General features: G+C 55.3%; 55 protein-coding genes (2 of these 55 only partly in view). 19 read left to right on the top strand and 36 right to left on the bottom strand.

Going from position 1 to position 57,252, the window contains the following annotated elements:
- From J4772_RS34465 to J4772_RS34505, 9 genes are all read right to left on the bottom strand, one after another.
- Positions 1-269, bottom strand: partial view of a GerAB/ArcD/ProY family transporter gene (locus tag J4772_RS34465; RefSeq protein WP_209073323.1) — the 5' portion only. Its footprint begins 835 nt before the window's first position; 269 of the gene's 1,104 nt are visible here — the first part of the coding sequence; it begins with the start codon at positions 267-269; its stop codon lies beyond the left edge, outside the window.
- A complete protein-coding gene (locus J4772_RS34470) occupies positions 256-1,800 on the bottom strand; it encodes a spore germination protein (RefSeq protein ID WP_209073324.1) in 1,545 nt (514 codons plus the stop codon). Before J4772_RS34470 ends, J4772_RS34465 begins: the two co-directional genes overlap by 14 nt.
- A gap of 148 nt (positions 1,801-1,948) precedes the next feature.
- On the bottom strand, positions 1,949-3,112 hold the full coding sequence (locus J4772_RS34475; protein ID WP_209073325.1) for an iron-containing alcohol dehydrogenase: 1,164 nt from the start codon (positions 3,110-3,112) through the stop codon (positions 1,949-1,951).
- Between the two features lie 452 nt (positions 3,113-3,564).
- Positions 3,565-4,233 carry a hypothetical protein gene (locus J4772_RS34480; protein WP_209073326.1) on the bottom strand — a complete coding sequence of 223 codons (669 nt, stop codon included), beginning with the start codon at positions 4,231-4,233 and terminating at the stop codon, positions 3,565-3,567.
- Positions 4,234-4,431: 198 nt separating this feature from the next.
- Positions 4,432-6,189: an ABC transporter ATP-binding protein gene (locus J4772_RS34485; RefSeq protein WP_209073327.1), complete on the bottom strand. Its 1,758-nt coding sequence runs from the start codon at positions 6,187-6,189 to the stop codon at positions 4,432-4,434.
- 28 nt (positions 6,190-6,217) lie between these two features.
- A complete protein-coding gene (locus J4772_RS34490; RefSeq protein ID WP_209077619.1) occupies positions 6,218-7,960 on the bottom strand; it encodes an ABC transporter ATP-binding protein in 1,743 nt (580 codons plus the stop codon).
- Between the two features lie 158 nt (positions 7,961-8,118).
- On the bottom strand, positions 8,119-8,475 hold the full coding sequence (locus J4772_RS34495) for a DUF6509 family protein (protein WP_342772526.1): 357 nt from the start codon (positions 8,473-8,475) through the stop codon (positions 8,119-8,121).
- Between the two features lie 5 nt (positions 8,476-8,480).
- On the bottom strand, positions 8,481-8,951 hold the full coding sequence (locus J4772_RS34500) for an NUDIX hydrolase (RefSeq protein WP_116064808.1): 471 nt from the start codon (positions 8,949-8,951) through the stop codon (positions 8,481-8,483).
- Between the two features lie 30 nt (positions 8,952-8,981).
- The gene (locus J4772_RS34505; protein WP_247740932.1) at positions 8,982-10,430 is read right to left on the bottom strand and encodes a DUF4153 domain-containing protein; all 1,449 of its coding nucleotides are present in this window, start codon (positions 10,428-10,430) and stop codon (positions 8,982-8,984) included.
- A gap of 183 nt (positions 10,431-10,613) precedes the next feature.
- Between J4772_RS34505 and J4772_RS34510 the strand changes: the two genes are divergently transcribed.
- Positions 10,614-12,404 (top strand): ABC transporter substrate-binding protein, encoded by a 1,791-nt coding sequence (locus J4772_RS34510; protein WP_209073329.1) that lies wholly within the window; start codon positions 10,614-10,616, stop codon positions 12,402-12,404.
- A gap of 15 nt (positions 12,405-12,419) precedes the next feature.
- Here J4772_RS34510 and J4772_RS34515 read toward each other — a convergent pair whose 3' ends face one another.
- On the bottom strand, positions 12,420-13,349 hold the full coding sequence (locus J4772_RS34515; RefSeq protein WP_209073330.1) for a nitrilase-related carbon-nitrogen hydrolase: 930 nt from the start codon (positions 13,347-13,349) through the stop codon (positions 12,420-12,422).
- A gap of 186 nt (positions 13,350-13,535) precedes the next feature.
- Here J4772_RS34515 and J4772_RS34520 point away from each other — a divergent pair, with 186 nt between their 5' ends.
- The gene (locus J4772_RS34520) at positions 13,536-14,084 is read left to right on the top strand and encodes a MerR family transcriptional regulator (protein ID WP_209073331.1); all 549 of its coding nucleotides are present in this window, start codon (positions 13,536-13,538) and stop codon (positions 14,082-14,084) included.
- Between the two features lie 216 nt (positions 14,085-14,300).
- Complete coding sequence (locus J4772_RS34525; RefSeq protein ID WP_209073332.1) at positions 14,301-15,233, top strand: polysaccharide deacetylase family protein; 933 nt, start codon at positions 14,301-14,303, stop codon at positions 15,231-15,233.
- A gap of 60 nt (positions 15,234-15,293) precedes the next feature.
- Here the strand turns inward: J4772_RS34525 and J4772_RS34530 are convergent, their stop codons facing one another.
- Positions 15,294-15,875, bottom strand: a complete 582-nt coding sequence (locus J4772_RS34530) for a class I SAM-dependent methyltransferase (protein ID WP_209073333.1) — start codon at positions 15,873-15,875, stop codon at positions 15,294-15,296.
- Between the two features lie 211 nt (positions 15,876-16,086).
- On the opposite strand from J4772_RS34530, the gene J4772_RS34535 reads away from it, so the two are divergent.
- Together J4772_RS34535 and J4772_RS34540 are read left to right on the top strand one after the other, a co-directional pair.
- A complete protein-coding gene (locus J4772_RS34535) occupies positions 16,087-17,097 on the top strand; it encodes a MerR family transcriptional regulator (protein ID WP_209073334.1) in 1,011 nt (336 codons plus the stop codon).
- Positions 17,084-17,770, top strand: a complete 687-nt coding sequence (locus J4772_RS34540; protein WP_209073335.1) for a class I SAM-dependent methyltransferase — start codon at positions 17,084-17,086, stop codon at positions 17,768-17,770. Before J4772_RS34535 ends, J4772_RS34540 begins: the two co-directional genes overlap by 14 nt.
- Before the next feature lie 106 nt (positions 17,771-17,876).
- Here the strand turns inward: J4772_RS34540 and J4772_RS34545 are convergent, their stop codons facing one another.
- On the bottom strand, positions 17,877-18,947 hold the full coding sequence (locus J4772_RS34545; RefSeq protein WP_209073336.1) for a branched-chain amino acid aminotransferase: 1,071 nt from the start codon (positions 18,945-18,947) through the stop codon (positions 17,877-17,879).
- 121 nt (positions 18,948-19,068) lie between these two features.
- On the opposite strand from J4772_RS34545, the gene J4772_RS34550 reads away from it, so the two are divergent.
- Positions 19,069-19,962 carry a LysR family transcriptional regulator gene (locus J4772_RS34550; protein WP_209073337.1) on the top strand — a complete coding sequence of 298 codons (894 nt, stop codon included), beginning with the start codon at positions 19,069-19,071 and terminating at the stop codon, positions 19,960-19,962.
- A gap of 243 nt (positions 19,963-20,205) precedes the next feature.
- Here the strand turns inward: J4772_RS34550 and J4772_RS34555 are convergent, their stop codons facing one another.
- The 8 genes from J4772_RS34555 to J4772_RS34590 all read right to left on the bottom strand — a co-directional run bounded on the left by J4772_RS34555 (position 20,206) and on the right by J4772_RS34590 (position 31,391).
- Positions 20,206-21,081, bottom strand: a complete 876-nt coding sequence (locus J4772_RS34555) for a sugar phosphate isomerase/epimerase family protein (RefSeq protein WP_181918082.1) — start codon at positions 21,079-21,081, stop codon at positions 20,206-20,208.
- A gap of 38 nt (positions 21,082-21,119) precedes the next feature.
- The gene (locus J4772_RS34560; protein ID WP_209073338.1) at positions 21,120-24,128 is read right to left on the bottom strand and encodes a FlgD immunoglobulin-like domain containing protein; all 3,009 of its coding nucleotides are present in this window, start codon (positions 24,126-24,128) and stop codon (positions 21,120-21,122) included.
- A 13-nt stretch (positions 24,129-24,141) separates the two neighbouring features.
- Positions 24,142-25,011, bottom strand: a complete 870-nt coding sequence (locus J4772_RS34565; protein WP_116064793.1) for a carbohydrate ABC transporter permease — start codon at positions 25,009-25,011, stop codon at positions 24,142-24,144.
- A 2-nt stretch (positions 25,012-25,013) separates the two neighbouring features.
- Complete coding sequence (locus J4772_RS34570; RefSeq protein WP_181918081.1) at positions 25,014-25,913, bottom strand: carbohydrate ABC transporter permease; 900 nt, start codon at positions 25,911-25,913, stop codon at positions 25,014-25,016.
- Between the two features lie 67 nt (positions 25,914-25,980).
- Positions 25,981-27,378, bottom strand: a complete 1,398-nt coding sequence (locus tag J4772_RS34575; RefSeq protein WP_209073339.1) for an extracellular solute-binding protein — start codon at positions 27,376-27,378, stop codon at positions 25,981-25,983.
- 149 nt (positions 27,379-27,527) lie between these two features.
- On the bottom strand, positions 27,528-28,562 hold the full coding sequence (locus J4772_RS34580; RefSeq protein WP_209073340.1) for a response regulator: 1,035 nt from the start codon (positions 28,560-28,562) through the stop codon (positions 27,528-27,530).
- Positions 28,540-30,369: a cache domain-containing sensor histidine kinase gene (locus J4772_RS34585; protein ID WP_209073341.1), complete on the bottom strand. Its 1,830-nt coding sequence runs from the start codon at positions 30,367-30,369 to the stop codon at positions 28,540-28,542. Before J4772_RS34585 ends, J4772_RS34580 begins: the two co-directional genes overlap by 23 nt.
- A 173-nt stretch (positions 30,370-30,542) precedes the next feature.
- On the bottom strand, positions 30,543-31,391 hold the full coding sequence (locus J4772_RS34590) for a CAP domain-containing protein (RefSeq protein WP_209073342.1): 849 nt from the start codon (positions 31,389-31,391) through the stop codon (positions 30,543-30,545).
- A gap of 149 nt (positions 31,392-31,540) precedes the next feature.
- Between J4772_RS34590 and J4772_RS34595 the strand changes: the two genes are divergently transcribed.
- The 5 genes from J4772_RS34595 to J4772_RS34615 are packed head-to-tail and all read left to right on the top strand — an operon-like array spanning position 31,541 to position 36,235.
- Positions 31,541-32,668 (top strand): amidohydrolase/deacetylase family metallohydrolase, encoded by a 1,128-nt coding sequence (locus J4772_RS34595; RefSeq protein ID WP_209073343.1) that lies wholly within the window; start codon positions 31,541-31,543, stop codon positions 32,666-32,668.
- A gap of 25 nt (positions 32,669-32,693) precedes the next feature.
- Positions 32,694-33,737, top strand: a complete 1,044-nt coding sequence (locus J4772_RS34600) for a DgaE family pyridoxal phosphate-dependent ammonia lyase (protein WP_371822925.1) — start codon at positions 32,694-32,696, stop codon at positions 33,735-33,737.
- 1 nt (position 33,738) lies between these two features.
- Positions 33,739-34,497, top strand: a complete 759-nt coding sequence (locus J4772_RS34605; RefSeq protein ID WP_209073345.1) for a 2-dehydro-3-deoxy-phosphogluconate aldolase — start codon at positions 33,739-33,741, stop codon at positions 34,495-34,497.
- On the top strand, positions 34,490-35,506 hold the full coding sequence (locus J4772_RS34610) for a sugar kinase (protein ID WP_209073346.1): 1,017 nt from the start codon (positions 34,490-34,492) through the stop codon (positions 35,504-35,506). The genes J4772_RS34605 and J4772_RS34610 overlap by 8 nt, the downstream gene beginning before the upstream one ends.
- A 15-nt stretch (positions 35,507-35,521) precedes the next feature.
- Complete coding sequence (locus J4772_RS34615; RefSeq protein ID WP_116064783.1) at positions 35,522-36,235, top strand: GntR family transcriptional regulator; 714 nt, start codon at positions 35,522-35,524, stop codon at positions 36,233-36,235.
- Positions 36,236-36,597: 362 nt separating this feature from the next.
- Here J4772_RS34615 and J4772_RS34620 read toward each other — a convergent pair whose 3' ends face one another.
- The 3 genes from J4772_RS34620 to J4772_RS34630 are packed head-to-tail and all read right to left on the bottom strand — an operon-like array spanning position 36,598 to position 39,534.
- Positions 36,598-37,053, bottom strand: coding sequence for an SRPBCC family protein (locus J4772_RS34620; protein ID WP_209073347.1), 456 nt, complete (start codon positions 37,051-37,053; stop codon positions 36,598-36,600).
- 53 nt (positions 37,054-37,106) lie between these two features.
- Complete coding sequence (locus J4772_RS34625) at positions 37,107-38,750, bottom strand: FAD-binding protein (RefSeq protein WP_209073348.1); 1,644 nt, start codon at positions 38,748-38,750, stop codon at positions 37,107-37,109.
- Positions 38,751-38,781: 31 nt separating this feature from the next.
- The gene (locus J4772_RS34630; protein WP_209073349.1) at positions 38,782-39,534 is read right to left on the bottom strand and encodes an SDR family NAD(P)-dependent oxidoreductase; all 753 of its coding nucleotides are present in this window, start codon (positions 39,532-39,534) and stop codon (positions 38,782-38,784) included.
- A 306-nt stretch (positions 39,535-39,840) separates the two neighbouring features.
- On the opposite strand from J4772_RS34630, the gene J4772_RS34635 reads away from it, so the two are divergent.
- Entirely contained in the window at positions 39,841-40,497 is a 657-nt protein-coding gene (locus J4772_RS34635) for a TetR/AcrR family transcriptional regulator (RefSeq protein ID WP_209073350.1), read from the top strand.
- Between the two features lie 260 nt (positions 40,498-40,757).
- On the opposite strand, the gene J4772_RS34640 is transcribed toward J4772_RS34635, so the two are convergent.
- The 3 genes from J4772_RS34640 to J4772_RS34650 all read right to left on the bottom strand — a co-directional run bounded on the left by J4772_RS34640 (position 40,758) and on the right by J4772_RS34650 (position 43,268).
- Positions 40,758-41,789: a DUF2804 domain-containing protein gene (locus J4772_RS34640; RefSeq protein WP_209073351.1), complete on the bottom strand. Its 1,032-nt coding sequence runs from the start codon at positions 41,787-41,789 to the stop codon at positions 40,758-40,760.
- Positions 41,790-41,838: 49 nt separating this feature from the next.
- On the bottom strand, positions 41,839-42,537 hold the full coding sequence (gene rpiA / locus J4772_RS34645; RefSeq protein WP_116064776.1) for a ribose 5-phosphate isomerase A: 699 nt from the start codon (positions 42,535-42,537) through the stop codon (positions 41,839-41,841).
- 68 nt (positions 42,538-42,605) lie between these two features.
- Entirely contained in the window at positions 42,606-43,268 is a 663-nt protein-coding gene (locus tag J4772_RS34650) for a hypothetical protein (protein WP_209073352.1), read from the bottom strand.
- A 134-nt stretch (positions 43,269-43,402) separates the two neighbouring features.
- On the opposite strand from J4772_RS34650, the gene J4772_RS34655 reads away from it, so the two are divergent.
- Positions 43,403-43,933 carry a Crp/Fnr family transcriptional regulator gene (locus J4772_RS34655; RefSeq protein WP_116064774.1) on the top strand — a complete coding sequence of 177 codons (531 nt, stop codon included), beginning with the start codon at positions 43,403-43,405 and terminating at the stop codon, positions 43,931-43,933.
- On the opposite strand, the gene hmpA is transcribed toward J4772_RS34655, so the two are convergent.
- Positions 43,891-45,114, bottom strand: coding sequence for an NO-inducible flavohemoprotein (gene hmpA, locus J4772_RS34660; protein WP_209073353.1), 1,224 nt, complete (start codon positions 45,112-45,114; stop codon positions 43,891-43,893). The genes J4772_RS34655 and hmpA overlap by 43 nt on opposite strands.
- Before the next feature lie 286 nt (positions 45,115-45,400).
- Here hmpA and J4772_RS34665 point away from each other — a divergent pair, with 286 nt between their 5' ends.
- The gene (locus tag J4772_RS34665) at positions 45,401-46,282 is read left to right on the top strand and encodes a pirin family protein (RefSeq protein ID WP_209073354.1); all 882 of its coding nucleotides are present in this window, start codon (positions 45,401-45,403) and stop codon (positions 46,280-46,282) included.
- Between the two features lie 561 nt (positions 46,283-46,843).
- Here the strand turns inward: J4772_RS34665 and greA are convergent.
- The 3 genes from greA to J4772_RS34680 all read right to left on the bottom strand — a co-directional run bounded on the left by greA (position 46,844) and on the right by J4772_RS34680 (position 49,459).
- Complete coding sequence (greA, locus tag J4772_RS34670; RefSeq protein ID WP_116064771.1) at positions 46,844-47,323, bottom strand: transcription elongation factor GreA; 480 nt, start codon at positions 47,321-47,323, stop codon at positions 46,844-46,846.
- Positions 47,324-47,427: 104 nt separating this feature from the next.
- On the bottom strand, positions 47,428-47,991 hold the full coding sequence (locus tag J4772_RS34675; RefSeq protein ID WP_209073355.1) for a pyridoxamine 5'-phosphate oxidase family protein: 564 nt from the start codon (positions 47,989-47,991) through the stop codon (positions 47,428-47,430).
- Positions 47,992-47,995: 4 nt separating this feature from the next.
- Entirely contained in the window at positions 47,996-49,459 is a 1,464-nt protein-coding gene (locus tag J4772_RS34680) for a MocR-like pyridoxine biosynthesis transcription factor PdxR (RefSeq protein WP_247740933.1), read from the bottom strand.
- Between the two features lie 99 nt (positions 49,460-49,558).
- On the opposite strand from J4772_RS34680, the gene J4772_RS34685 reads away from it, so the two are divergent.
- The 3 genes from J4772_RS34685 to J4772_RS34695 all read left to right on the top strand — a co-directional run bounded on the left by J4772_RS34685 (position 49,559) and on the right by J4772_RS34695 (position 51,349).
- Positions 49,559-50,107 (top strand): pyridoxamine 5'-phosphate oxidase family protein, encoded by a 549-nt coding sequence (locus J4772_RS34685; RefSeq protein ID WP_209073356.1) that lies wholly within the window; start codon positions 49,559-49,561, stop codon positions 50,105-50,107.
- On the top strand, positions 50,107-50,523 hold the full coding sequence (locus J4772_RS34690) for a Crp/Fnr family transcriptional regulator (protein ID WP_209073357.1): 417 nt from the start codon (positions 50,107-50,109) through the stop codon (positions 50,521-50,523). The genes J4772_RS34685 and J4772_RS34690 overlap by 1 nt, the downstream gene beginning before the upstream one ends.
- A gap of 61 nt (positions 50,524-50,584) precedes the next feature.
- Positions 50,585-51,349, top strand: coding sequence for an SDR family oxidoreductase (locus tag J4772_RS34695; protein ID WP_209073358.1), 765 nt, complete (start codon positions 50,585-50,587; stop codon positions 51,347-51,349).
- 105 nt (positions 51,350-51,454) lie between these two features.
- Here J4772_RS34695 and J4772_RS34700 read toward each other — a convergent pair whose 3' ends face one another.
- Complete coding sequence (locus J4772_RS34700; protein ID WP_209073359.1) at positions 51,455-51,940, bottom strand: GyrI-like domain-containing protein; 486 nt, start codon at positions 51,938-51,940, stop codon at positions 51,455-51,457.
- 90 nt (positions 51,941-52,030) lie between these two features.
- Between J4772_RS34700 and J4772_RS37725 the strand changes: the two genes are divergently transcribed.
- On the top strand, positions 52,031-52,729 hold the full coding sequence (locus J4772_RS37725) for an HTH domain-containing protein (RefSeq protein WP_209073360.1): 699 nt from the start codon (positions 52,031-52,033) through the stop codon (positions 52,727-52,729).
- A gap of 33 nt (positions 52,730-52,762) precedes the next feature.
- Here J4772_RS37725 and J4772_RS34710 read toward each other — a convergent pair whose 3' ends face one another.
- Both J4772_RS34710 and csaA read right to left on the bottom strand, forming a co-directional pair.
- The gene (locus J4772_RS34710; protein WP_209073361.1) at positions 52,763-53,605 is read right to left on the bottom strand and encodes a TlpA family protein disulfide reductase; all 843 of its coding nucleotides are present in this window, start codon (positions 53,603-53,605) and stop codon (positions 52,763-52,765) included.
- An 18-nt stretch (positions 53,606-53,623) separates the two neighbouring features.
- Positions 53,624-53,953 carry a chaperone CsaA gene (gene csaA, locus J4772_RS34715; protein ID WP_209073362.1) on the bottom strand — a complete coding sequence of 110 codons (330 nt, stop codon included), beginning with the start codon at positions 53,951-53,953 and terminating at the stop codon, positions 53,624-53,626.
- Between the two features lie 100 nt (positions 53,954-54,053).
- Between csaA and J4772_RS34720 the strand changes: the two genes are divergently transcribed.
- Positions 54,054-54,728 carry a lysoplasmalogenase gene (locus J4772_RS34720; protein ID WP_209073363.1) on the top strand — a complete coding sequence of 225 codons (675 nt, stop codon included), beginning with the start codon at positions 54,054-54,056 and terminating at the stop codon, positions 54,726-54,728.
- On the opposite strand, the gene J4772_RS34725 is transcribed toward J4772_RS34720, so the two are convergent.
- From J4772_RS34725 to J4772_RS34735, 3 genes are all read right to left on the bottom strand, one after another.
- Positions 54,725-55,699: an aldo/keto reductase gene (locus tag J4772_RS34725; RefSeq protein ID WP_209073364.1), complete on the bottom strand. Its 975-nt coding sequence runs from the start codon at positions 55,697-55,699 to the stop codon at positions 54,725-54,727. The genes J4772_RS34720 and J4772_RS34725 overlap by 4 nt on opposite strands.
- Positions 55,700-55,729: 30 nt before the next feature.
- On the bottom strand, positions 55,730-56,800 hold the full coding sequence (gene rlmN / locus J4772_RS34730; protein ID WP_209073365.1) for a dual-specificity RNA methyltransferase RlmN: 1,071 nt from the start codon (positions 56,798-56,800) through the stop codon (positions 55,730-55,732).
- A gap of 153 nt (positions 56,801-56,953) precedes the next feature.
- Positions 56,954-57,252: the 3' end of a LacI family DNA-binding transcriptional regulator gene (locus J4772_RS34735; protein WP_209073366.1), read on the bottom strand. Its footprint extends 697 nt past the window's final position; the window shows 299 of its 996 coding nt (coding positions 698-996); its start codon lies beyond the right edge, outside the window; its stop codon occupies positions 56,954-56,956.

Consider the following 57,252-nt stretch of genomic DNA (forward strand, 5'->3'; position numbering starts at 1 on the left):
GCGACATTGATGATTTTGCCTAGTGGCTTGCCCGTCAGCAGCGGCAGATACTCGAAAAAAAACATTCCGGGAAATCTCCTGGCCAATGCCCAAATTACCAGGAGAAGCGCCGCCGCTACAACTCCTCCTAAAATTACAGCTAACCATGCATCGTTAAGAGCCTTTGCCTCCACTGTCGACGGGAGAAACAGTACTCCGACTCCGAACTGGGTTTGAATAATAAGAACCATAAGCTGGCCCGGGGTTATCTTCTCTTTATTCGCGATCATGTCCCTTGCCCTCCTTAGATTCACGCTCTTGAACCAGCTTCTGGGGACGAGGATCGTTCGGTCGTTCGTTGAGCTTCCAGAAAGGCAGCCGGACAAGCGCGTCTTTCCAGTCCAGGATGCGGAAAGGAGCGACTGGCGCAAAATAGGGAGTACCGAAGGATTTTAGCTTGCACAGATGCACAAATATGGCCGTCAGACAAAGAGCAATGCCGATAAACCCGAACATCGAGGCTGCGATCATGACCGGAAAGCGCAACAGACGCACGGAATAGCTCATCTCGTGCGACGGCACGACAAACGAGGCTATCGCCGTGAGGGCTACGACGATAATCATCGGATAAGAAACCAGGCCAACGCGCACAACCGCGTCGCCGATGACGAGTCCGCCGACGATACCGATTGACTGGCTGACCGGAGTCGGCAGTCTTATGCTCGCTTCTCGGAGCAGCTCGATCGTCAGCTCCATGAAAAGCGCCTCGAGGATGGGAGGATACGGGATCCTTTCGACGCTCCCCTTGATTTGATAAAACAGTTCCATCGGGATAACCTCGTAATGGAAAGAAACGACGGCAATATAAAAAGCCGGCAAGGTAATCGCGATGAAAAAACTGAATATCCTAAGCAGTCGGATAAAAGAGCCGGCTAGCGAGCGGCTATTATAATCGTCTGGAGACTGATAAAATACAAAGAAGCTTGAGGGCATTAGCAATGCCGCGGAAGTTCCCTCCATCAAAAGGGCGACGCGCCCTTCAAGCAGATTGGCCGCGACGCGATCGGGACGTTCCGTCTGTAGAATTTGCGGGAAGGGAGAAAAGGAACGATCCTCGATATACTCCAGCACCAAGTAACCGTTCATCAGATTGTCCGCGTCGATGGCTCTCAACCTTTGATCGATATCCTCGACTATTTCTGGATCGGCAAGATCGTTCAAATAGACGAGGGAAGCCTCGGTTTTCGTCATATTGCCCAGCGAATACCGCCGCACGACCAGGTTGCGGCTGCCGATCTGCCTGCGAACCAGCTGCAAGTTGACATGAAGGCTTTCGATGAAGCCGTTGTGCGCGCCTTGGACGGCTTTTTCGTTGGTGGGCTCGTCCACGGAACGTTGCACGATTACCGCCGTCTCGATCGCGTAAAACTCTTCCCGTTCGTGACGGAAAAGAAGAGAGTAGCCCCGCAGCAACAGCTCGATCCCCGACTCCAGATCCGTTAGTCTGCGCATATCGGCTGCGGGTATGATACGTTCGGGATCCTTATCCTCCGAGCTGAGCAAAGGCTTTAAGATCGCTTCATGAATTTTCGCGAGATCGCAAACCGAGCTTAAGTAGACGAGGAGCGCGGGCCGGGCCGCCTGCTCGAACGAACGCTCTTGAAGATCGTCTGTATGGAATAAAGCATTGCGGATGTATTCTACATTGGCGGCAATATCGCCCATCGCGCGTCTTCCATGAGAAGGCGCTCTTCTCGTTACTCCTGGCGGAGACTTGCTTTCTTTTCGATTGTTAGTGAGCATCCTTCTGATAAATCCCATGATTCCCTCCTGAAACGCTGCTGTTCAGGATAGGATTTCCAGAGGATGCGCCGTTTATGAGGCAGGCAGCGCCTATAACAAAAGGCTGCTCCGACGGAATCGGGCAGCCTCTCGCAAATAGAGCTTATCGCGCCGCTCTGTATTCGATCTACAGACTGGCTTTCAAAATATTCAAAACGTCGTCCTGCGACAGCAGCATAAACGAGCCGATCGGTCCAAACTGGGTCGCTTCTTCCGCCATTCGTTCCAGATGCTCGTCGTTAATGCCGACTTCGCCAAGCGTTGCCGGGGCTCCGATTCGCGTAAAGTACGCCCTCGTCGCCGCGATGCCTTCAAGCGCAATCTCGTCGTCGCTCTTGCCGGTCGGATCGACCTGCCAGACTCGCACCGCATACTGCACGAATTTGCTTATCCGTTCCTTGTACACATACTTCATCCAGTTCGGGAATAGAATTGCCAGTCCCGCTCCGTGCGCAATGTCGTAGATGGCGCTCACTTCATGCTCGATGCCATGCGTCGCCCAGTCCGTCGTCACCCCGTTAGGCAGCGTACCGTTGAGCGCATATGTACCCGCAAGCAGCAGATTTGCCCGAGCATCGTAATCGGTGCCGTCCTCCAGCGCTTTCTCCCCGTTCTCGATGACGGTCAGCAGAACGGATTCCGCAAACCGCTCTTGAAGCGGAATGTCGGTCGTCAGCGTAAAATATTGCTCGAACACGTGCGACATCATATCGACTATTCCGTTCACCGTCTGATCGCGAGGGACGGTATAGGTCAGCTTTGGATCCAATATCGAAAATCGGGGATAAACCAGCTTGCTGCCGAGTCCCCTCTTCTGCTTAGTCTCCCAATTGGTAATGACGGCGTTGCCGTTCATTTCCGAGCCTGTAGCCGCGAGGGTAAGCACGGTTCCAAGCGGCAGCGCATCTTGAATGATCGCTTTGCGGATCGTAAAATCCCACACATCGCCTTTGTACACGGCGCCCGCCGCAATCGCCTTCGATGCGTCCAGCACGCTTCCGCCGCCGACCGCCAAGATGAATTCGATGCCCTCGGTTCGGCAGATATCGATGCCGCGGTTTACCGTAGAGAGACGCGGATTCGGTTCGATTCCGGAAAGCTCGTGGACCGTAGCGTCGATATTCCTTAGCTGGAACATCACGTCGTCGTACAGCCCGGTTTTCTTGATGCTCCCTCCGCCGTATACGAGCAAGATCCGCTTTCCGTAGGGTTCAATCAATTCCCCCAACTGCCCGACTTTGTCCGCTCCGAAGACCAGCTTGGTCGGATTATACCATTCAAATGCGTTCATGCTTCGTATTCCCTCCTAGGCTAGCGCCAAAAATGGGTACTCCACCTCTAGTGTACCATTCTTTAGCTTGCCTGGCACAATTGGTTTCATTCTCGGGTGTTATTAGACCCGCCACCACTTGTTCTCATGGCCTTTTCCTCCTCATTACGGTCTGTCAGACCGTTAGACAACCCGCCAACCGCCTTTTCCTCCTCGTTACGGTCTGTCAGACCGTTAGACAACCCGCCAACCGCCTTTTCCCCCTCGTTACGGTCTGTCAGACCGTTAGACAACCCGCCAACCGCCTTTTCCCCCTCATTACGGTCTGTCAGACCGTAAGATGACCCGCCAACCACCTTTTCCTCCTCGTTACGGTCTGTCAGACCGTTAGACAACCCGCCAACCGCCTTTTCCTCCTCGTTACGGTCTGTCAGACCGTTAGACGGAGCTTCCCTTAATGGGTATCCCTTTATCTAAAGTAACCGGCCTTTCGGAGTTAGACGGTAAGCACTAATACGCCTTGTTCCCGAAACTCCCTCTAGAATCTGTTTCTCGCTCAACTCCTTCACCTCTTTTCTCACAAACTTCTCCTTTTTCCCTAGACTGTCGCATGCCATCTCCACAGTAATCGGATTTACCGAACGGGCAGCAAGGCGGACGATTTCCCGCTGATACAACGGAAGTTCAAGTAAACCTTCTCGCTCTTGCCTGTACCACTCCTCCATCATTCTTCGGATACATCTTTGGCAGTCTGCCGGGTCTTCTTTTAACTTATCAACGGAGAATCGCAAGATATTCCAGCTAGCCAAGGCGATCTCGTTCTGCCTGTCCAGTCCCCTTGTAAACGTATTTCTGTCGATATCGCGAGCATGCGAACCAAATCCATCACATTCAATGCAGGTTGGTCTAGGATCATGGATATATCCATAATCCATATAGATATATTTCCCATGCGTATCAACAAACTCATATTCGGGATATAGACCATCCAGGCTTCCTACGACAGGCCACCACGCTTGCTCTAAAAATAGTTTCTCCCCAAATCCGTGACGCTCCTTGATTCTCCGTTGACGCTCTCCACGACTTTCATGAATATGTCGCTCTATCCACGATAGGTATTCCGTTTCGAAGGGCTTCTCCATCCCTCATTCACTCCTTTATAAAAAAATAACCGCCCCAGCCCCCATTCGGGTACTAGAGCGGTGTGCTTCACACGCTTATGTCCTTATAGAATCAAATTCTATCACATCAGTCAATAATCACACTATTTTTCAAAAGGTCCACAGACGATTATTCCACTTCAATATGTTCCTTTTCGCGAATGCAGCTACCCCGGCCAACTAGATAACCAACGAAGCTTTCTCCCCCGTCTGAAGCTGGTACATTTTGAAGTAGCGGCCGCGGAGCGCCATTAGCTCGTCGTGGTTGCCGCGTTCGACGATCTCGCCGCGGTGCAGCACGAGAATTTGGCTGGCTTCGCGGATGGTGGACAGTCGATGAGCGATGACGAGCGTCGTCCGGCCTTCGCTAACGACTTTGAGCGCCCGTTGGATCAGGCCTTCCGTCTCGCTATCGATGCTTGCCGTCGCTTCGTCGAGGATCAAGATAGACGGGTCGAACGCCAGCGCCCGAGCAAAAGAGATTAATTGCCGCTGCCCCGACGACAACGTGCTTCCCCGCTCGACGACGGGTTCGTCGTATCCGCGCGGAAGCTGCTCGACGAACGGGGCCGCGCCGACGTCGGCCAACGCCCGCTTGACCTGCTCCAGCGATATCTCCTTATTATAAAGGCTCACGTTGAACTTGATATCCCCCGCAAACAGGTACGGATCCTGCAGCACGATGCCCATATGCTTGCGAAGCTGCTGCTTGGACAGCGTCGTAATGTCGACGTCGTCGATTGTAATTCGGCCCAAACCCGGCTCATAGAAGCCCAGCAGCAGATTGATGATCGAGCTTTTGCCCGATCCCGTATGGCCGACGAGCGCAACCGTCTCCCCCTGGCGGGCAGTGAAAGAAATGTTCTTCAGCACGTGATCGTCGTCGTTATAGGCGAAAGTGACGTTCTCGAACTTCACCTCTCCTTTAGGCTTAACGGCCCCCGAAGCCTCCTCGACCTCTCTGCCTTCCATATCTAGGATGGCAAACACTTTGTCCGCGGAGACGAATGCCCGTTGCGCGTTCATAAGCTGATCGAATATCCCGATAATCGGATTGAAGATACGTCCCAGGTAGTCAATAAACGCGTACAGCACGCCAAAGGACAACGCGGCGCCGGCGATCGACAGATTGCCGAAATGCCAGATGACGAACGCGGTAACCAAGCTGCCGATCGTTCCGACGATATTCCGCGAAGAGAGGGAGAAGATCCGGAACTGCTTCACCTGCGCGACGTAACGGTCCTCGTTCAGTCGCTCAAACTCCTCCAGCGTCGCCTTCTCCCGACGGAAAGCCTGTAGGATCGGCATGACGAGGATCGACTCGTTGATCATTGCGTTCATATCGCTGAGTCTAGCGCGCATGATCGCGACGTATTTCTTGGAATACTTCAAATGAAAGTACATAATGACCGCAAATATTGGCGGAAGTGCCAACGTGTATAGAGCAAGCTCCACATCCAAAATGAAGAGAGCGATGTATATCCCAAGCAGATGAGCAAAGCTGACGACGAAAGTCGCCATAAAGCTCATGAACAGCTCCCGGATCGCCTCCGTGTCGTTGGCTACTCGCGAGACGATCTGTCCCGCCGGCGTATTATCGAAATAGCGAAGAGGGATACGCTGGATGTGACGCATAACGTCCATTCTCATATTTTTGATAATTCGAAGCGCCGTAGCCTGCAGCAAGTAAGACTGCGAGAAGTTCAATACGCCTGACAGCGACACCAAGCCGATGTAAAAGGCGAGTAAAACCAGTACGGGACCGATATCTCCCGTCGGCGGAGACAAATGCCCGTCTATGATCGTCTTGACAATGAACGGCCCGGCAAGCTCCGCTCCTACAGAGCAAAGCAGAATCGCCAATGCGCCGATAATTCGATATTTGTAGACGAGCGCATAAGAGAGCAGCCTGCTCCCCGTTGATCGTTGGGAATTCATACAAGCCTCCGATCCTGATGGATTCGATTTATTCTTCCAAGCCGGCTTCCATCTGTTGGCGGTCCCACTGCTGTCTGTACCATCCGCCCAACAGCATTAATTGCTCGTGAGTGCCCTCTTCCTTGACGCGCCCTTCGTCCAGCACAACGATCCAGTCGGCATGGCTGACGGCGGACAGGCGATGCGTCGTAATCAACGTCGTCTTGCCGGCGCGCTCGCGACGGATGTTGGCCACAATGCGGCTCTCCGTCCTTGCGTCCACTGCCGACAAGGAGTCGTCCAGCAGCAGCACCTCCGCGTCGACGAGCAGCGCTCGGGCGATCGAGAGCCGCTGCTTCTGGCCCCCGGACAGCATGACGCCGTTCTCGCCGATCAGCGTCTCCAGCCCTTGCGGCAGCTGGGCGACATCGCCGGTGAAGGACGCCATCTCGACCGCCCGATCGATCTCCTCCGCCGTAGCGTCCGGCTTGCCAAGCGCGATATTGTCGCGAATCGTCTTGGAGAGCAGCAGGTGCTCTTGCGGCACGTACGCCATCCACATCTTCATTCGCTCTATCGCGATGTTTTCCGCCGGGACGTCCGACACGAACAGCATGCCGGCGGATAAGGGGTACTGCCGCAGAAGCTGCTTCAGCAGGGTGCTCTTGCCGCTGCCGGTTTTGCCGACGATCCCCAGCGTCTGCCCGCGATTCAGTCGCACGGTGACGTCGACCAGACTAGGTACATTTGCGGACGGATACGTAAACGACAGCGCCTTCATTTCGATCGATTCCGGAATCGCCGGCTCTACCGGCGCCTCCGCATCCTGCACGTCGGCTTTCTCGGCCAGCACTTCGTCCAGCCGCCCCGCCGAAGCGCTGCCTCTCTGCAGCACATTAATGAACTCGCCGAAAGAGATCATCGGCCAGATCAGCATTCCCAGATAAATATTAAAGGTCACAAGCTGGCCAAACGAGATTTCGCTTTGGAACACGAGATAAGAACCATAGCCGATCCCGATCGCAAAGCTTGCGCCCACGATGATAGAGATTAAGGGATGGAATAGCGCGTTCAATATCGCTACTCTGCGGTTTTTGTCCATGACGTCGCTCGTCAACCGATCGAAGGCCTGCAAGTCGTCCTTCTCCTGAACATAGGAACGGATAACGCGAATGCCGGAAATCGCTTCCAAAACGTGGTCGTTCATACGGCCGAACGATTCCTGAGCCGCCATGAATCTTCCTCGAACGACGCCCCCAAGCTTGCTGATGACTACGACAAGCAGCGGCAGCGGAATCAATGCGGCAAGCATCAGCTTGGCGCTGATAAAGCTAAGCATCATTATGACGACGACCGATATACCGACCAGGGTGTTCACAAGCGTCATAACGCCGTACCCGGCCGTCTGTCCGATCGCGGACACATCGTTGGTCGCCAATGCCATCAGTTGTCCCGTACTGCGGCGCTGGAAGAACGAAGGGCGCATTCGGGTCAGATGCTTGAGCAGCCTTGAACGAAGCAGCTTCTCGATCAGCACGGAATTGCCAAATAAGTTAGTTATCCATATATAGACGAAGACATACGTGAGCAACGAAAGGCCCGCAAGAATCAAAACCGTCCGGCTCAGCTCCGCGGCGGTGAGCGCCCCCTTCTCCATCACGTCGATCTCGTTCCCGATCAACCGGGGAGGAATCATCGAGAGCAAGCTGACCAGCGTCATTAAACCGATAGCCAGAGTGTAGCTGCCCCATCTTTCCTTGAAAAACCACTTCAGTCGAATTACGAACGACAGTGTCTCCGCCCTCCCATTTTCCAATTTCTGTGCGCATGCTTCGATCTTAACCGTTCCGTCAGTTCGCGTCTACGCGAACACAACCTTAAATTTGAAACAAAAAAAGGCAGCAAACCCCGGTTGAAATGTGGGAAATTTGCTGCTCTGAGCTGTCTCGATTATTCGTCGCCCTCCGAATAATGCGCCTTGCAGAAATCGGCCAGCGCCGCCTCTTCTTCGTCCTCCAGTTCGGCATCGATGTAACGTCCCGCAGCTTTCTCATACAGTCCGTAGCTTACGACGCTTCCCTGCTCTCCGTCCACCTTGTAGACGGCCTTGATTTCGATTCCGTTCGCGGAATACAGATCGTCTTCCTCGTCGAGATCCAGCTCGATGACGAACTCGTAACGCTTTCCCGACAAAATCCGAAAAGGGTCCTTTATCAATTCCACGCTGTACTCGGTTACCGCCAGCATTTTCTCATCCTTCCTTGCGCTCGATGTCCTCATTATACACATTTCTACGTACATGACCATGAAGACTATGCCTCCTTCCGCTTGGCATGAACCAAATAGCCCAACTTAGCAAGCACCCGTCCCGTAAACGGGTTCAACTCCTCGATCGGCGCTTCCGGATCAAAATAGCCCAGCTCCAAACCTTCTTGATCATTCACCTGCGGCGTCCCTTCGGCTCCGATAGCCTCGTACACGGCCATAACGTTGTAGACCTCGTCGCCATGAGGATAGCAGTAATACATGTCTCTGCCGGAAAACAAATCGATCAGCCGAAACCTCCTGGCCGTCAGCCCCGTCTCTTCCCATAGCTCCCGGGCTGCCGCTTCCTCCAGCGATTCGCCGGGCTCCAGCGCCCCTCCGATCGTTCCCCAATCTCCGCTGTCCGAGCGTCTTTGCAGCAGCAGCCGTCCTCTCTCGTCGAACACCAGCACGCAAGCGCCGGCCATTATTAAAGGGCGCGTCCCGACAACCTCACGCAATTCCGCTATGTAGCCCAATTTCCTCGTCTCCTTTTTTCCCGCAGGGGATTAGTTAGGGTTGGATATGGTGTGCACGGCTTTCTTGGCCGAATAGACGGACAGGTTAAAGGACTGCCAATCCCGGCTTTCGTCGATCAGTCTCGCCCGACGGTTGACCAGCAACTCCTTCAGTTCCGCATCCTGACGCTTCACGGCGAAATCGACGAGAGTCGGAATCGCGTCCGCCGACAGATTGTTCAGATAATACCGATCGATCTTGCCCGTCTCCTCGAAGCGCGCAATGTTGTTTTCCGCGATGAGCCGGTCCATGCCGACATAGTTAAGCAGGGTGTAGGCGGCCAAGCTGAGAATGATAAAACATTTTGCCATCGGCACAAGGGAAGTGCGGATACGAAGCGCCGCGATGAGCAGCAGGAATGCCAGATAAATCATGAACGCATGGACCAGAAACCGGATATACGTGTACCCGTAAGCCTCCTCATACATGGCCAATCGAATATAAGCCGAATACAGCATAACGCCCGAACAGCCGACCAAGACGTACAGCAGGAAGTTGAGGACGCCCTTCCTCGTTCCCGAGAACGTCAGCGAAACGATCAGCAGCGCGAAATTGATCGCCGATACGGCTACCAGCTCGCCGAAGCCTCTCCGGGCATACTCCGCATAAGTCGTTCCGTCCGGAAGCATACCGTCCCAGGCTCCGAACAAGTAGGAGAATTGGATAACCACGAACAGCACGTAGACCGCGTTGACCGCCAGCAACAGCGTCGTCAGCACGACCGAGTCGATGTTCGGCTTCGAAGATGACGAAATGTCCTCTTTGTCGGCGGCTTTGCGGGGCCGCGGCGGTTTGGCGAAGCTCCAATAATAGATCGCGAACAGGATGCCGAATACGACGATCCACAGCATTCTTCCGAACAACTCGCCCAGAGAGAAGCGGCTCATCCACCCCGGAATGCCGTTCAGAAGCTTGTTAAAAGCGCCGTCCGCCGAAGCCAGCAAAGGAATGACGACGAATAGCAGCGGGGTCGCGAAGACGAGACCGATCACGATTTTGGTCGCGGTTTTCTGACGTTCGCCGTCCAGCCTTCTGAACAGTGCAGCGCGCAGCGTCCGGAACACTCGGGGAATCTGCAGCAGGCTGCGCGGAATAAGATGGGCGAGCGCTTCGCCGATGATCCGAACGTCCCACCACGGAATTCGGTTCGAACCGCGCAGCACGGCGAGATGAACAAAAACCAAGCCGGGAATCGCCAGCAGGTTAAGCACCCGAAAGATCGGGTTGTAGAACAGCCCGTAGGTTAGCGACAGAAGCAGGATCACAACGAGCAGAAACCAGGCGAAGCCCGTCGCCTCCTTCAGCCGCCCCTTCCAATCGTGGAACAGGTACACGTACAGAAATACAATGAAGAGGAAGAAGGAGATTCCCGGATTGTGATCAAAAAACAAATATTGATGAACTGCGGCAAGCGCAAAAGCGCCGATCAACGCAAGCAATGAGCCTCCGATTATGGGTTTGCGGGATGAGAGCAAATCCGTCCCTCCGTTTCCTCGGTTTCTAATGCCTATTGTAGATGTTAAAATAGGAAGATAAATAGAAACTAATCGTTGGAAAATTTCCTATTTTATTGGCCGGGTTAAAGGATTAGAATACGGGGGAACGGAAAGGAGTGGCGGACGATGAAGCTGCATCAACAATTTCTGCTGCTGCACTCTCGATTCGGAGGCGCGGAATCGGCGCTGACGACGCTGGACGAGCTTGCCAAGCTGCTCGACTGCACTCCGCGCAATGCCGCCAACATCGTCCGGTCGATGAGCCGGAACGGGTGGATTGCGTGGGAATCGACTCGCGGCAGAGGTCGTCGCTCGACGCTAAGTTTCCTGGCGCAGGCGGAAGACATCGCGGCTCAGGCAATGCTGCAGGCGATTAATCGCAAAGACGTCGCTCGCGCGATAGGCCAGATCAAGATTCATCGCAACTCCTCCACGCTGCAGGAGCATCTGCAGGGACGACTCCTCTCCTATTTCGGCCATCACGTCGAGACGAGCAACGACCGGCAGATCGATACGCTGCGCATCCCAATCCGCCAACCCCTCCACACGGTAGACCCCTTATATATGAACTTGTTGGCCGAATCCTTCGTCGCTAGCCACGTGTTTGACGGACTGGTGCGACGCTCGGATACCGGAGACGACATTAAGCCGGGCATCGCCCACGCTTGGGACACGAACGACAGTCGCAGGAGGTGGACGTTCTACTTGCGCAAGGAGGTGCTGTTCCATCACGGGAAGGTGCTTAGCGCAGACGATGTCGTTTATACTTTCGAGCGTCTGGTGCGATCCCCGCGAAGAACGCTGTACAGCTTTATCTACAAGCAGATCAAGTCCGTGCGGGCGCTTAATCCGACCGTCGTCCGCTTCGAGCTGGAGGAGCCGAACGAGCTGTTCCTCCCGTTCCTATGCACGAGTCGCGCGGCCATCGTCCCGAAGGATCTGAACCAACTCGGAAGTTATCGCTTCGGCACGGAGCCGGTCGGCACGGGACCGTTCAAGGTGACGCAGATGAATGAAACGGTGTGTATGATGGAAGCGTTCGGGCCGTGTTTTCAAGGGCGGGCTCATCTGGACCGGGTGGAGATCGTGCATGTTCCTTGGGCGGCCGAGGCGATGACGGGCGACGGCCACAGGACGGGGGCAGCGGAGGGCGGCTCTGGCTCTGCCCCGGATCAGTCCTCCCCCTTCCACGTCATTCCGAACGCCTCTGCCGGAAACTCTGGATGGAGCCGAATCCACTCGGAGACGACCGTGCGCAAATTTGTCACCTGCAACACGCAAAAAGCCGGACCGTTGACCGATCCGGCGTTGCGAGAGCATTTGTTCGGCTGCTTGGAGAGAGTTGAAGAAAGCGAGGGCGATTCTGCGGAGGCAGCGGCGAGCGGTACGAGGACCTCTTCAGAAAACGCCGAGCTTCCCCCGTCCCCCTCCGAACAGGCCCCGGTGCTTTTACGGATCGCGACGATCCTGCCCTACAAAGCCGATGCCGAAGCGTTGGCCGACGCCCTCGGGCGATATGGCTACGATTGCGAGGTGTCAGCCGTCTCGCCTGAGGAGTTCAAGGGAGAGATTCGTCTGGAATCCGACCTCATTCTGTTCTCGCTACTGCGCGACCAGGACGAAGAACTACGACTCTACGACTCGTACCGGACAATGGCCGAACATGTCGACGCCCATACTCGCATCGACATCGAACGGTTGCTATCCCTCGTGCTTAGAGAGCCGAATTCCGAGGATCGGCTCCAAAGTCTGAACAAAATCGAGTCGCTGCTTATCCGGGAACGGAATTTGCACATCCTGTCGGAGAAGCCGCTACCGACCGCATACGTTCCCACCGTGCGCGGCGTCACCTTCAACTCCCAGGGCTGGGTTAACCTGCGCACGCTGTGGTTTCCTCCGGCTACGGCGGGGGAATAGGGGGTTATTCACCCCTTAACGACCGGACTCAAGCTCCTCGGCAAGCTGCCGATACAGCTCCGGCTTGCGATCGTAGAACGGGGCAACCCCTCCGCTTGAACGGTTATCCTGCAGAAGTTCGAATTCCAGGTCGGCGAGCACCGCAGCATCGGCATTCGTCTCCCCTACGGCCAGAATGCCATCCGGCGCAAAAGGAAAGTCGCACGGCGCGAACGCCCCCGCCTGGCTGTAGGCCGTATCCACCTGAGGCCGCTCCTCGGCCAGCGTGCCGACAAGACCGCTCAGCACGACGAACAGTTGGTTTTCGATCGCTCGCGCCTGCGCGCAGAAGCGTACCCGATGGTATCCGTGCGCGCTTTCGGTGTACGAAGGACATAGAATCGTCTCCGCTCCTCTAAGTGCCGCGACTCTAGCCAGTTCCGGGAATTCGATGTCATAGCACGTCAAGATGGCCATCCGTCCCCACTGCGTATCGAATACGTTGAGAGCGTCCCCCGGAGACAGAGGCCAGTGTCTCTGTTCCTCCGGCGTCAGATGAATTTTGCTCTGAGCTTCGACCCGGCCGTCGGGAAAAACCAGAAACGCCCGGTTCACGAACCCTTTAGGGTCTCGCACGGCATTCTCCAAGGCTCCGCTTCCCTCCGCGCGATCCTTCCTGCATACGTGGGTCCCCGCCAAGATCGCAATACCGTTCTCCCTGCTCAGTTCGCCGAAAAATCGCAAGTACTCGTCCGTCTTTCCGTCCAAATACGCGCATGCATCGTCATAAGACAACGGCGGCAGCAGACTCAGCAAATGCGCGGTCGTATATTCGGGGAACACGATCATCTCCGCTCCCTGCGCGGCTGCGCTCCGGACTTTATCCGCGATTCCGGTCCAGAACTGTTCTTCGGAAGCAATATCCGTCAATCCGTATTGGGTCGTGGCGATGGTCAGCTTTGTCATAGACTCTCCTTTAATAAACTCTGATGTCCTTCATTGTACCACGACTTCGCTCGCCGCATGGCCCCGGCCCTCCGCGATTTTGCACTTTGTTTGCCGAATCGCCACTACCTTTGTCGCCCTCGCAGGGGGAAGGAAACGAATATCGAATAGGGTTAAAAAAGAATGCTGCGATTGGAGTGAACGTCGATGAACAATTTGAAAACGAGAGAGGCGGCGGAGCGGCTCGGCGTAAGCCAAACTACCATTAAGCGCTGGGCGGCCCACTACCCCGCTTCCTTCCGCAAGGACCCGCTGGGACACTACGTGTTCTCTCAGCGCGAGTTCGCCCTGCTTCAGCATATCCAGAGCGAGATCGAACGCGGGCATACGCTTGAGCAAATTACCCTTCCGGGCGCTTCCGCTTCAGCGGACAAGCCTGCCGACTCCAATTCACCGTCAACGATCGGCGCGGATCAGAGAGAGCTCTTGCTGCGTATCTTCGAGGTTGAGCGCTCTCTGGACCAGAAGGCGGACGAGGTCGTCTCCGCGCAGGTGCGCCAGCATCGCGCCGAGCTGGAGGAGCTGCGCCGAACCGTCGTACAGCTCGCAGCCGCCATCGAAACGCTGGAGAGCCGGACAACGAAGCTCGGCTCTCCGGCGAAAACCGATGAACCGCGCCTGCCGCCCGCTCAGCCGTCCGTCCAGCAGATTTCTTTGCCGGAGCGGAAAAAGAAGCTGTTCCGAACCTTCTTCTGACAGAACTGTCTTCTATGGACAACCTTCCGACAAAAAGTTTAAAAAACCGCAAGAAATCCTCCAACTTTTTGGCCGCTGTTACGTCTAATAGGATAACCAAAGAGAACGGACAGCGAAGTCGATCGCTGCAGTCGGGGATGGGGATCCCGACTGCGCCGATCATCCCCGAGCGCCTCTCTTTTCTGGTTGGGAAGAGGAAACGTGGAGGATACAGCTATGAGGGGAACAAAATTTTTCGGGCGCGGCTTGCTTGGCGCGTTCTGTATTGTGATGCTATCGATGGCTCTTGTCGGATGCTCTCTTATTCGGGAGGCGCAGTTTGTCGGAATGACGGGAGGCGGCTCCGCCGACACGGCGACAAGCTCCTCCAACATAGAATCCGGTCAGGAAACTGCGGTATTCGCAGACGCTGACCCTTCAGAGGCGAAACAGGAAGCCGGCACGGCCGTCCATCCTTCTGAGCAAGACGGCGGCGGCAAGCTTCTACCACCCCCGAGCAAGCCCAAGAATGACACGAATGAAAAGAAAGACACGAAGTCTCGGCCCCGTGTCGCCTTAACGTTCGATGACGGCCCGGACCACAAGTATACGGAGAAAATTCTGGATATCCTTAAGGAATACGACGTCAAAGCGACCTTCTTTCTCGTCGGTACCCAAGTCAAGAAATACCCGGAAATCGCCAAGCGAATCGTTGACGAAGGTCACGCCCTGGGCAACCATTCCTGGTCTCACGCCGACTTGACGAAGCTGTCGGCCAAGGACGTCGCCCAACAGATCGACAAAACTCAGCAAATCATCAAGCAAGCGACCGGCGTTTCTCCGCGGCTGATGCGCGCTCCTTACGGCGCTCTGTCGAAGAGCGTGTTGGAGACGGTTCACAAAGCCGACATGAAACACATTGCTTGGACGGTCGACACTAAGGACTGGGCGGGCACCTCCGTCTCCGATATGTACAAGAACGTTATGAGCAATACCCACAAAGACGGAATTATTCTGATGCATTCCTTCGGAGGACGCAAGAACGCACTTGATCATACAGTTAAGCTGTTGCCGACAATTATTAAAGATTTGCAAAAAGATGGCTATGAACTCGTAACAGTAGATGAGATGATTGATTCTGGCGATTACAAAACCTCGGCGATTAAATAATAGCGCAAGAAGCCGTCCTGCCGGTCTAAACCGGCCTCGGAGCGGCTTCTTGCGCTATTATTATTTGCGGTATACGTATATCCTTGTCCTGTACAAGTCCGAGCAAGTCACGACCCGTTCCGGCTGCCAATCCGGCAAGGCGAAGCAGACGCTGACGACGTGCGCGCCGGGCCTCAGCTGCTCTGCCAGCAGCGGACCGAAACGCCGCATCGCCCCCGAATACAAATACGCGACGACTGCATCGGCTTCCCGGTACGAGACATCGTAGAGATTGCCCCTGCGAAAACTAACGGAGCGGCCAGGACCCACTCGGCGCGACAAGCGCCAGCTTCCCGCCGCGATCCAGGCCGCAAGCTTGGATAGGATTAGCGGAACCGGCGAATTTTCCACGCCTTCCACCCTCCAATTCTCGCAATGCCGTCCCAGATACAGGCCAAGCGTTCCCCAACCCGATCCGGCCTCTACGAGCACCCCCTCGCTGTTCAGCCGATTGACTTCCTCAGCCACAGCTCGCATAACGCGCGGCGAAGTGGGTGTCGGCGTTATGCCGTTTCTCCAGCTTGTCCAGACGATCGAGCAGACGACCAGAAGGGCCAGCACTGCGATGGCCAGCGTGAATGTTTCGACTACTCCCAAGTTCATACCTTCCCCCATGCGACTGCTGCCTGATCTCAAACCATCGTTCGCGAATACTGCTACCATACACGCCGGCGCCGCTTCCTGCAAGAGGGAAGCGGCGTTATTGCATTTTGCGCTCGCAGCGTCCTTCTGCTCCTTTCCTCCCCCAACCCCAAATCCCCTCTTTACCTTGACCTTAGGTCAACGTTTACAATAGAGCCGAGGGGGAAGGGCCGTGAACATTAAAGAAGCTGCCGTCAAACTGGGGATCACGCCGCGTACGATCCGTTTCTACGAGAAGAAGGGACTGCTCTCGCCCGCCAAGCAACAAAGCAACCTTTATCGCTCTTTCTCCGAGCAGGACCTCTGGCGGCTGCAGACGATCGTGGCGCTGCGCGAAGCCCATCTGTCGCTGTCCGATATTAAGCAGGCGTTGGAGAAGTTGGAGCGCAACGGAGTGGAGGAGCTCCGCTATTACTTGGAGATGCAGCGCTCGGCGCTGATGTCCGAGTGGCTTCAGCTCAAGCAGGCGGTGGAGACCACCGACCGCATGATCGAGCTGGTGCAACGCGAACGAACGCTGCCTCTGGAGCATCTTTTTGGATTGGCGAACGCTTCGAAGCAGCTACGAGAACAACGCGCCGGCTGGAAGGATCGCTGGGACTTTAATCGTCTGGCGCCAACCCACGACGAACGCGTGGCGGCCAATGAGGGAGATTACGCAGATTACGAGGATGCATTGGAGAGAGTTGTTCGGCTAATCCGTCCGCACCAGAACGAACGCGGACTAGACATCGGGACCGGAACCGGCAATCTGGCAGGCAAATTTCTCACCGCGAGCTGCCACATGTCCGCCGTCGACCAATCCCGCGAAATGCTTCGGCTCTGCCGGGAGAAGCATCCGGAGATAGAGACAAGATTAGGCAACTTCCTTGCGCTGCCTTTTTTGCGAGAGCAATTCGACTTCGTCGTCACCAGCTTCGCATTCCACCACCTGACCGGCAATCAGCAGCAGCTTGCGTTGGAGGAGATGGATCGGGTGTTGAAACCGGGAGGGCGAATCGCCATCGCCGATCTGATGGCATCGGCAGAGGAGGGCGATCGTCCGCCCTCCAGCTATCCTGAAGCTCGCACGCTAAGGCATTGGTTCGAGAATCGCAACTACTTCGTGCAGCTCTATCGCCTGAACGAGCGTCTGCACATTTTATATGCCGACAAAAAGGAGCATCCGTATGCCGAATCATGATGACATCTACCGCGAAGAAGCCGCGCAATACCATGAAATGATTGTTAGACAACCCAATCTGCTGCCTGTGATTGAAGAAATCGTTCCGATCGAAGGGTTGGACATCGTCGACATGGGCGCCGGCACCGGACGACTGTCGGCCGTTCTCGCTCCGGCAGCCAAATCACTGGTCGCCTTGGACGCTGCGGAAGCGATGCTGAGCATTACAGCCGAGCGGCTGCAGGAAGGCGGTCTCGACAATTGGTCCGTTCAAGTCGCCGATCATCGCGAGCTTCCGCTGCCCGACAACAGCGCGGATCTGATCGTCTCGGGCTGGAGCGTCTGCTACCTCGCGAGCAGCAACGTTCCGGATTGGGAGCGGAACCTGGAGCTTGTTATCGGCGAGATCAAACGAATCCTTCGACCGGGAGGCACGGTTATCCTGTTCGAGACGATGGGCACAGGCAGCGAGACCCCCTCCCCGCCGGAATTTCTGCTTCCGTACTACCGCAAGCTAACGGAGGTTTACGGTTTCTCCCACCGCTGGATTCGCACCGACTACGAATTCGCCGACGCCGAGCAGGCGGAACGGCTGGCCCGCTTCTTCTTCGGAGACGAGCTGGGAGACCGAGTTGCCGCCGACAAGCTTACCCGCTTGCCCGAATGCGCGGGCGTCTGGTGGCTGAAACTTTAATGAATGACAGTCGTGTCACACGCCAATTTTATGGCTTTTCTGAAGCATCAAAACAAGGACACCGCCTTAAACCGGGACGGTGTCCTCTTCCATATCTATTCGCGATCTACTCCAGCTTAGTCACCCAGCCGAACGGGTCTTCCACCGCGCCGCGCTGCAGGCCGGTCATAAAGTCGTACACTCTGGACGACAGCGGACCCGTGCGTCCGTCGTTCAGCGTCAGCTTGTCGCCCTGCCAGTTCAGCTCTCCGATCGGGGAGATGACGGCGGCCGTTCCGGTTCCGAACGCTTCCTCCAGCGTTCCCTTGCGGTATGCCTCAACCAACTCGTCGATGGAAATCGTTCTCTCCTCCACGTCGATATCCCAGTGCTTCAGCAGTTGAATGACCGAATCCCGCGTCACCCCGTCGAGTATGCTTCCGTTCAGCGCAGGCGTGACGACTTTGCCGGCAATTTTGAAGAAGACGTTCATGCTGCCGACTTCCTCGATATATTTGCGGTGCACGCCGTCCAGCCACAGCACTTGGGAGTAGCCTTTGCCCGAAGCTTCCTCCTGAGCCCTAAGCCCTGCCGCATAGTTGCCGCCGGTTTTGGCGTTGCCTACTCCGCCCGTAACCGCGCGCACGTAATCCGGCTCCACATAGATCGTGACCGGATTGATGCCTTCCGCGTAGTACGAGCCTACCGGGGACAAAATGATCATGAAATAATAGCTTTCCGAAGGATTTACGCCCAGCGTCGGCTGAGTCGAGATGACGAACGGACGAATGTAGAGCGATGTGCCCTCAGTAGTCGGAATCCAATCCTCGTCCACCTTAAGCAGCTGCTTCAGCGCATCCATCGCCAAATCCTCGTCGATTGGCGGGATGCTGAGACGGGCGTTGGAACGGTTGAGTCTTTGCAAATTTTTGAACGGACGGAACAGCAGCACCGGTCCGCCCGGGGTTTTGTAAGCTTTCATACCCTCGAAGACAGTCTGGCCGTAGTGGAACACTTTGGCGGCGGGGTCGAGGGGGATCGGCTGGTAAGGAACGATACGAGGATCGTGCCAGCCCTTGCCTGCGTCGTATTCCATAATAAACATGTGGTCCGTAAAATGCTTGCCGAAGACGAGCGTCGAAGCATCCGGCTTTGCCTTGGTTGCGGTCGTCCGTTCTACTGAGATTGCGTGAGCCATGTCCGAAAAGTCCTCCTTGATTGAACGCGCTTTATAATTGAATGATACCAGAGTCGGATGTATATTGATAATATCTGTTTTGTCTGTGATGCATACCTTAAAAGTATGGAGTTGGGTCAATATGGATATGCGACAGCTTCGTTACTTCCTCGCGATTGCGCATGAAGGCCAGATCACCCGTGCGGCTAAGCAGCTCAACATGGAGCAGCCTCCGCTCAGCCGCCAGCTCAAGCTAATCGAGCAGGAGCTCGGCGTCGTTCTGTTCGACCGCAACGGCAAACGGCTCCAGCTCACCCAGGCGGGCGAAATGCTGCGGAACAGGGCTCTTGCCTTGATGAAGCAATTCGAGGAAACGATCACGTACGTTCAAGAGCTGGGGGAGGGCGTGCAAGGCGTTCTGTCGATCGGTGCGGTCGTCTCCTGCGTATCGCTGCTCCCTCCAGTCCTGCGCCAATTCACGGAGAAGTACCCGCAGGTGACCTTTAAGATTCAGGAAGGCGACCACTTCCTGCTCGGCGAGCTGCTGGAAAACCGCGATCTCGAATTTATCGTCACGCGACTTCCGTTCCAATCCGATTTTCAGTCGCAGCATTACTCCGTTCTCCCCTTGCCGTCCGATCCGTTCGTCGCCCTGCTTCCGACCGAATGGTGTCCGCAGAACACTCGGGCGATGACGCTGGAGCAGCTGGCGCGCTTCCCTTTTCTCACCCTTAAGACGGATCGTACGACAGGGATGCATACCCAGGTGTTCGACCAATTCAAGCGGCTCGGCCTCGAACCGAAAATCGTCAGCGAATGCTCAAGCGTAGCGATCGCGATCTCGCTCGTCTCGGCGGGCATTGGCGCGGCGATTCTGCCCGAGTCGATCATGAACTCGTTCGCGCCTCCGAACGTCGCCAAAATCTCGATCCAGGACGCCGATCTGCAAAGCAATATCGGGGTTGTCTGGCTAAGGGACCGGCATCTGTCGAAAAGCGCCAGGCATCTGATGGATATGCTGGTCGAGTTCAGCTAAATCGGAATGGGGCTGTCCCATAAGCCAACCAAGTTGCTCTGAAAGATAATCGATGATAAAGGTGAAAGGGGTATGTACCTCCTTCCGATGCTATACGCTCCTGAAATCTGAATGGGTAAACCCGTTACAGGGTAATTTCAGGAGCGTATGAGGCAATCTACAGGAGGCACATACCCCTTACTTTGTCTATCGATCATTTTAAGCAACTCTGCTTATGGGACAGCCCCCACACAGGTCTTCCTATTATTTATACTTGCGAATGAACTCCACCGCTTTGCGGATGTCCGCCTCCGGCTGGCCGCCGACTTCCCGCTCAATCGTCAAATAGCCGGAATAGCCGATGTCTTGGAGCGCTTGGAAATATGCGTTGAAATCCACTTTCCCTTCACCCAGGGCGACCTCGCGGAAAAACTCCCCGCCTGCCACCATCCGCGCGATCTTCTCGTGATCCATCGGCTGATGGCCCAGTGACCCGTATACGTCTCGGGGGTCGGATTCCCGGTAACGGATGCCGTCCTTCACGTGCGTGTGGACGATGTAATCCTTAAGCAGGCGGACGCCCTTCACCGGATCGTCCCCGGTCACCATCACCATATTCGCCGGGTCGAAATTGACGGACACCCCTTTGGAGCTTAACGAATCGAGGAATCGTTTCAGCTGCGCCGCCGTCTCCGGACCGGTCTCGATCGCGAAAAACGCGTTCATACTGGAGGCATAGGCACTCAACTCTTCACAGGCTTCCTGCATGGACGAATAAATTTCGCCGCTCTCGTCGTCCGGCAGAACGCCGATGTGCGTCGTCACGATATTCGTGCCTAGCTCTACTGCAAGGTCCAAGATTCGCTTTGATTTCTCCACCTTCTCGGCATTGTGCAGCCGGTCCTGAAAGCCGTGTCCGCCCAAATCTCCGCACAGCGCGGAAATTTCCAGACCGAGCGATTCGATATACCCCTTCAGCTCTCGTCTGTCCTGAGCATTCAGCGCCTCCGGATCCATCTCGCCGGATACAGCGTAGATTTGTACGCCGTCCGCTCCGACCTCCCGCGCTTTGATTATCCCTTCGCGTACGCCGACGCGAAAGCTGTCGACGATAGCACCTATCTTATTTTGGAGCTTCATTCCGATATGGCCTCCCTTTTCATTTGTCGCATACCTGCCTAGCGCTTGATCATGTAGAACTTATCGACATACAGCTCTTTTAATTGACTCGGGTTGTCCCACGGCATGATAAACACCGTCTGGTCGTGGGTCAAAGAGGGAACGAAGCTTCCGATCTTGACCGTATGCCAAAACATATTATCCAGCTGCGAAGCCGGCATAGTCGTCTCCGGCACTGGATAGGTCGAGGTTGTCGCATCGTATACGCCATAAGAGAAGGCCATGCCGGACGGGGCGAAGAACCGCGTCTGTCCGTTCCCGTCAACATAAGTGTCCGCGGCGTATTTCACCTTCACGACCGCGTACAGGTCGTACGTCGCTCCCGGCGCCAATTGCGCCGGATTCCAAGTCCACTGGATATTCCAGCCTCTTGTCGTCGTGATCGTTTGTTTGGCCGTGAAACCGTCGGACGCGGAGACATCCGTATGGTTATTCGTCGCGTTGTTGTACAACGTAAACGACGCGCTCTGCCCCTCGACGATCGTTAGCGACGGATCTTTGACCAACCGGAGAATAACGCCGTTGCCTGCCTCCAGCGGCAATCCGCTGATCGTGTAGCTCGAACCGCTTGTCGCGAAGGCGACATTAGCGTTATCAAGAACGTTCTGAACGGCTGTTATATCCATCCCCAATTGCGATCTATCGATCGTCAAGGTCATGGTCGCCGGCTGCGTCACGTCGTGGTTGACAACGACGAGATACTTGTCGCCCGTCTGCGAATCCACATGGGTCGTCACGTCCGCGCTCGCATAGGCGGCATTTCCCCCGCCGGACGCGGCGGCGACGTTCGCGGTTCTTCTCATGTTCCGGATCGTTGGCTTCAACGTCTCGATCTCGCTGAATAGCGCCTGCACCGTATAGTAATCGGCTCTGCGCTGATAATTGGCGTCCACCAACCCTTCCCAATCGACTTCCGTTTGATACATGAAATAGGTAAAGCCTTTCGAGCCGTGTCCGATCGCCTCATAGGTCATCGCCCGGATTTCCGCGGCTGTCGGATCTCTCAGCCACCCGGCATTGTTATGCGTCTGAAGAATCGTCCATAGAGGAGCCGGGTCGGCAATGTCTTTCCTCGGCTGTAGAGAAGCGAAGTCCATGTAGCTCTCATACGAAAAGCCGGGGAGATGGTAAATGTTCCTGAAGTCGCCGAGTCCGCTTCCTTCCGTTACACCGTAGGGATCGATATTCATCGCCTGAGGCTTCTGTTCGTTGTAGTGCATTTCCACTCGATCTACGCCTACGTAGGTCATGAGCACCGGTCTGCTCGGATCGAGCGTTTCCAGCATCCGTTTCATATCCTTTAGGTTGTCGGCCAGCTTGGCGTCGTTCTCCGGCTCGTCCCTTAAATAATAGCCGTACAACGCGTTGCTGTTGGTATACGGGTTAATCAACCGACCTATTTGATCGTACATGGCCGTTTCGTCATTATAGAGAGCTTCGTTGAACAGGCTCGTATAGTCGGGAAGCCCGACGATCTTGAGCCCGTTAGCGCTTGCCTTGGCCAACGTGGACGCGTACACATGGGCCGGCTTGGAATCCCAGTTGGCCATGAAGACGGTATCCGCGCCCAGTTGCCGGATGTCCCCAAACGTAGCGTTCAAGTAGGCGTTAGCGCCAGCGCTGTCGTTCGGAATGGCCAGACCTTCGTAGAAGATGCCCTTCGGGATCGCGTCTTTGGCCGTATTCGCCGCAGGCGTTAAAGATACGCCCGTAATGACCTGCACATTGGTTCGGAAGAGATCGGCAGAACCTGCGGAAACCGCAGCGGTATATAAACCGTTTGGAACCGTCTGCCCGCTATTGTTCTTACCGTCCCAGACGACCGTATTCATCCCGGATTGCAAGACACCGCTAACCAGCGTCCGGATTAGAGAGTGGTCGGAAGCCCGATAAATGTTAACCGATACCGTCTGCGAGGAAGACAACGTATAAGTCAATTTCGCGACATCGTTCAAGCCGTTGGCGTCCGCCGGTGAAATTTTGTAAGGATAGGCTTGCATCGACGAATGCGGGAGTTCGTCGCTAGGGTCCTGGGCGAGCGTTACGCTGTCCACCTGGAACGCCGGATAGTTGGCCGCATTGTCCACTTTATAAAAACAGATTTTCACGTCATGAGACGGATTCGGCGCGATGGGAGCGGTGACGATGTTCTGATAGAAAAGTAGCTTCGGTAATGCCGAGGAGTGGACGATTGTCGGGTTGATCAGATACGTATTCGACGTAAAGTCGTACACGGTATAGCCGAATACGTCGCCTGTCGCCGTCGTCCAATTCGTCATCTCCGGCTTCACCAGCATCGATATCCGGTACGATTTGCCCGCCTCGATCCGAGTTCCGTCGATGGGAACCTGCAAATTCCAGTTGCTCCCCGGTCCGTTGACCACCCTCCCGGCGCTCAAATCGGCAGCCATTCCGTCTGTAACGGTCGATGCGTCGTTATACTTGACAAAGCTGGCGTCCTCAATCAGATAATCCTGATGCTTGCGATAAACTATGCAGTCCACATAGATGTCGCTGACTTGCGACGAGTTTGCCGCTCCTGCGATATAGATGCCGATATCGTTTACGCTGGCATTCGGCTTAAACGTCCCGATCCGGTACTCCTTCCAAGTCGAATCGGAAGTAGCGGCGGCCGCCACAGTCTTCTCCGGGATAACGTAACTAGCGGACGTAGAGTCATACAAACCGAGCTTAAAAGCGTTGCCCGTTGGGTTCGCCGCCGCATGTTTCACCTTCACCATAACCGACACATCGTATAATTGTCCCGGCTCCAACTCGCTGAAATCCCAATTTTCATATTGAATGTTCCAGCCGGTCGAATTGTTGGCCATCCTTGCGCTATACCCGTCCGTAGCGGACGGGTCAGCTACCTGCATCGCACCGTTGTGCAGCGTGAACCGGCCATCCTGAATTGTCAAATCCGCCGCATAACTCGTCTTGGCAGCCGCTAACAGACCGCCGACGATCATCAGCGTGAACACCCATAACCCTTTTCGATTTCTATTCATCCGATTGGCCTTCTTATCCTTTCACTGCCGAGCCTGCCATTCCGTCTTGCAGTTGCCTTTGGAACAGAATGTACGCCAGAACCACCGGAACCATCGAGATAATGAGCCCGGCGAAGAGCGCGCCGAAGTCGGTTCGATACTGCATGCTGGCCGATAGGAACGAAATCCCGATCGGAACGGTATAGAACCGCTCGTCGCCGATAAAGGTTAGCGCTACGATGTATTCGTTCCAGAATGAAATCACATTCACGATGCTTACGGTAATCAATCCCGGCTTGGCCAGCGGCAGCATGATTTTATAGAAGGCAGCGTAATTCGAGCAGCCGTCTATCGTCGCAGCTTCCACCAAAGCGGCGGGAATCGATTTGAAAAAGCCAATAAGCAGAAATACAGTAAACGGAACGGCGCCAACCGCATAAACGACGATTAAACCGCCCAGATTATTCGTCAGATGCAAGGATTTCGCGACGAAATACAGCGGGATCAGCGTCAGAATCGCAGGGATCATCATGCTGGACAAGTAGACGGCAAGGACCAGCTGATTCCCGCGAAAACGGAATCGGGCCAGCGCGTAAGCCGTCATCGCCCCCATCAAGAGCGACAAGAAGAGCGCAGCTACGACGACAATCGTGCTGTTCAAAAAGTAGTTGGCGATGTGGGAGCTTACCCACGCGTTATGGAAGTTCTCGAAGTGATACTGATCCGGCCAAGCCCAAGGATCCGCATAGAATGCCTTGTTATCCTTCAAAGAGGAATACAGCGCCCAAAACAAAGGGAATATGACCATGACCGACCAGATGAGCAGCAGCAATCTAACGGCATTGGAGGGCAGCCTCCCTATCGCAAGTCTTCCGCCCGTTCTTCTCAGTGCAATCTCCACCATTTCTAAATCTCGTAAGTTTCCCTGTTCAGAAGTTTATTGGCGATTCCGGTGATCAGCAGCGTAATCGCCAGCAGCAATACGGCAACCGCCATGGCGTAACCGACGTTGCTCTGCTGAAAAGCCAATTGATAGATATAGGAGCCGAGCACCTGCGAAGCGTTATCCGGCCCCCCGTTCGTCATGACGAGCACGAACACGTAGTTGCCGCTTAACGTCGTAAATAGAATTGTCAGCATCGCGAATTTGACGTGCTGCCAAACCAGCGGAATCGTAATGCGAAACAGCTGCTTCCACTCGCCTGCTCCGTCAATGCGACTCGCCTCGTAAATCTCCTCGGGAATGCTGTTGATGCCCGCGATAAACACGATCATGAAAAATCCGATTCCCGCCCAGCTGGCCACGGGTATGAGCGCCGGAACGGCCGTCTCCATCTCTCCCAGCCAGGCATGCGTCAGATTCTCCAGTCCGATCGCTTGAAGCCCGGCATTCAGCAAACCGATGCTCGGATGATAGACGAACGACCATAGCAAACCGATGATGACGATTGAGATCATGTTCGGAAAGAAGAATACGATCCGGTAAAACCCGCTTTCGCGCTTGCCGAACCCCAGTCTCGTCACCGCGATGGCGAAAAACATGGCGAAGACGATAATAAGGACTTCTTTCCAGAACAGAATGACGAAATCGTTCCAGATCGCATGGGGAATAAGGCTGTCCTGCGACAGCTTCCGGTAATTGTCGAGTCCGACGAATTTCATGACGTTCGTATAACCGGACCACTTCTGAAAACTGTAATAGATGCTTTGGATCAACGGATAAATGTAAAAGATCGAATAAAGGAGCAACGCGGGCAATACGAATATCGCGATAAATCTTCGAGTCGAAGCGCGATGAATGGACAAGCGAATCACCTTTCGTTGGCCGAATGCCAGGAAAGAACGTCAGCTCCGCCTGGCATTCGGCAATAATCTATTGCTTTTCCGACCGCGCTTTCTCAAACGCCTGTTCTACGCGCTCTCCGTACTGCTCCGCGTTGATTTTTCCGAGCACCAGTGAGTTCAAGCTATCGTAGACGGCCTGCTGGCCTGCCGGATCCCAATCGAAATTCGTGGACACGATGACGATGTTCGGATCGGCGATCCATTTCATGACGCTCTTGGTCATCTCGCTTACGTTCATGTCGTTGACGTCCACGTTATAAATCGTAGGCACGTTCGTCAGTTCGATGAACCTTTTGACGACGTCTTCTTGATACAGGTACGACAGCCACGCCATTGCCGCCTTCGGGTTTTTCGCCTTGGCGGGAATCGCGAAACCGACCGCCGACGGCGCTGTCGCCATTTTCTGGCCCGTATCCTGCAGCACGGACGGAATGAATTTCATTTGGAAATCGGTAGGAATATCTTTTTTCATTTCTCCCTCGAGCCATAGACCGTTCGGAATGAACGCCGCTTTGCGGTTCAGCCATTCCATCTGGGACTGCGTATGGTTGAGAGCGGTCGTGCCTTTCAGGATCAGCCCTTGGTCCCGAAGAACCTCCAGCTTCTTCATGACTTTGATGAACGGCTCGCTCTTGAATACGCCCGGCTCGGCGTTCATCACTTTGGTCCACAGCTCCTGGCCGCCTTCCGCGGCGAGCGCCGGCGTGATCAAGCCGTTGAACAGGTACACCGGGTAGATGCCCGGATAGTCCAGCAGCGCCACGTTTTGAGATTTCAGCTTCTCGCCGATGGCGAGCAGTTCGTCGAAATTTTGCGGCGGCGAAATTTGGTTGTCCCCTAGCAGCTTATCGTCGTAGAACATGCCCATCGTGCTGAAAATGTAAGGCGCGACGTAGATTTTGCCGTTCTTGTCGGGAGTCAGCATGCCTTTGACGAAATGGTCCTGGATCAGGCTTTGCCCATCTTCGGCGAGCGCTTCATCGAACCACCCGCTCAGGTCCATGATTTTGCCGTCCGTCTTGAGCTGCTCCATCGGGATATCCGGACCGTCGAAGTACAGGAAATCGGGCGGATTGTCGTCGATCCATCTCGTTTTCATTTGCTCGTTGATTTTCGGTCCCATGTTGGCGATGACGTTGACTTCCGGATATTTTTTCTTGAAGCCTTCGATCGCTTCTTTCCACCAGGCGTCGCCGTAGCCCCCTACGAAAATCTGCAGTTCGAAATCCCCTTTGACATCCACGTCCGCAGATGCCGAACTCGCGGACGGCTGCGCTGCGCTTGCGGACGGTTGCGCCGAACTCAGAGACAGAGAAGCCCCTCCTCCGTTGTTGGAAGCGCTTTTACCGCATGCCGAGAAAACCAGCGACGCCACCAGTATTAAAGCGACCAATCCGCTTATTTTTCTTAACCCTGTCTTGCTCAATGTTTATGTCCCCCTTTGAATGTGATAGTCCGATTATAGCCGCTTCCCTTCTTAACGCAGGATAGACAACGGTTATGTTGCAGGTTTGTTTCTTTTAGGAATACAGGAATAAAGCAAAGAAACCGCGATGCGGTTTCCCCTGCAATCACTTATTTGCTCCGGGTAAGACCGGCCCGGTATTCCGAAGGCAGCATGCCGGTCATTCGTTTGAACAACTGGCCGAAATATTTGGGATCGCCGTAGCCGACGAGCTCGCTGATGTCCTGGATCTTCATATTGGGATCGCCGAGCAGTCTCTTCGCCTTCTCGATTCTCAGCTTAATGACGTAATTTGAAAATGTCTCCCCGGTTTCGCTCTTGAACAATTGGCTCAAATAGGAGGCGTTCAGATAGAACTTGGCGGCCAAATCGCCGAGCGTAATATCTTGCTGGAAATTGCGCTCGATATCGTCGATGACGGCCTGGATCGTTCGCTTGTTGGCGTAGCCCTGCCTGTGGTCGCATAGGCAAGAGACGATGTGAAGCAGGTCTGCCCTCAGTTCTTCTCTGGCATTGGGAAGACGCCCTTCGTCCTTCTCCAGATTGTTCTTGCGCAAAATATCCTTCAAGCTGCTGCTCTCTTGATCCAGCAAGCGGTCAAGCGAGAGGCGCACCGTGTCGCAAATCCGCAGGACGATTTCCTGCGGAACCTTGTACTTGTGCAACTCGTCGAACAAGGCATGGACGGCTGCCGCGGCCGCCTCCGCATCCGCGGCTTTCACCGCGTCCAGCAAACTTGCCTCGATATCGAAAGGATAGCGGTAGCGCTCCTCTTCAAGCTGTTTTCGGATTTGCAGCAGGGAGCGAACAAGCGCATCCGCATTTACCGGCTTAAGCAAATAGTCGGCCACCCCGTTCCTTATGCTCTGCTGAACATAAGGAAAATCGTCGTAGCCGGTCAGAACGATTACCTTGAGCGTCGGAAACCTCGCCTTCAGCGCTTCCGAGAGCTCCAAGCCGTTCATCGCCGGCATTTTCAGATCGGTCACGACGATATCCGTCTCTTCGCGCGCGACAAGCTCCAGCGCCTCTTCGCCGTTATCGGCTTCGCCGACGATCCGGAAGCCGTGCAGCTGCCAGTCGATCAGCTTTTTCAGCCCTCTACGGATGAGCGGCTCGTCGTCAACCAACATGACCGATAACATTCCTCATCACCTTCTCTTCGCTCGTTATCGCGGGAATGGTCAGCGTGACGCTTGTTCCCTCTCCCGCCTTGCTGTCGATCGATAAGCCATATCCTTCGCCGAAGTATAGCCTGATCCGGTCGTGCACGTTATTCAGCCCGAGATGATCTGCGGCGGCTTCTTCTTTGGCCGACAGTCTCCCGACCAACTCCGCCAGCTTCGTCTCATCCATCCCGACCCCATCGTCCCTGACCTCAAACACGATATTCTGACTGCTTTTTTTAACGCTGATCCATAGCGCGCCTTTCCCCTTTTTGTTCTCGATGCCGTGAAAAATCGCGTTCTCGACGATCGGCTGAAGCGAAAATTTGATAGCCTTATAGCCAAGCGCTTGCTCGTCGACATCGGCGATCACTTCGAATTTATCTTCGTAACGGATCTTCTGGAGATGAACGTAGTTCATCGCTTGTTCGATTTCCTCTTTAATGTCCACGATATCTTCCCTGCCTTTGATGCTGTATCGGAAAATGTTGGCCAGCGCCTCGATCGCTCCGGCGATCTCCCTCTTGTCGTCGATAATCGCCATCATGCGGATTGAATCCAGCGTGTTGTAGAGAAAATGCGGGTTGATCTGGCTCTTCAAAGCGATCAGTTCGGCTTCCCGCTTCTTCGTCTCGACGCTTTTGATCGTCCGAAGCAGCACATTAACCTTCTCGATTAGCCGATTAAAGCTGAGGGAAAGCTGGCCGAGCTCGTTGCGCGAGCGAACCGTCACTTTCGCCTCCGTATCGCCTTTTTCCACCTGTCTCATCGTGCTTTGCAGCAGACGAATCGGCTTGACGACTCCCTTCGATACCAGCATCGAAAACGCGAACACCAAGGTGACGCAAATGATGCCCATTGCATAGAACACGGTCTTGATGCCTTTCACCCGCTGCAAAATGTCCTCGTAAGGCAGAACGCCGACCACTTTCCATCCCGTGTACTCCGACACGCTGCTGACGAGAATCCGTTTGTCACCGCCAACGCCCAAGACCTCGTTCATATTTTCTTTGTCGGCCGCGATGCGGAGAATGTCTTCCGTCCCGCTCGACCGGGCCAGCTGTCCGGACGAATGCATGACGTTCCCGTATTTGTCGAGCAGCAGCACGCTGCCGGTTTTTCCGATGCTCGCGCCGCCGCCTATTTTTATGATGGCGTTTTCATTGTAGTCGATGAGTATGTAACCGATATAGAAGCCTTCATGAAAGCTTAATACTTTCCTGCCGATCGAGAAAACCCGCTTTTTGCCGCCAAACAAATAATCCGTTTCATGCAAAGGCACCATCGTTTTTTCGCCTGTCGATTTTCTTAAACTTTCGTAGATCGGCTCCTTGTAGAAATCGTATTGGGCTTTGACGGCGCCGGCGCGGCTTCGCGAGACGATATTGCCGTTTAAGGAGACGAGCGATACGAATTCGATGTCCTGCCTGACCTTCAGCAAATTTTCCAAAAACGTTTCCACCGCTTCGACGTCGGCAGCCGAATACTTGTCCGTATACAGCTTCACATTGCTGGAGCCGAGCAAGTACCGCTCCGCTTCCGGACTCGTGTAGGGCATTTTGGAGAGCGTATCGATTTGGCGGACGTATTCGTCCAACGTCAAGCTCATCTGCTGGACCGTTTGCAGAGACGTCTGCCTCATTTCCGCTTCCACTTCCTGCGCGCTGACCCGATACAGGATACTTCCGAAAACGATAAGCGGAACGACCACGGAAATCATGAACAGAATGATGAGCTTTGGCCGTAAGTTCAGGTTAGAAAAAAAAGGAAACCAGCCGGTTCTCATCTGGGAATTATCCCCCCCTTCTTGCTGCAAAATCAAGGCTGTCGTTATCGGATGCGCAACCATCGAGCAATGCACAATAAGGCATATATTATATAGCTAATCCCGATGCAGAAGTCAACAAAAAAGAGATGTCCGCGGCCGGCGGGCCTGTCGGACATCCTCATTGGAATCGTTTATTTGGAGACGAATTGCTGCGTCCAGCAAGGCTGTCCATTGTTCGCGACATAGCCGACGCCCATATGCGTGTACGAAGCGTTCATAATATTGGCCCGATGGCCGGGCGAATTCATCCAGGCTTGCACGACCTCCTGTGGAGACGGCTGCCCTTTGGCGATATTTTCCCCCGCGGATTGGTACTGCACGCCGAAATTCCGCATCATCGCAAACGGATCGCCGTAAGTCGGGGAAGTGTGCGAGAAGTAATTATTGGCCGCCATATCCTGGGACTTGGCCCGCGCCGAACGATTCAAATTCGTGTAATCCCCGGAGAACGGCTTCAAACCGGCCTTCTGCCGCTCCTGATTCGTCAGGTTCAGAACCTCGAGCTCGTAACCGGTCATCGTTTCATTGGAAGGGATCGTAACCTCGGTATCCTTCGGAAGCGGCTCGTTTATATTGCCGTTCGGAACGCCCGTTTGACCCTGACCGGGATTTTGTACCTGACCTGGATTCTGTACCTGACCTGGATTCTGTACCTGACCTTGGCCCTGACCTTGACCTTGACCCTGGCCGCCTTGGTTCGGGTTGGCATAGCCGTTGCCGCCTCCGACGAGCCTGCTTAAATCGGGATTCGCCCGAAGGAAGTCCTCGAGACTTACATGATACTGGTTGGCGATATCTTGCGCGGTTTCGTTGCTTTTGACGACGTATTTATTGACCGGAACCCCGGTATCGGTGGCGCTCACTTGAAGCTGAGGCTGTTTTTTGGCCGGCGCCGCGTGCTCCTTCATTCTCATCCCGGAGTTTTGGTTGGCGCACGCGCCGAGCAGGACGATACATGCGATAATTGCCAATCTCTTCATGTGCTATAAGCCTCCTCTATAATCGCTTGTCCCTTTTAATTTCCCCGACTTCACCCAAACCATCCGTCTGAAGATAATTGACCGGTAGAACATTATAACGTTATAATGTTTAAAGAAATTATTTTTGAAAAGAAACCGGGTGAACCACTTTGCAGAAGCTAGCGTTACACAATCTCAGGCTGCCCGACGAAGCTCTTGTCGATATTATCGTGAACAATGGAATCATCGCAGACGTTTCTCCTGCCGGAACCGACCGCGGTTCGGGCTCGGAAGCGGACTATACGGCGGACTACGAAGGCAGATGCTACGTATCCAGCGGCTGGATCGATCTGCACGTCCATGCCTTCCCGGAATTCGAGCCTTACGGCGACGAGATCGACGAAATCGGCGTCAAACAGGGCGTTGCCGTAATCGTCGATGCCGGAAGCTGCGGAGCGGACCGGATCGACGAGCTGATCTCCGCTGGAGAACGCGCGGCGACTCGGCTATTCGCGTTCCTGAACGTCTCTCGCATCGGACTGGCCAGAATCGACGAGCTATCGCAGTTAGAGTGGATCGATGCCGCACTGGCTGCCAGCGTCGCGACCAAGCATCCCGATTCCATCGTCGGCTTCAAGGCGAGAATCAGCCGCAGCGTCGTCGGGAACAGCGGACTGGAGCCGCTCAGAATGGCCCGCAAGCTGTCCGATGAAACCAAGCTCCCGCTCATGGTCCACATTGGCTCGGGACCGCCGGATATTCGAGAGATCGTTCCGCTTCTGTCGGACGGGGACGTCATAACGCATTGTTTCCACGGGAAGAAAAACGGGTTATTCGATGAAAAAGGGCAACCGCTGACCGCCCTTAAGGAAGCACTCCATAGAGGCGTAAAATTGGACATCGGACACGGCACGGCCAGCTTCTCTTTCCGCATTGCCGAAGCCGCCCAGAGGGCCGGAATCCGTCCGCACACGATTAGCACCGACATCTACCGGGGCAACCGGACAAACGGGCCGGTGTACAGTCTGGCTAACGTTCTTTCCAAGTTTCTGTATCTAGGCTACTCTTTGGAGGAAATCATCGCATCCGTCACGCATCGCCCCGCAAGCTGGCTCGGCAGGCCAGAGTTGGGGCGAATCCGTGTCGGCGATCCGGCTAATCTGACTTTGTTTTCAATCGAAGACAGACGGACCGCGTTGATGGATTCCGAAGGAGAAGAACGCATCGCGAATCGCATAATCGAGCCAAGAGGAGTGGTGACAGGTGACATATTCATTAAATGCGAAATACGGGCTTAAAAGAGTCATTAATGCCAGCGGACGGATGAGCATTCTTGGCGTATCCGCCCCTACCGATACGGTCATGGACGCTATGAAGCGCGGAGGCCAGCAATACGTAGAGATCGCCGATCTCGTCGACAAGGCGGGAGATTATATCGCGAACATTCTGGGCTCCGAAGCGGCCGTTGTCGTTAACTCGGCTTCCAGCGGCATTGCGCTGTCGGTCGCCGCTATTGTGACCAAAGGCAACCAACGTCTGAGCGAACGCCTGCATCAAGAGCCGATTGCCGCGAACGAGATCATCATTCTGAAAGGCCATAACGTGCAGTACGGCGCGCCGGTCGAGACCATGGTCTACCTGGGCGGAGGCAAGCTGATCGAGGTTGGATACGCTAACGAGGGCAAGGCTACTCATATCGAGGATGCAATTGGTCCAAATACCGCAGCCATTCTGTATGTGAAATCGCATCATTGCGTGCAGAAGAATATGATTTCCGTCGAAGAGGCCTGGGAAGTCGCGCAGCGCAACGGCGTTCCGATGATTGTGGACGCGGCTGCCGAGGAGGATTTGAGGAAATACGTCCGTTATTCGGATCTTGCGATCTACAGCGGCTCCAAGGCGATTGAGGGACCGACCTCCGGTATCGTCGGAGGCAAGCGACAATATGTGGAGTGGCTCAAAACGCAGCTGCACGGCATCGGTCGGAGCATGAAAGTCGGCAAGGAGTCGACATTCGGATTGCTGCAAGCGCTGGACGAATATGTCGGGAAAAAGGACAACAGCGAGCAGGAGAAAGCGTCGCTTCAGACGCTCATGCCGCTTAACGATATTGCCGGCGTGCAGGTAACGATTGTTCAGGACGAGGCCGGTCGAGCGATTTACCGCGCGCGCGTAAAGATTGACCCCGTCGCTTCGGGCACGAATGCGGGACACGTCGTCGCGGGCCTGCAATGCGGAGAAATTGCTATTTACACTAGAGACTACGGCGTGAAGCAAGGGTATTTCGATATCGACCCTCGTCCCCTTCAAGGCGACGATATCGATGTGATTGCAGTCAGAATTCGCGAACTTACGGGAGGACTCTAAAATGTCGAACTTATCCAAACGCTTATACAAAAACCGCGTCGCTCTTAACGTACTGGCCCGGGATATCGAGAACGCCAAGGAAGTGTTCGAGGCGGCAGAAGGCCACGTTCTCGTAGGCGTGCTGTCCAAGGCGTATCCGAACGCGGAAGAAGCCGTCGCCGCCATGAGGCAGTACGGAGAAGCGATCGACGAAGCCGTATCGATCGGTTTGGGCGCAGGAGACAATCGTCAAGCCGCTGTCGTCGTGGAAATTGCCAAAAGCTATCCGGGGAGCCACATCAACCAAGTGTTCCCGGCCGTAGGCGCGACGCGCGCCAATCTGGGCAGCCGCGACAGCTGGATCAATGCGCTCGTCTCGCCGACGGGGCGTCCAGGCTATGTCTGCATCTCCACCGGTCCAATCAGCGCAGCCCAGGCGGATCAGGCAATCGTTCCGGTCAAATCGGCAATCGCGCTCGTGCGGGATATGGGCGGCAATGCGCTTAAATATTTTCCGATGAACGGGTTGAGCCGGATCGAGGAGCTGAAAGCCGTCGCCATTGCTTGCGGGGAAGAAGGGTTTGCCTTGGAGCCGACCGGCGGCATCGATATGGACAATTATGAAGAAATTTTGCAAATTTGTCTGGACGCCGGTATTCCGCAAGTCATCCCTCACGTCTATTCCTCGATTATCGACCAAGAGACGGGCAAAACGAACGTTGCCGACGTGAAGGAGCTGCTGTCCATCACGAAAAGTTTGGTGGACGGAGCCAATGGGTAAACGGATCGCCGCTTTCGGAGAGGTGATGATGCGCCTGCAGGCGCCGGGGTACGACCTGCTGTCGCAGGCTAATACGCTTAGCTACTCGTTCTCCGGGACGGGTGTGAACGTAATCTCCGCGCTTGCTCGCTTCGGACACGACGGCTATCTGGTTACCCGGCTGCCGGACAATCCGCTCGGCGACGCCGCGACAGCCAACCTGCGCAAGCTGGGCATCGCCCAGAAATTCGTTGCTCGCGGCGGCAGCTATATCGGGATGTATTTTCTTGAAAACGGCTTTGGCGCACGGCCGAGCCGCGTCACCTACTCGAACCGCTTGGAGAGCAGCTTCAACACGGCTCCGGCAGACGCCTACGATTTCGCCGATATCGTCGGCCAACTGGATGTCGCTCATTTCTGCGGCATTACGCTGGCTATGAACGATGCGGTAAGAAGCCATATGCTGCGTTTCGCGAAAGCGGCGAAAGCCCGCGGCAGCCTCGTCGCGTTCGATTGTAATTATCGTCCGTCTTTGTGGGGCGAGGGCGGGTACGAGAAGGCGAAGCCTTTTTATGAACAAATGCTGGGATTGGCGGACATCGTGATGATGAACGAGAAAGATGCGATGTACCTGCTCGGAATGCCGACAAAGGGAACGACGCGCGAGGAGCAGCTGGAAGAGCTGGTTCCCGAAGTCGCTCGCATATACGGCATTGCCGCGGCGGCTGGAACGCACCGCTCCGTAAACGGAGACAATACGCATTCTTTGCGCGGGTATTTGTATAAGGACGGACGCTTTCACTATTCCGACACGCTGACCTTCGCCGTTTATGATAGAATTGGTGCTGGAGACGCCTACACGAGCGGAATTCTGCACGGTGAGCTGTCCGGCTTCGAACCGGAACGGACAGTTCGTTACGCAGCTGCGGCGGCCATGTTGGCCCATACGACCGTCGGGGACACCCCGATGGCTGCGGAACGGGAAATCGTGCGGGCTATGACGCAAGCGGCAGGCGACGTAGAGAGGTAGATAGGAGCAATCGCAATGACCTTGTCCCGGGACCATAAACCTTTGTACCGACAAATTAAAAATATTATTAAAGACCGTATTCTGCACGGCGTCTATCCGCTCGGGGATTTGATTCCGTCGGAGCCGCAGCTCGAGCAGGAGTTCTCGGTCAGTAAAATTACCGTCCGCAACGCGATCCAGGAGCTTGTGCAGGAAGGCTATCTGGAAAAAGGCAGCGGCAAAGGCACGAAGGTGCTGCGCAACACGTCCACCTCCCGACTGTCGAAGCAGATGAGCTTCACCGAAATTCTCGTCGAGGGCGGGCATCGCATCCGCAAGCGACTGCTTAGCACAGAGACGATCCGCAACGCGGAAGGCTCCGAGCCTTATCGTCTGTTTGGGGAAAGCTGCGTTTGTATAGAGCGTCTGTACTTCCTTGACGATGTGCCGTATGTTCACTACACGCACTATTTGACGTCCCGCACGGGCAATGTCGAAGCAGCCGATCTCGGAGAACAATCGCTGTACGGTTGGCTGGAGGAGCAAGAAATCGGGCTGGCGAGTTTCCGCGATCATTTCGAAGTCGCCGTTGCGCCCGTCCGCGTCTCCGAACTGCTAAAGCTGGAGCCGAACACCCATCTGCTGCGGCGCTCGCGTTACTCCCGCGTCCCGTCCGGCGACGTGGCCGAATACAGCGTCGGCTATTACAATACCGCGCTTCAGCAATATTTGGTCAACTACGAGGCTTGAGTTGCTGATAACGGGGCGGGTGGGGATGCTAGACAAGCTTGTTCGCCCCTCTCTTACGATCTGACAGACCGTGGCTCGGTGGCGGCAGAATTGCACGATCTTGCGGTCTGACCAGACCGATAGACACTTAAACAGCCACAGAAAGGGGTTGTCTCATAAGTTGGTCATTCAAGATGATCGATTAAGAAAAAGTGCATGTGTCTCCTGGAGACTGCCTCATAAGGTCCTGAAATCACCTCTTACGGGTTAACCATTCGGATTTCAGGATCGTATAGCAGCGGAAGGAGACACTTGCACGACAACTTCTCTATCGATCATCCCTTCGTACGACCCTCTTTTGCTTATGAGACAGCCCCTTCCTTTTAAGCTTTAACGTTCTCGATCTCCTCAATCCGATTGGCAATCGCCTCGGATAGCTCTTGGGCGGTTTTCGGAACGAACGTTTTCAGAATCGTGTTGACCATCGGGCCCATTGCGCCTTTGGCTGTAATGTCCAGGCATCCGGTCATTTTCGTCGTATTGTCATCCACAGTCTCCGCCTCGAAATATCCGTTGCCTCCGAAGTTGTCGGACAGCCCCGACAGATCGAAAGTTACTTTGGTTGGCTCGATCCACTCCTTGATGTCGATCTTCAGCTTGACCGTTTTCTTCATAAAGCCGAGATCGCCTTTGAAGGCCCAGGTGGATTGGCGATCGCTCAGAATTTCGTGCTCGATGTACCCGGGTACGAGCGGCGCCCACTTATTCATATCGCTGACGAAATTCCATATTTTATCGATCGCAACCGGAAGCTCTATCGTATGAATTCCGTTTGGCATAACGATTCAACTCCTTTTCCTCGTCTGACAATCCCTTGCTTTCTCGCCTGGCCTCAAACCTCCCTAGACGCCGACTGTCCTGCAGCGATTCCCGCCAAGTAGCCCATCGTCATTCCAGGGCCGAGCGTTCCGCCCGCGCTGGCGTACGCTTGGCCCATAATGCCCATCGAGGCGTTGCCAACCGCGTACAATCCGGGAATCGGCTTGCCGCGCAGGCTGATTACCTGGCCATCGGCGTTGATGCGCGGACCGCCGTTCGTTCCCAACGTACCGGCGTATACAGGTAGAGCGTAAAACGGCGCCTGCTCAATCGTGCCAAGATTCGCCTCCGCACTGCCTCCGCCCCCGCCAAGGTTCTCGAAGAAGGTCGTGCCTCTGCCGAAATCCGGGTCCGCTCCTTGCCGCACATTCTCGTTCCATCTGGCGACGGTCCGCTCCAGCCCGTCAGGATCGACGCCGATTTTCGCGGCCAGATCGCGTAAATTATCCGCGCGGTCGACCCAATCCGGCGCGTCTTCGCCCGGCATCATCGTGACGATCATCGTACGATCCTTCAGCTGCTGATCGAAAATCATCCACACCGGAGGCTCGTTCGGCCACTCCAAAGCGACCGGATCGTACTCGTAAAACGCTTTGGGCATATCGTTGTACGTCACGCCTTCGTGCACGAACCTTCTGCCATGGCGGTTGACGATAATGCTGTTGGGTCCCATGCGACCGCCTCCGAGCTGATTCAGGACGCGATCCTCGTATTCGAACGTCGGATCCTGCATCGCCGGATACCACCATGCTTCGCTCATGTTAGCCAGTGCGGCTCCCGCCTCCATCGCCATGACGAGGCCGTCTCCGTCGTTGCCTGCCGGCGAGAGCGGATGCGTCACTTCGGCTTTCAAGAAGGCCTTCACCAGCTCCTTGTTCCATTCAAACCCGCCGGAAGCGAGAATAACTCCTTTACGTGCGCCGATGTGCAGCATAGAGTCCCCCTGCTCGGCGACCAAGCCGATCACTTCGCCCGTATCGTTCAGAATGAGCTCCTTGCCCGGCGTACCGGTCAACGTCTCTATACCCCGGTCGAGCACAGCCTTGAACAGCGAGGCGATGAGAGAGCGGCCCATTGTGACGATGTTGTTTTCCATCCGTTCCGCGATCTTCGCGAAATCGATGCCGCCAATCGCTCCTCCCTCCTCCAGCGTCAGAGGCGGGAAGGCCGGATTGTTGCGTACCTTGTACGCCCATTCTCCGATCTGGTTCATATCGAACGGCATCGGGTCAAGCGAGCGCCCTCCGGTCGGCTTGCCTCCCGGCAAAGTCGCGTAGTACTCCGGATACCCTTTCGGTATCGAAAAACGCACAGGCGTATGCTCGTACAAATAGTCGATCATTTTGTGACCGTTGTCGATAAACGTCTCGATTAGCTCGGGGTCCGGCTCCTTGCCCCCAGTCAGTCTTTTGGCATACCTCAACGACTCTTCCCTTGAATCCTCGATACCCGCTTCCTTCATGTAACGATTCATCGGAACCCATGGCACGCCCCCGGAAAAAGCAGTCGTTCCGCCGATCTGTTCCGCCTTTTCGATAATCAGCACCTTCGCGCCTTGGTCATGAGCCAGAATCGCGGACACAAGAGCCGCTCCTCCCGTCCCCATTACGACTACATCGACTTCGCGGTCCCATTGCTGCGGTTTTTTCGCTGGCATGTGCATCGTCTCCTCTCGCGGTTAAGGGCCGTTATTTCGCGGTAACGCCGCCGTCTACGGGCAGCTCGATTCCGGTCAAATAGGAAGCGGCGTCGGATGCCAGAAACAGCACCGCTTGCGCAACCTCGGACGCTCGACCGACTCTCGGCAGCGCAGTCTGGGACAGGAACCATTGGAGCATCTGCTCGTTGTTGACAAACTCGGCGCTCATTGGAGTTTCGATGAAACCCGGATGCACGGAGTTGACGCGAATGTGATCCTTGCCGAAATCGACCGCCGCAGCTTTGGTTAGCATGCGAACCGCGCCTTTGGAGGCCGTATAGGCTCCTGCGCCGCTGCTGCCGGTGAGCCCGGCAATGGAGGATATATTGATGATGGATCCGCCTTTGTTGGCCTGCATGTGCGGAATAACGTACTTCATTCCAAGGAACACGCTAGTCAGATTAATGTTCATCACTTTGTTCCACTGCTCGATCGTCGTTTCCAGAAGTCCGGTTGCCAGCGAAATGCCCGCATTGTTGACAAGAACATCCACTTTGCCGGAATTGGCGACGGCGGCGTCCACGACGCGCTTCCACTCTTCCTCGGAAGCTACGTTATGCGCGAAGGCAATTCCCTTTCCTCCTTCCGCTTCAATTTCCTTAACAACGTTGTGCACGGCGGCTTCGTTGATGTCGGTGGCGACGACCGTCGCTCCCTCTCTGGCGAACAGCAGCGCTTCCTCGCGCCCCATGCCGCTTCCCGCACCCGTTACAATCGCTACTTTATTGTCCAGCACTCCCATGTTTACGCATCTCCTTTGCTTGTCATTCGAATGTATTTCAGTAGGGCTAATCATCTTGCAAACCGCCTCGGTTGGAAGCGCTTACCGAACGCTTCAAATCCAAATAACGATGCCGCCTCCGATGTGCCGATCGCCTCCTGTTGCTCTCTGTCAGTCCTATTTCAATTTCGTGATAGTGTGACTATCATAACGATTCATATTATATCACCATTGTTCGAAATATCAAACCCTCCTTGTTATGGGAAGAAGCCGAGCTTATAATTACTCATACGCGAGATCGAGTGGGACAAGAAAGGTTTGAACGAGATGGATCCGAAATCGAGGTATCAGCAGGAGAGAAACGACGGCAAGGAGCAGCGGGCGATCGCCATCGTAGATGCCGCAACAGCCGTGTTTATCAAGAAGGGAATAGAAAAAACGACGATGCAGGATATCGCCAAAGAGGCGAATATCGGCATCGCTACTTTGTTCCGTTATTTCCCGAAAAAGGAGAAGCTGGTCGTCGCGGTTGCAGCCAAGCGAACGGAAAACACCTACGAAACCTTCCGCGATATTTCCGCCGATTCGGGTACCGCGCTTGAGAAGCTTGAGCGGCTAATGGACCATTTTATCGCCGACGTGGAGCGTCCGGACAACCCGAATATCAAGTTTATGGAGGACTTCGAGAGCTATGCCGCGCATTCTCCGGAACCTCTGGAGGACTTCGAGAGCTTTAACGAGCTCTACAGGGCAACTTCCCGCGAATACAGCAAGATTATTCGGGAAGGGCAGTTGGACGGCTCGATCCGCTCCGATCTTTCCGTCTCCGAAACGTTGACCACGGTCATTAACGTTTTCGGCATTTTTTCGCGGAAGCTGTCGCTCCAGCATAATATTCTCTCGTTCGTATCCGATCTTGATGCGGGACGGCAGCTTGAGATTCTAAAGCGGATGATATTGGATTATTTGCGGAATCGGCCTTAACGGGAAAACCCGGCCTGCGTTCTTGAGGGAACGGGGCCGGGTTTTGCTATACGCGAACGTGCCAGGCAATGGTGAAATTTCACTGCTCTAATCTCACAAAGTTCTTGTTTAAATAGTCGTCAACGGATTGTTGGACAGCTTCAAGCTGCTTCTGCGCGTCCTTAACTCGTGGCAGAAAGACATTCAAATCTTCTTTGGAGCCGGACTCTGCATACTTTGCAACCGCTCCGACTGACTCGAAGTAAGTTGCGCGCTCCCATCTACCAATGAGCCGAATGATCCTCGGCCCAACCTAGCAATCCATCCAATACGATCGCCTCGCCATCTTCGGAAACGATACGCCCCCGGAACCTGCCGATCATCTGATGAACCTCGGAGCGAATAAGCAGCGCGTTCGTCTTCGCCGTTCTCTCGAACAGCGGCTCGAAGACGAGAGACACCCGATCCGAGCCTGCTGTCCGCATCGTCCATGGCTCCATATAGCGTTTACGATTGTATGTCCAGACGACATCCTCATGAATTTTCGTCAAACGTCCGTTCACGACGATTCCATTCTCCGTCTGTCCAGTTCCGTCCGTCCACTGGCCTCCGAGATTCAGGCCGATCGTGTGACCTGCGGTCGACTTCCCGGATGCCGCCGCCCAATTCCAATTGGCGCGATAAGGCCACTTGCCTCTGCCGAAATCCAGGCAGCCGAACGCCTCCCCTTCAGACAAGGCATAAGTCTGACCTTCCCAACGAACCTGCCCTTGCGCAGGAAGCGCTTCCTGTTTGGAAGTGAATTGATACCGCGTCTTGCTCCACGGCACGACTACGTTTAAGGTTTCATGGCCGTCCGGCCTGCGAACGAAGATGTCGGCAGACAAAGCTTGACCCCGACCGCCGAAGTTGGGAGCCTCTACCCGTAGCCTTGTGCCGCTTGTGCCGTCGCCCAGTTCCTCGAAAGAGATCGTCAGTTCCTTGCCGCTGTAGCCAGCCGATGCGTCCACCTCGTCGGGCAGCCGGCAGCCTACCCCAAGCGGAGCTAGCACCGTCTGCTCTCGAAAACGCAGCGTGCGCAAATCCAACACATACACGAACATAACCGCCGCATAATCCAAATGGGAAATCGTGACGGAAAACAGCAGCTCGGGACTCGTTACGCACCAGTAATTCCATTTCTTTTTGCGAAACGGACTCCCGGTTACATTGCAGCGAATTAGCGGGTGTCTGGCCCACCCGATGCTATCCGGCGACAGATGTCCCGCAGCATCGCACAGATCGGTCGGAACCGTTATTTCCTTGGCACTCATTGCCGTCCCTCGCTTTATGAGGTCGTGTTGGCCCTGCGCGCGAAAACTTCTATGTCGTCAAAATTTCCAGGTTAAAGCCCATGAACAAGCCGGACTCGATCACGCCGGGAATCGATTTGACCTCTTTCTCGTAGCCGTCCTCGATTTTGTTGAAGCGCACGTCCAGAATGAGGTTGCCCGCTTCGGTAATGACCGGGCCGTCTTTAGCCAGCGCCATCCGCATCTGCACTTCCTTGACGCCCAGCTTGGACAGCTCCGTCTCGACCAGGTTAACCGCGCGAGGATCGACCTCGATCGGAGCCGCGAATTTTTCTCCCAGCTGGGAGACGAACTTGGAGGAATCGACGAGAATGTAGTTTTCGGGAGCGCTCTTCATGACCAGCTTCTCCGCAAACATCGCGCCTCCCCGGCCTTTGATCAGGTTTTTCTTCGGATCGACCTCATCCGCGCCGTCGAAATACCAATCCGGTCTCGCGTTCAGCAGAGTCGAAGTTGGAAGCCCCATGATCGAACAGGTCAGCGAAACCTCGTGAGAAGTCGGGATCGCCAGCACGCTCAGCTTCTGCTCCTTCACCTTCTTGCTGATCGCCAGCAGCGCCAAATAAGACGTCGAGCCCGAGCCGACGCCGATCACGTCTCCGTCCCGCACGCGTTCGGCGATTTTGGCCGCGACCGCTTCCTTCTGCTCTCTGTTGGAAATTTCCTTCGTCCATTGCAGCGTAGTCGCGATTTTATTTTCCCAGATCAATGTTCAAACCCCGCTTCGATTAGTGTGAATTGAGCGCCTCAATTGCCTGTTCATTATTATAGCATGATTTACCTTCGGAGCGTTTCTTTCATCCGGCTAGTCAGACTCTCCAACGCATGGCCGATCGGGATGCCTAGCTCCGAGCCCGCTCTATCCGCCGCCGCGGTCATAGACAATTGGGCGACCGCTAACCGCCTGCCCGGATCGGACGTCGCTTGCTCCCGAATACGCTGGAACAATTCGAGATCGTGCCGCTCCTGTTCCCCCCTCATCACGAGCTCGAACAGGCCGTCCAGCACCCGAACCTCCACATTCGGCTGTCGGCCAATTGCGAACGCGTACGCTTGCAGCCGCTCCATCGTCCCTCCCACCGTCGCCCGATTCGTGAACAGCAGCAATTGCGGTCCCTCGAAGCCGCATACCGATTCGAAGAAAAGCTCGTCGATGCCCACGACCGGTACGGATAGCGAAGCCGGATTGTCCCGCAGCTCCGCCATGTATTGGGTGCAGGTAATGAGGATCGCGTCCGCGCCGCTCTGTCCGATCCAGTCGACCTGATCTTGGACACGCCTTCGGGCGTCCTCCTGACGAAAAGACGGTTCCCGGGAAACCCGGCGCACCAGGCCGGGATCGACATAATGCAGCAGCTCCGCCCCAAGTCCCGCCAACGTCCGGTCTATGTGCCCGATATTGGAGTGGTGGGCGTGCAGACAACCGATTGTTTTTCCCATTCGTTTATCGTCCCCGTCTCTTAGGTTTGCTCCGATTGTATCACATCGCTCCGCACCTGATATAATGGACAAAAAAGAACGGAAGCCCTGAAAAGGCTTCCGCTCCCGGATGGCGCGAAGGAGATTATAAGACCATGATTCTGCATAAAGGAGAGATCCTGTTCCGTCAAGGGGAATCGGGAGCTCTGTATCGTCTTGTCAGCGGACTGTTGAAAATCGTCAGGCTTCACGAGGACGGAACGCCTACTCTCGTCAATATCATCGTACCGAACGAAACTATCCCGCATCATTCGTTAATTAGCCCGAGCCCGAATTACGGCACGGCCATCGCGCTCGTTACATGCGAAATCGAGGTGCTTCCCGCCGCGGAGTGGTACCGGAACCTGGAGATCAACCCCGGCAAATGTCGCGAGATCGCCCTGCTGCTCCAGGAAAAACTAAGAATGATGCAGAAGCGGATAGACCAGTTGACTGAAGTCTCGCCTGCGGACAAGCTGCGCAAGCTTCAGGAATGGTTTGCCTCCTATTTCAAGGACGTCCCGCTTACAGAGCTGCTTACCCAGGACGAAATCGCTCAGTTCGTCGGCTTGAGACGGGAAACCGTCAATCGGGCGCTTCGATCTCAGGCGGAAGCCAAGCTGCCGGCGGGACCGAAAAATTCATAGCGCGCATCTTCGTCGGCCACGCCCCATTCCTTCAGCATCCGATAGATAACCTTCATAAACGGCACGGGTCCGCAGAAATAAAAGCATGCGTCGGCTGTCGGGACTAGCGATTGCAGCCATGTCAGGTCGATATAGCCCTCCTTGCCGTATTTGCGGTCTTCCCGGTCCCGCTCCGACGGCTGCTCGTAGCACCAATGAACGCTAATATTGGAATGGCGGGCCGCCAACTCCTCCACTTGCTTGCGCATGGCGTGCGCGTCTCCGTTCCGGGCGGCATGGATAAAGGTAACCTGTCGGGACGAGCCGCTCTCGGCCAACGCGTTCAGCATGCTGACCATCGGAGTCAGCCCTACGCCCCCGCTGATGAGAACGACTGGACGGCTATCTTCCTGATCGAGAATGAAGTCTCCTGCCGGAGCCGACAGCAGCAGCAAGCTTCCCTCAACCACCTGCTCGTGCAGGTAGCACGATACCTTGCCTGCCGGACGACCCCCGAGCTCGTCTTCGCGCTTTACGGATATGCGATAATACGGCTTGCCTGGAGCGTCCGAAAGACTGTACTGGCGAATATGGGTGTTGGTCTCTCCCGGTATTTCCAGCTTGATGCTGATATATTGACCCGGTTCGTAAGCGGCGATTCCTTTGCCGTCTTGGGGGACAAGGTAGAAGGACGTTATGACGTCGCTCTCCCGGACTTTCTTGGCTACCTTGAACGCCCGGAAACCGGCCCATCCCCCTTGCTGCTTCTTCGACTGCTCGTACATCTCCGCTTCCACGCTAATGAATACGTCGGCTATGACACCGTACGCTTCTGCCCAGGCATTCAGGATTTCTTCGGTAGCCGCGTCCCCAAGCACGTCCTTGATCGCGGCCAGCAGGTTCCTCCCGACGATCGGATAGTGTTCCGCCTTCACGCCCAAGCTGCGATGCTTGTGAGCGATCTGGCGAACGACGGGGAGGATCGCTTCCAGCTTGTCGATGTGCAGCGCAGCCGCGTAAACGGCGTTGGCAAGCGCGGTCTGCTGCCTTCCCTGTTTCTGGTTGGCATGGTTGAAAATATTAAGCAGCTCCGGGTTCTCGGCGAACATCATTTGGTAAAAACGTTTCGTAATCGCCGTACCGTGTACCTCCAGCACCGGAACCGTGGATTTTATGATGGCAATGCTTTGTTGACTTAACATGTTATCTCCTCACTTTCTGTAAATGCGAATGATTCCAGTATAGGCACCGCTTCTCCGGCGTCGTGTGACTTCGATCACACCAAAAAGCAACAAACGTTGACAACGGATGGAGACGGGACAGTAGCGGCGAATTTGCTCGTCGGGCGATGGCGACGAATTAGCTCGCGGGACGGTTGTATTTGGCGGGGTTATGGAGCCAGGGGGTTGACGAAATCGCGTTGATCATTTATCTTAAAATTAAGATTTATAAAATTAAGATTAGACGAAGAGAGAGGAGAGATTCATCATGACAGCTTACCGCAGCATCCAAGGCACTCATCGGGGGGCTCCGTTTCATATGGTCGGAGACGGCTTCCGGGTGTCCAACTATTTCCCTTCCGGCGAGGATTTCGGGGCGAGGTTTAGCCCTTTCCTCTTGATGGACTATAACGCTCCTTATGAATTTCCGCCCTCGGATTCGATCAAAGGCGTCGGCGCTCATCCGCACCGCGGTTTTGAAACGGTGACGATCGCATATGAAGGCTATATCGAGCATCATGACAATCACGGCAGCCACGGCGTTATCGGCCCGGGCGACGTGCAATGGATGACCGCAGGCTCCGGCCTGCTGCACAAAGAGTATCATGAGAAGGAATTCTCCAAACGCGGGGGGCTGTTCCACATGATCCAACTGTGGGTCAACCTGCCGCGAGAGCACAAAATGCACCCGCCTAAATATCAAGAGCTGACCAAAGATAAAATGGGCTATGTCGACCTCCCCGACAACGGGGGAACCGTGCGCATCATTGCAGGCGAGTATAACGGAACTCAGGGTCCGGCAAGCACGTTCACGCCGATCCATCTGTTTGATATGTCTCTGAAAAAAGGCGGCAGAGCGAGCTTTAAGCTTCCTCCAGCCTTTAATACGGGTGCATTGATACTGCGCGGGACGGTAAAAGTAAACGATGAGACGACGGCGGGGGAAGGCGACTTCGTTCTGTTCCGGAACGAGGCTGGCGACATCTCCGTCGAAGGAATAAGCGAAGATGCGTTGGTTATTTTCCTGAGCGGCGAGCCGATCGACGAACCTGTGTTTATGCACGGACCGTTCGTCATGAACAGCCGCGAGGAATTGATCGAAGCCTTCAAGGACTTCCAGGCTGGTAAAATGGGCCGCGCTAACTTCTAACCGATCGAACGGGAGAAACCACCCGGGACGTACGAACGAAGAACGTACGAACGAGAATAGCCGAGCGTTCGGCCTCAACACAAGCGAGCTCAAACTCTACATGTGGTGGGGCCGGACGTCGGCCGATTGGATCCCGTATCGAAACCTCAGCTCGGTCTGATCAGAGGAGTAGGAGATTGTCCCGTTCCTAGAAAACAAAGAAGATTTTCCGCTCAATCTCAATATCAGTGCTTGACCTGTATGTTTTTTCACACAATTTGCCCCCAAAACTGTTCGTCAAAGCCTGTTGTATGAAAAACCACACAAAATCGTGCAGAGATATCTAAATAAGCGGAAATTTGTACGACATTTCATATAAAGTACCTGTCATCGTCTGAAAAAGACCGTTCCGTGTGCGAAAAATCATACAAAACAGAGCATCCCTTTCTGGCGCGCTCCAGCCAACCTCATAAGTCAAGCACTCATTTCGGTTTTGAACCAGATTTTCCGCTTTAAATCGGCGTTTCTCTCCGTTTCCTCGAAATTAACGCGGATTTCTCGCCTAAATTTTCCTGCCGCGTTTTATCCCGCTTTGATCTCCAACAGCTCGTACTTGACGATACCGACCGGGGCCTCCACGCTGACGACGTCGCCAACCCGCTTGCCGATTAGTTCTTTGCCCAACGGGCTCTCGTAAGAGATTTTGTTGTCCGTAACGTCCGCCTCGGCGGGGCCCACGATCCGATACTCGATGGTTTCCGCGAATTCGATGTCGTTCAGCACAACAGTCGAGCCGACATTTACGCGGGATTGATCCAAGTCGTTCTCGTTGACGACCCGCACGTTGCGCAGCATTTTCTCCAGCACGAGAATTCTCGTCTCCATGAAAGCCTGATCGTCCTTGGCCGAGTGATACTCGCTATTTTCCTTGAGATCGCCGTAGCTGATCGCCAGCTTGATGCGAGCGGCCAATTCCTTGCGCTTCACGTATTTCAGGTCGTCAAGCTCGGCCTGTAATTTATCCAATCCTTCTCTGGTCAGTATCACTTCATCGTCCGGCATCGCTCACAGCTCCATTCTGCATTCTTATGTCCATTCTATCGTATCTCCGGCCTTGTTGCACTTTAGCCCCTCGTTCCGATCCCGTAATCCCAGCGATGGCGAGGCTACTCCCCCGCGTCTGCTTCTCCAAGGGGAGTCGGAAGACCGTCGATGCTTCGGGCATTTTTCAGCCTTCGGTATTCGATCAGTCCGTCTTCCCCTTGGTGCGAAGCCCATTTCTTCAGGGTGTCCCGCTCCCGCTCGAAGGACATGAAGGGAACCGCAAATCCGCACGACGTCTGGACTTTATCGAAATCCACCGCAATGATCTGCCGCGCGCCCGGAATCGGCGGAAATAACGGATACAGCCGCTCCCATTCGGCCGTCCCGGGCAAGATAACCGTTCCCTGACCGTACAGCCTCAAAATATTCGGAGGACCTTCGAAGGCGCAAAACATAACCGTAACTCTTCCGTTCTCCCGAATGTGTGAGCTCGTCTCGTTGCCGCTTCCCGTCAAATCCAGGTAAATGACGCGATTCGGAGTCAGTACGCGCAGCGAGTCGTAGCCTTTAGGCGACAGATTGACATGCCCTTCCGGGGAAAACGGCGCCGAACCCACGAAAAAAATGTGCTGCTTCGCAATAAAAGCCTCATGCTCCGGCAAGAGAGCATCGAATTGCTTCCCCATCTCCCTATTCCTCCTCTTTCGGCTTACTCGCCCCATCCTCGAACCAGATCCGTTTCAGCCGACGAACAGCCTCGTGAATTCGGTCCTCTTCGATTCCCCCGAAACCAAGCATAACGTATGACCGGGGACAGCTTTCCCGATTCATCCAATGACGGCTTGGGGAATATATCCGAATTCCGCACCCGGCCGCAAGCTCCGTCAATTCCGTGAATTCCCGGCCTTTAACGTCCAGCAGAACATGCAGTCCCGCCTTCTGACCGATAATCGCGGCGCAATCCCCCATCTCCCTCTGTACGGTTTGCAGCAGCGTCCTGCTTCTGGCCTGGTACAGCTTCCTCGTTTTACGAACGTGCCGGGCGTAATGCCCTTCCTTCATAAACAGCAGCATAGCCTGCTGGAGCAGCGGGGATACGGCTTGGCTGTAAGCTTCCAGACGATCGCGGAAGTTATCGACCAACCGCAACGGCAATACCATATAGCTTAATCTCAGCGCCGGCATAAAGGACTTGGAGAACGTCCCCAGATAGACGACTCTATCCTCGGCGTCAATCGCCTTTAACGGAGGAATAGGCTGGCCCTGATAACGGAACTCGCTGTTGTAATCATCCTCAAGGATGATCCCGTCCCTCTCGTCCGCCCACTTCAGCAGCCGGCTCCTCTGGCCGACAGGCATGACGCTTCCCAGCGGGAATTGGTGCGCAGGAGTGACATAGACCGCTTTCGCTCCGCTTCGCTTCAAGGCCGCCAAGTCAAGACCCTCTCCGTCGTACGGAATCGGAACGAGCGGTATCCGATGATTGGACAGTACCGTTCTTACTCCGTCATACCCCGGGTCTTCCATGCCAAAAGGCTCCTCGGCGGACAATAAAAGCTGGCACAGAAGACTGATCGCATGCTGAGTCCCTCCGGCCAGAAAAATCTGCTCCGATGAACATACGATTCCGCGGGCGCCGTACAGGTAACGGGCAATCTCTCGACGAAGCTCCCCGTTTCCCTGCAGTTCCCCGTATCCGAGCGTTTGGCGGCGATCTCCGGTCAGCGCTTCCGTCAGGCATCTCTTCCAGGCGGCGAGCGGAAATCTCTCCAAGGCGATATCTCCATACTGAAAGTCGACGATCGCTGTCGAGCTTGCTTCTGCACCCCCTTCAGCAATCTCCCCCGACCGAAGCGGAATGCCTGCCGTTTCCGCTCTTCCCGCCACCTGCTGGACCGGAACCGGAAGCACGAGCAGCCCGCTTCTCGGCTTGCTCTGCACGTAGCCTTCAGCGAGCAACTGCTGGTACGCGGTTTCTACCGTATTTTTGCCGATCAACAAGTGAGCGGACAGTTGACGGATCGGCGGAAGCCTGTCGTTCTCCATTAACCGGCCCGATTCGATCTGTCGTCGTATGTACTGATAAAGCTGCTTGTAGACAGGAACCTCGCTATCCCTATCCAGCAAAGGCGATAATCCGACTATACTCCTCACCCATCTGTCCCCTATAAACTATTGAATTCTGTCACTTTCAGTCCAGTCAGCGAATCCGTACAATGAGTTTATCACAATGAACGAGAGGAGCGACAGTCTATGATTCCGATGCGAATGTTTAAGCTGGAATGCACCGATACCGACAGGATCGACCGCTTTCTGTCCCTGGCGAAAATCGGGTTTCTCGGGTTGTCCGCCGATGACGAGCCCTATGTCGTTCCCCTGAACTACGTTTGGACGAACGGCTCCGTCTACTTCCACGGCGCCGCCGAAGGACGCAAGGTCGACATGCTTCGCCGCAACGCCCAAGCCTGCTTCACCGTCTGCGAAGATCTGGGTACGATTACGGCTCCGGTGCCGGCTCATACGGACACCGCATACATGAGCGTCATGCTCTTCGGTCCCGTTTCTCCCGTCCCGGACCTTGAGGAAGCGACCGCCGTCATGCAAGCCTTGCTAGACAAATATGTACCCGGCTATTATGATCAACCGCTGTCCCGTGCTCATGTCGAGAAATACGTCTCCTCGCTCGGCAGCCGCACAGCCGTGTTCAAGCTTACACCCGACCGCATCACTGCGAAGAGGAACGATTCTCCCGGGGAGAGCCGCATGTTCTATCCTGGCAAAACGCTTCGGGACGAACCTTAGTGAGCGGCGAACGTTGTGGAGGAATCTCCTTCCGAGGCGACGAATACAATAAGAGCTTCTGCTCGGCTCACGATTTCATCGCTTCGTACGGCTCTCTGTTAGCCGGCGTTCCTTCCCGCATCTCCATTCAGGCGCTCGCGGACAGTCTGCTGCTGACCATCCGTTATTCCGACTTCCGCTCTCTCTACGACAGACAACTTTGCTGGGAGCGGTTAGGTCGCCTCCTCATCGAACGCCTTTACGTGAAAAAGGAGTTACGCGAGCGCGAATTCCTCGCGCTCTCCGCCGAAGCCCGGTATTTAAAGTTTCTTGAGCGTTACGGACACCTTGAAACGGCTATTCCTCAATATCACATCGCCTCTTATTTAGGCATCACTCCCGTCGCTCTAAGCCGAATCCGAAAAAAATTAATCTAGGTTAATGAAAAACTCCCCTTACCCGTTTACATTGAAGTAAACCGAAAGGGGAGCTGCAGCTATGCGGTTATCAGACCATACTATACTGATCACGGGAGGCGCTTCAGGCATTGGGCTTGCCTTGGTCGAGCGGTTCGTCCGCCATCGCAATCGCGTCATTATCGTCGGCAGGGACGAAGCAAAGCTGACTCAAGCGAAAGCCCTTTATCCGGGCATCGCCGCCTATCCCTGCGATCTCGAAAGCAAGGAACAGACGGATCTGCTTATTGAACGTTTGTACTCCGATCACCCCGAGCTAAGCGTAGTGATTAACAACGCCGGAGTTCAATTCAATTACTCTTTCGCGGAAGCGCGGGCAGAAGCCGGCTCCGCAGAGACGGCCGACTGCGCAGATTCCCGAATTGCACGCGAGATCGCCATCAACCTGACATCGCCAATCCGGCTCGTATCCGGGTTGATTCCTCTGCTCGCCCGCCGCGACGAGGCCGCTATCGTGAACGTCACTTCCGGACTGGCCATCGTTCCGAAGAAATCCGCTCCCGTGTACTGCGCGACGAAGGCGGGGCTTCGCTTGTTTACCCGTTCGCTGCGATACCAACTGGAGCCGACGAACATCCGGGTGTTCGAGATCGTCCCGCCAGTCGTCGATACCGCAATGACCGCCGGCAGGGGCCGGGGCAAAATCTCGACCGAGCAGCTCGTCGATCAATTCTGGACCAGCTACGGGAACAATCGGCTGGAAATCCCCGTCGGCAAAGTAAAGCTGCTGCTTTGGATCAATCGCTTGTTCCCCGGGCTAGCCGAGAAAATTCTAAAAAACAGCTGAGACTTACTTATACTTGAAGGTCTCGACCGAATCGTACAGCTTCTCGGCCAGCGTTGCCAACTCCTGCGAAGCTGCAGCCGTCTCCTCCGCGGCTGGGGCAACCCCTTACTTTTCAACTGGAATCATAATCGTAAACTCGGGATCGGGGTCGTACGAATCGCGGCTCAGCGAATAGATCTCACAATGGGTCAATTCTCCCCGGGATACCGAGTATCCTTGCTGTTCGATCCATTCGTAGATGTTGCGGTAGGACTTGTCGATGCTCTGCCCTCTGGCATGCTCGCACTTGGCATAGCTTAGCGTAGGAACCTCCACGGCGACCATCCCCCCCGGAACGTATCCGGTATCGTCCGTCGTCTCGACAACCGCGTAATGAACGAAGCCGGCGTTGCCGGGGTTTGCGTGATAGGAGAGTCCGTAAAAATGCGCCAGCGTGACAGGCTCGGGAATTTCGCGCAACCGCGCTCTCAGCTTCTCATGGATGCGCCGGATTCCGCCCGCGCCGGCTTCCGCAAACGTTCCTTCCCACTTTAGCCCAATGGCCCGATATCCCTCTTTCTTGACGACGATCGTTTCGTTGGTCTGCTCCAATTCATTTTCCTCCTTGTCCGTTATCTCGCCTTACGCTACTATCATAGTACATAATCATGACAAAAACTGTCAGATAATCGAGGGATCGCCATGACGAAAACGAAGCGTCTGATCGATCTAATGATGGTCGTCTACGAAAAACGGAAGTTTACGGCGGAACAGCTGGCGGAGGAGTTCGGGGTATCCTACAGAACGATGCTTCGTTACCTGCAGGAATTGAGCGGAATGGGCGTGCCCCTGTACTCCGAACCGGGCAGGCACGGAGGTTACTCCCTCCTTAACCGGAGCAAGGCGCCCGCCATCGGGGCCGCTCAGTCGCTTCCTCCGACGAGAACACTGTTCAAGCCCGCTGTTCGGCTGATCGGCATTGAATTCAAGGCTCCCTTCACCGCCGTCTACATGGCCAACACGATCATTCCCGGCCTATGGGCCGAGATTCGGGAACGCTTGGGGGAAATCGAAGGCGCGGTCCGTCCGGAGCGTCTGATCGGAGCGGTGCGGAGCCGCTCCGTCGCCTATCATTACGTGGCCGGAGCCGAAGTCGTCTCGTTCGGCCGGATTCCCGAAGGCATGACCGGCATAACGATTCCGGCCAAAGCCTATGCGGTCTATGCGCATCAGGGCCAATACAGACGCGAAGAGCGGGATCAGACCTACTTCCACGCGCTCGAGCGGCTGCGAAGACAAGGGCTGGACCATGACCCCGAAGCGTATGGCCTCGAGACGTTCGTAGCTCAAGCGCTCGGCAAGGACGACCAGGAGTGCGAAATCTATATTCCCTTAAAATGACGAGCGGGGCCGGGCGGTAGAGGGATAATCCGCTTACCTTACAGCCTTTCTCATATTCTCATAGCTGAACGCTCCTAGATAGCGGCCCTTCACGATGCCAGAAGGATCGATCACGTAGGTGGTCGGATATGCCGTCACGCCGTAGCTGCCAAGAGCCTCGCCCCGATCGTCCATCACAATCGGGAAGCTCAGCTCCCGCTTGTCCGCATACTCCTTGACGAGTCCGGGATTGCTCTCCTGAGTCGTCGCGTTGACGGACAGCACAACGACGTCGCTGTCCTTATGCTCTTGGTAAAACTTCTCCACATGCGGCATCTCGGCCATGCACACCCGGCACCAGGTTGCCCAGAAATTAAGAACGACCGTCCGGCCCTGGAAATCCGACAGTCGAACGGCCTCTCCGTTCAAATCCGTCAGCTCGAAGTCGGGGGCAGCCTGATCGATGCGGACGCCGCCCTTGCTCTGAATCGGACTAAGCGCCGTATATCCGACCATCGTCGCCACAAGCATGACGGCCCCCCAGCTAGCCGCAAGCTTAACGGCTTCACGGTTCCCAACGCGGCGGTAATTGCGCAGAAAAAGATATGCCAGCGCAACTACCGAGGCTAGTCCGATTCCCCACGTCCCCCCGCTGAAGAACAGGAGCGACATCGGCTGCGCAATAACGCCTGCGGGATCGAACAGAAATAAGCTACCCTTCCATACGAGCAGCCACAGAAACACGGCATTCCAAGCGTCGCCCGTCTGGCGCTCCCGTTCGGGATGCCTTCTCTGACGGTAGCGGACGGCGTACACGCCGACGATTCCCGCGAGCAGATAGACGAGCAGCTCGATATTCAGAACGGTTGAGCCCAGCTGCAAATTCGGCAATGTCATCGTTCCGCCTCCCCGTTATTAAGCAATCGGAGTGCCGTTGCCCACCTCGCGGTCGGGCTGCAGCAGCACGACGTCGCCCTCTTCGGGAACCGCCCCCAGCACAAGCACCTCGGACTTGAAGCCCGCGATCCGTCTCGGAGGGAAGTTGACGATGGCCGCAACTTGCCTGCCTACAAGCTCCTCGGGAGAATAACGCAGAGTAATCTGCGCCGAGGAAAACTTAATTCCTAGTTCCCCTAGGTCGATGGAGAGCTTAATTGCCGGTTTACGAGCTTCGGGAAAAGCCTCAGCCGTCACAATCGTGCCGATTCGAATATCCAATGCGGTAAAATCTTCTATCGTTGCCATTATAGTTGCCTCCTAGCCTATCCGGAATGCGCAGCGCGCATGTATAATAGATTTATTGTAAGGACCGTCCCCAAACGTTGTCACGAATGGAGAGATTCTCTTGGCCAAATTCGCACTGCCCGCGCTGATTGCGCTGACCGGACTGCTGTATATTTTCGTCATACCGTCGGAGCCCGAAGCCGTTAAGCTGTTGTTCAAGGTCATTCCGATGGCTTTGATTATTGCGTACGCCTACCGTTTGTCCGCCGATTCCCGTAAGCGTTATCACTGGCTCATAATGGCTGGATTGTTCTTCTGTACCGTCGGCGACGGAACGCTGCGCTGGTTTGTCGTCGGCCTATCCGCCTTCCTCGTTGGGCATCTCTTCTATTTGACTGCCTTCATAGGGAGATGGCGCTTCTCCAAACTCAGATTCGCAGCCCTACTTCCGATCGTCGCTTTTGCCGTCCTCATGGGCAACGAGCTTGTTCAAGCTCTGAACGCCGACGGCAAATCCAGCTTGATCGCGCCAATGGTTGCTTATGTAGCCGTCATCTGTACGATGGGCTGGACCGCGATCATGACGGGAAGCCGAACGGCTATCGCCGGCAGCCTGCTATTCATGGTCTCGGATTCGATTCTGTCCTGGAACATGTTCGTCTCCGATATCGCCTACTCCGGTCCGCTCATTATGCTGACCTATTATTCGGCGCAATTTCTGATCGCAAGCAGCCTGCGGGAAAAGCCCGCGACGACCGTCGGGGCTTCTACTAAAGCTTCCGCGCCGCCGGTTTAAGGCAATCGGTAGAGCGCAAACGGCTCGCCGTATCGGAACGAGGCGCTGATCTCGTCCAGCTTCTCGACCGTCTCGGCGTCCAGTTGCAGCTCTACGCTGCGCAGATTGTCCTCAAGCTGATCCACGCGCGTGGCGCCGACGATGACGGTTGCGACTGCCGGCCGAGCCATCAGCCAGGCCAGCGACAGCGCGCTTGGCGTGCAGCCCAACACCGCTGCCAGTTGACCGACCCGATCCGCAAGCTCCAGGTTGCGGTCCGCCATAAAGCGCGTAAAGCTCGGGTCCGTCTGCGCGCGTGAGCCGGCAGGCGCTCTGTCAGCCAAGCTGTACTTGCCGCTCAGGATGCCCCCCGCAAGCGGAAAATACGGAATAATCCCGACGCCCTGATCCAGGCATAGCGGAACTAGTTCGGTCTCCGGCGTACGGTCGGCCAGCGAGTAGCAATGCTGCGTCGATACGAAGCGTTCGTAGCCTCTCTGCCCGCTAACCGCGAGCGCCTTCATCAGCTCCCAAGCCGCATAGTTAGAAGCTCCAATGTAGCGCACTTTGCCGGAGCTGACGAAGTCGTCCAGCGTGCGAAGCGTCTCCTCCAGCGGCGTATTGGGGTCGAACGTATGGATCTGGTACAGATCGACGTAATCGGTGTTTAGCCGTTTCAGGCTCGCTTCCAGCTCCCGTTGCAGATGAAAGCGAGAGGAGCCGCGCCCGTTCGGCCCCTGATCCTTGACCAGACCGGCTTTCGTCGCCAGCACGGCCTCCTGTCTTCTTCCTGTCAACGCCTGCCCGATGATACGTTCCGACTCCGTGCCCGCATAGATGTTGGCCGTATCGATAAAGTTGATTCCGCGATCCAGCGCCTCGTGTACGATTCGGATGGACATATCGCTGTCGGCCCGCTTGCCGAACGCATTCGTGCCCAGTCCAAGCGCCGACACTTCCACTCCGCTGCTGCCCAAACGCCGATATTGCATTCGCGTTTCCCCCTTTTTGCACCGCTGCCGTTAATTCGCGACCGCTTCCTTCTTGATCTGCTTGCTGCGCAGCTGTCCGCATGCGGCGTCGATATCCGTTCCATGCTCCAGTCGCACGCTGACGCTGACCCCTTGCTTCTTCAGCACATCGAAAAACTCGCTCACGACATGCCGCTCCGTCCGCTGATATTGGCTATGCTCGTCGACCGGATTGTACGGGATCAGGTTGACGTTAACGAGCGACCTGCGCTCCCCGATCAGCTCCGCCAGCTCTAGCGCGTGCTCCCGCTGATCGTTCACGTCCTTCAGCAGAATGTATTCGAGCGTCACTCTCCGCCTTGTTTTCTCCAAATAGTAGTCCATCGCCTTAAACAGCTTCTCGATCGGTATCGCTTTGTTAATCTTCATGATTCTCGTGCGGAGCTCGTCGTTCGGAGCATGCAGGGAGATGGCCAGATTCACCTTCAGATCGTCGTCCGTGAACTGATAAATCTTGTCGGCCAGCCCGCTCGTCGAGACGGTGATATGACGTCCGGCGATAGCCAGCCCCTTCTGATGCTTGATCACATCGAGGAACTTCACCAGGTTGTCGTAGTTGTCGAACGGCTCGCCGATGCCCATGACGACGAGGTGGCTGACCGCTTCTCCCAAGCCTCTGCCGTCCAGAAAACGCTGCGCCTTCATCACCTGCTCGACGATCTCGCCGCTGGACAAATCCCGACTCTTGCGCAGCAAGCCGCTCGCGCAGAAACTGCAGCCGATATTGCAGCCGACCTGCGTCGTGACGCAGACGGACAGACCGAACTTGTGGCGCATCAGCACCGTCTCGATCAGATTGCCGTCCTTCAACCGGAACAGGAATTTGACCGTTCCATCCTTCGACTCCTGCCGCGAATGCTCGCCCATCGACTCGATATGGAAATGCTCCGCCAGCGCCTTCACGCATTCCGGATGCACGCCTTCCATCACGGCGAAATCGGTCGCCCGCTCGCGGTACAGCCGTTCCCATACGAGCGTCGCCCTCGATTTCTTGTGCCCGCGCTCGGCGAGCCATTCCGTCAACCCTTCGAAAGTCATATCGTGAACGGATGTTGTTATCATCTCGCAACCTCTTTTCGCATAAATAGCCGGACCTTGCGACTACCTCCTATTTTCCCAGAAAAGCCTCGGATTCACAAGCCGGGAGGCCTTGGGGAGCTATCTACGCAAAAAAAACGTCCTCGGACCGAGAGGTCGAAGGACGATCCTGATAGCCTAACGCGACGCATACAAATTTCGCACCGATTGCCGGGCGATAAGGAACGGCTCCAGCACCGTCGTCATCTGCTCCGTCGTATACTGCTTGGCGATCCGGTCCATGATTTTGCGGCAAGCGCATAATCCCAGATTTTCCGTCGGCTGCGACACCGTCGTAATCTCCAGCAGCGACGCCCAGGCGACGTCGTCGAACATGACCAGGCTCAGATCGCCCGGAATGCTCAGCTTCATTTCCTTACACGTCTTGATGACGTCCATGCCGATCGTATTCGTGCCCGCAACGACGGCGGTCGGCT

The organism is Cohnella sp. LGH (genome assembly GCF_017671885.1).
Taxonomy (GTDB): domain Bacteria; phylum Bacillota; class Bacilli; order Paenibacillales; family Paenibacillaceae; genus Cohnella; species Cohnella phaseoli.

Excerpts from the sequence above, each read along its gene's own strand:
- J4772_RS34675 (WP_209073355.1), bottom strand. The coding sequence starts at position 47,991 with ATGGGGAAGCAATTCGATGCTCTCTTGCCGGAGCATGAGGCTTTTATT.
- J4772_RS34550 (WP_209073337.1), top strand. The coding sequence starts at position 19,069 with ATGGATATGCGACAGCTTCGTTACTTCCTCGCGATTGCGCATGAAGGC.
- J4772_RS34530 (WP_209073333.1), bottom strand. The coding sequence starts at position 15,875 with ATGAACTTGGGAGTAGTCGAAACATTCACGCTGGCCATCGCAGTGCTG.
- J4772_RS34725 (WP_209073364.1), bottom strand. The coding sequence starts at position 55,699 with ATGCAATATCGGCGTTTGGGCAGCAGCGGAGTGGAAGTGTCGGCGCTT.
- J4772_RS34485 (WP_209073327.1), bottom strand. The coding sequence starts at position 6,189 with ATGAATTCCCAACGATCAACGGGGAGCAGGCTGCTCTCTTATGCGCTC.
- J4772_RS34590 (WP_209073342.1), bottom strand. The coding sequence starts at position 31,391 with ATGAAGAGATTGGCAATTATCGCATGTATCGTCCTGCTCGGCGCGTGC.
- J4772_RS34710 (WP_209073361.1), bottom strand. The coding sequence starts at position 53,605 with ATGACATTGCCGAATTTGCAGCTGGGCTCAACCGTTCTGAATATCGAG.
- J4772_RS34580 (WP_209073340.1), bottom strand. The coding sequence starts at position 28,562 with ATGTTATCGGTCATGTTGGTTGACGACGAGCCGCTCATCCGTAGAGGG.
- J4772_RS34510 (WP_209073329.1), top strand. The coding sequence starts at position 10,614 with ATGAAGCTGCATCAACAATTTCTGCTGCTGCACTCTCGATTCGGAGGC.
- J4772_RS34540 (WP_209073335.1), top strand. The coding sequence starts at position 17,084 with ATGCCGAATCATGATGACATCTACCGCGAAGAAGCCGCGCAATACCAT.
- J4772_RS34565 (WP_116064793.1), bottom strand. The coding sequence starts at position 25,011 with ATGGTGGAGATTGCACTGAGAAGAACGGGCGGAAGACTTGCGATAGGG.
- greA (WP_116064771.1), bottom strand. The coding sequence starts at position 47,323 with ATGCCGGACGATGAAGTGATACTGACCAGAGAAGGATTGGATAAATTA.
- csaA (WP_209073362.1), bottom strand. The coding sequence starts at position 53,953 with ATGGCAACGATAGAAGATTTTACCGCATTGGATATTCGAATCGGCACG.
- J4772_RS34685 (WP_209073356.1), top strand. The coding sequence starts at position 49,559 with ATGATTCCGATGCGAATGTTTAAGCTGGAATGCACCGATACCGACAGG.
- J4772_RS34560 (WP_209073338.1), bottom strand. The coding sequence starts at position 24,128 with ATGAATAGAAATCGAAAAGGGTTATGGGTGTTCACGCTGATGATCGTC.
- J4772_RS34620 (WP_209073347.1), bottom strand. The coding sequence starts at position 37,053 with ATGCCAAACGGAATTCATACGATAGAGCTTCCGGTTGCGATCGATAAA.
- rlmN (WP_209073365.1), bottom strand. The coding sequence starts at position 56,800 with ATGATAACAACATCCGTTCACGATATGACTTTCGAAGGGTTGACGGAA.
- J4772_RS34475 (WP_209073325.1), bottom strand. The coding sequence starts at position 3,112 with ATGAACGCATTTGAATGGTATAATCCGACCAAGCTGGTCTTCGGAGCG.
- J4772_RS34585 (WP_209073341.1), bottom strand. The coding sequence starts at position 30,369 with ATGAGAACCGGCTGGTTTCCTTTTTTTTCTAACCTGAACTTACGGCCA.
- J4772_RS34695 (WP_209073358.1), top strand. The coding sequence starts at position 50,585 with ATGCGGTTATCAGACCATACTATACTGATCACGGGAGGCGCTTCAGGC.
- J4772_RS34470 (WP_209073324.1), bottom strand. The coding sequence starts at position 1,800 with ATGGGATTTATCAGAAGGATGCTCACTAACAATCGAAAAGAAAGCAAG.
- J4772_RS34480 (WP_209073326.1), bottom strand. The coding sequence starts at position 4,233 with ATGGAGAAGCCCTTCGAAACGGAATACCTATCGTGGATAGAGCGACAT.
- J4772_RS34525 (WP_209073332.1), top strand. The coding sequence starts at position 14,301 with ATGAGGGGAACAAAATTTTTCGGGCGCGGCTTGCTTGGCGCGTTCTGT.
- J4772_RS34520 (WP_209073331.1), top strand. The coding sequence starts at position 13,536 with ATGAACAATTTGAAAACGAGAGAGGCGGCGGAGCGGCTCGGCGTAAGC.
- J4772_RS34555 (WP_181918082.1), bottom strand. The coding sequence starts at position 21,081 with ATGAAGCTCCAAAATAAGATAGGTGCTATCGTCGACAGCTTTCGCGTC.
- J4772_RS34610 (WP_209073346.1), top strand. The coding sequence starts at position 34,490 with ATGGGTAAACGGATCGCCGCTTTCGGAGAGGTGATGATGCGCCTGCAG.
- J4772_RS34630 (WP_209073349.1), bottom strand. The coding sequence starts at position 39,534 with ATGGGAGTGCTGGACAATAAAGTAGCGATTGTAACGGGTGCGGGAAGC.
- J4772_RS34615 (WP_116064783.1), top strand. The coding sequence starts at position 35,522 with ATGACCTTGTCCCGGGACCATAAACCTTTGTACCGACAAATTAAAAAT.
- J4772_RS34635 (WP_209073350.1), top strand. The coding sequence starts at position 39,841 with ATGGATCCGAAATCGAGGTATCAGCAGGAGAGAAACGACGGCAAGGAG.
- J4772_RS34600 (WP_371822925.1), top strand. The coding sequence starts at position 32,694 with ATGAGCATTCTTGGCGTATCCGCCCCTACCGATACGGTCATGGACGCT.
- J4772_RS34655 (WP_116064774.1), top strand. The coding sequence starts at position 43,403 with ATGATTCTGCATAAAGGAGAGATCCTGTTCCGTCAAGGGGAATCGGGA.
- J4772_RS34545 (WP_209073336.1), bottom strand. The coding sequence starts at position 18,947 with ATGGCTCACGCAATCTCAGTAGAACGGACGACCGCAACCAAGGCAAAG.
- J4772_RS34625 (WP_209073348.1), bottom strand. The coding sequence starts at position 38,750 with ATGCCAGCGAAAAAACCGCAGCAATGGGACCGCGAAGTCGATGTAGTC.
- J4772_RS34640 (WP_209073351.1), bottom strand. The coding sequence starts at position 41,789 with ATGAGTGCCAAGGAAATAACGGTTCCGACCGATCTGTGCGATGCTGCG.
- J4772_RS34605 (WP_209073345.1), top strand. The coding sequence starts at position 33,739 with ATGTCGAACTTATCCAAACGCTTATACAAAAACCGCGTCGCTCTTAAC.
- J4772_RS34515 (WP_209073330.1), bottom strand. The coding sequence starts at position 13,349 with ATGACAAAGCTGACCATCGCCACGACCCAATACGGATTGACGGATATT.
- J4772_RS34495 (WP_342772526.1), bottom strand. The coding sequence starts at position 8,475 with ATGGTCATGTACGTAGAAATGTGTATAATGAGGACATCGAGCGCAAGG.
- J4772_RS34665 (WP_209073354.1), top strand. The coding sequence starts at position 45,401 with ATGACAGCTTACCGCAGCATCCAAGGCACTCATCGGGGGGCTCCGTTT.
- J4772_RS34650 (WP_209073352.1), bottom strand. The coding sequence starts at position 43,268 with ATGGGAAAAACAATCGGTTGTCTGCACGCCCACCACTCCAATATCGGG.
- hmpA (WP_209073353.1), bottom strand. The coding sequence starts at position 45,114 with ATGTTAAGTCAACAAAGCATTGCCATCATAAAATCCACGGTTCCGGTG.
- J4772_RS37725 (WP_209073360.1), top strand. The coding sequence starts at position 52,031 with ATGACGAAAACGAAGCGTCTGATCGATCTAATGATGGTCGTCTACGAA.